This window comes from Neolewinella aurantiaca (assembly GCF_008014675.1).
GTDB lineage: Bacteria > Bacteroidota > Bacteroidia > Chitinophagales > Saprospiraceae > Neolewinella > Neolewinella aurantiaca.
Genome location: NZ_VOXD01000014.1, coordinates 1 through 57671, shown reverse-complemented (window position 1 = coordinate 57671; position 57671 = coordinate 1). Strand labels below are relative to the sequence as shown.

48 protein-coding genes and 1 tRNA gene (1 of these 49 running past the window's edge) are annotated in these 57671 nt (G+C 51.8%); 32 read left to right on the top strand and 17 right to left on the bottom strand.

Going from position 1 to position 57671, the window contains the following annotated elements:
* From FUA23_RS10620 to FUA23_RS10610, 3 genes are all read left to right on the top strand, one after another.
* A protein-coding gene (locus tag FUA23_RS10620; RefSeq protein ID WP_147930720.1) for a hypothetical protein crosses the window boundary here: on the top strand, nt 1-18 show its 3' portion. Its footprint begins 360 nt before the window's first position; only the last 18 of its 378 coding nucleotides appear in the window; its start codon lies off the left edge, out of view; it ends in the stop codon at nt 16-18.
* Nucleotides 19-62: 44 nt separating this feature from the next.
* Nucleotides 63-602 (top strand): Crp/Fnr family transcriptional regulator, encoded by a 540-nt coding sequence (locus FUA23_RS10615; protein WP_147930719.1) that lies wholly within the window; start codon nt 63-65, stop codon nt 600-602.
* Nucleotides 603-669: 67 nt separating this feature from the next.
* Nucleotides 670-1230, top strand: coding sequence for a DinB family protein (locus FUA23_RS10610; protein WP_147930718.1), 561 nt, complete (start codon nt 670-672; stop codon nt 1228-1230).
* A gap of 62 nt (nt 1231-1292) precedes the next feature.
* Here FUA23_RS10610 and FUA23_RS10605 read toward each other — a convergent pair whose 3' ends face one another.
* Nucleotides 1293-3449, bottom strand: a complete 2157-nt coding sequence (locus tag FUA23_RS10605) for a carboxy terminal-processing peptidase (RefSeq protein WP_147930717.1) — start codon at nt 3447-3449, stop codon at nt 1293-1295.
* A gap of 666 nt (nt 3450-4115) precedes the next feature.
* Here FUA23_RS10605 and FUA23_RS10600 point away from each other — a divergent pair.
* Both FUA23_RS10600 and FUA23_RS10595 read left to right on the top strand, forming a co-directional pair.
* Nucleotides 4116-4664, top strand: coding sequence for an RNA polymerase sigma factor (locus FUA23_RS10600; RefSeq protein ID WP_147930716.1), 549 nt, complete (start codon nt 4116-4118; stop codon nt 4662-4664).
* On the top strand, nt 4661-5161 hold the full coding sequence (locus FUA23_RS10595) for a hypothetical protein (RefSeq protein ID WP_147930715.1): 501 nt from the start codon (nt 4661-4663) through the stop codon (nt 5159-5161). Before FUA23_RS10600 ends, FUA23_RS10595 begins: the two co-directional genes overlap by 4 nt.
* A 75-nt stretch (nt 5162-5236) precedes the next feature.
* On the opposite strand, the gene FUA23_RS10590 is transcribed toward FUA23_RS10595, so the two are convergent.
* The 3 genes from FUA23_RS10590 to FUA23_RS10580 all read right to left on the bottom strand — a co-directional run bounded on the left by FUA23_RS10590 (nt 5237) and on the right by FUA23_RS10580 (nt 7654).
* A complete protein-coding gene (locus FUA23_RS10590; protein WP_147930714.1) occupies nt 5237-6193 on the bottom strand; it encodes an alpha/beta fold hydrolase in 957 nt (318 codons plus the stop codon).
* Nucleotides 6194-6197: 4 nt separating this feature from the next.
* On the bottom strand, nt 6198-6764 hold the full coding sequence (locus tag FUA23_RS10585) for a TetR/AcrR family transcriptional regulator (protein ID WP_147930713.1): 567 nt from the start codon (nt 6762-6764) through the stop codon (nt 6198-6200).
* A 158-nt stretch (nt 6765-6922) separates the two neighbouring features.
* Nucleotides 6923-7654, bottom strand: a complete 732-nt coding sequence (locus FUA23_RS10580) for a phenylalanine-4-hydroxylase (protein ID WP_147930712.1) — start codon at nt 7652-7654, stop codon at nt 6923-6925.
* 296 nt (nt 7655-7950) lie between these two features.
* Here FUA23_RS10580 and FUA23_RS10575 point away from each other — a divergent pair, with 296 nt between their 5' ends.
* The 5 genes from FUA23_RS10575 (at nt 7951) to ypfJ (ending at nt 12175) form a co-directional block, all read left to right on the top strand.
* Nucleotides 7951-8535 (top strand): RNA polymerase sigma factor, encoded by a 585-nt coding sequence (locus tag FUA23_RS10575; RefSeq protein WP_187270966.1) that lies wholly within the window; start codon nt 7951-7953, stop codon nt 8533-8535.
* Between the two features lie 161 nt (nt 8536-8696).
* Nucleotides 8697-9491, top strand: coding sequence for a hypothetical protein (locus FUA23_RS10570; protein WP_147930710.1), 795 nt, complete (start codon nt 8697-8699; stop codon nt 9489-9491).
* Nucleotides 9492-9663: 172 nt separating this feature from the next.
* The gene (gene folB, locus FUA23_RS10565) at nt 9664-10440 is read left to right on the top strand and encodes a dihydroneopterin aldolase (RefSeq protein WP_147930709.1); all 777 of its coding nucleotides are present in this window, start codon (nt 9664-9666) and stop codon (nt 10438-10440) included.
* 48 nt (nt 10441-10488) lie between these two features.
* A complete protein-coding gene (locus FUA23_RS10560; RefSeq protein WP_147930708.1) occupies nt 10489-11214 on the top strand; it encodes a DUF4197 domain-containing protein in 726 nt (241 codons plus the stop codon).
* A 76-nt stretch (nt 11215-11290) separates the two neighbouring features.
* The gene (gene ypfJ / locus FUA23_RS10555) at nt 11291-12175 is read left to right on the top strand and encodes a KPN_02809 family neutral zinc metallopeptidase (RefSeq protein ID WP_147930707.1); all 885 of its coding nucleotides are present in this window, start codon (nt 11291-11293) and stop codon (nt 12173-12175) included.
* A gap of 98 nt (nt 12176-12273) precedes the next feature.
* On the opposite strand, the gene FUA23_RS10550 is transcribed toward ypfJ, so the two are convergent.
* Nucleotides 12274-13047: an acyl-[acyl-carrier-protein] thioesterase gene (locus FUA23_RS10550; protein ID WP_187270965.1), complete on the bottom strand. Its 774-nt coding sequence runs from the start codon at nt 13045-13047 to the stop codon at nt 12274-12276.
* A gap of 36 nt (nt 13048-13083) precedes the next feature.
* Here FUA23_RS10550 and FUA23_RS10545 point away from each other — a divergent pair, with 36 nt between their 5' ends.
* From FUA23_RS10545 to FUA23_RS10490, 12 genes are all read left to right on the top strand, one after another.
* Nucleotides 13084-13581 carry a hypothetical protein gene (locus FUA23_RS10545; RefSeq protein WP_246144146.1) on the top strand — a complete coding sequence of 166 codons (498 nt, stop codon included), beginning with the start codon at nt 13084-13086 and terminating at the stop codon, nt 13579-13581.
* A gap of 219 nt (nt 13582-13800) precedes the next feature.
* Entirely contained in the window at nt 13801-15453 is a 1653-nt protein-coding gene (locus FUA23_RS10540) for a DUF6089 family protein (protein ID WP_147930705.1), read from the top strand.
* Nucleotides 15454-16022: 569 nt separating this feature from the next.
* Nucleotides 16023-17048: a tetratricopeptide repeat protein gene (locus FUA23_RS10535; RefSeq protein WP_147930704.1), complete on the top strand. Its 1026-nt coding sequence runs from the start codon at nt 16023-16025 to the stop codon at nt 17046-17048.
* Between the two features lie 63 nt (nt 17049-17111).
* A complete protein-coding gene (locus tag FUA23_RS10530; protein WP_147930703.1) occupies nt 17112-19085 on the top strand; it encodes an OmpA family protein in 1974 nt (657 codons plus the stop codon).
* A 198-nt stretch (nt 19086-19283) separates the two neighbouring features.
* Nucleotides 19284-19973, top strand: coding sequence for a hypothetical protein (locus FUA23_RS10525; RefSeq protein WP_147930702.1), 690 nt, complete (start codon nt 19284-19286; stop codon nt 19971-19973).
* Nucleotides 19974-20030: 57 nt separating this feature from the next.
* Nucleotides 20031-20990, top strand: a complete 960-nt coding sequence (locus FUA23_RS10520; protein WP_147930701.1) for a succinylglutamate desuccinylase/aspartoacylase family protein — start codon at nt 20031-20033, stop codon at nt 20988-20990.
* Between the two features lie 58 nt (nt 20991-21048).
* Nucleotides 21049-21624, top strand: coding sequence for a nicotinate (nicotinamide) nucleotide adenylyltransferase (gene nadD, locus FUA23_RS10515; protein ID WP_147930700.1), 576 nt, complete (start codon nt 21049-21051; stop codon nt 21622-21624).
* 262 nt (nt 21625-21886) lie between these two features.
* The gene (gene rpsA, locus FUA23_RS10510) at nt 21887-24025 is read left to right on the top strand and encodes a 30S ribosomal protein S1 (RefSeq protein ID WP_187270964.1); all 2139 of its coding nucleotides are present in this window, start codon (nt 21887-21889) and stop codon (nt 24023-24025) included.
* Between the two features lie 134 nt (nt 24026-24159).
* Nucleotides 24160-26733 carry a CHAT domain-containing protein gene (locus tag FUA23_RS10505; protein WP_147930699.1) on the top strand — a complete coding sequence of 858 codons (2574 nt, stop codon included), beginning with the start codon at nt 24160-24162 and terminating at the stop codon, nt 26731-26733.
* A 3-nt stretch (nt 26734-26736) separates the two neighbouring features.
* Nucleotides 26737-27684 carry a GYDIA family GHMP kinase gene (locus FUA23_RS10500; protein ID WP_147930698.1) on the top strand — a complete coding sequence of 316 codons (948 nt, stop codon included), beginning with the start codon at nt 26737-26739 and terminating at the stop codon, nt 27682-27684.
* A gap of 79 nt (nt 27685-27763) precedes the next feature.
* Nucleotides 27764-28495 (top strand): ferredoxin--NADP reductase, encoded by a 732-nt coding sequence (locus tag FUA23_RS10495; RefSeq protein WP_187270963.1) that lies wholly within the window; start codon nt 27764-27766, stop codon nt 28493-28495.
* A 122-nt stretch (nt 28496-28617) separates the two neighbouring features.
* A tRNA-Ile gene (locus FUA23_RS10490) sits at nt 28618-28690 on the top strand.
* 81 nt (nt 28691-28771) lie between these two features.
* Here FUA23_RS10490 and FUA23_RS10485 read toward each other — a convergent pair.
* The 4 genes from FUA23_RS10485 to FUA23_RS10470 all read right to left on the bottom strand — a co-directional run bounded on the left by FUA23_RS10485 (nt 28772) and on the right by FUA23_RS10470 (nt 33395).
* Entirely contained in the window at nt 28772-29725 is a 954-nt protein-coding gene (locus FUA23_RS10485; protein ID WP_147930696.1) for a DUF4412 domain-containing protein, read from the bottom strand.
* Between the two features lie 388 nt (nt 29726-30113).
* Complete coding sequence (xerD, locus tag FUA23_RS10480) at nt 30114-31025, bottom strand: site-specific tyrosine recombinase XerD (RefSeq protein WP_147930695.1); 912 nt, start codon at nt 31023-31025, stop codon at nt 30114-30116.
* A 185-nt stretch (nt 31026-31210) separates the two neighbouring features.
* Nucleotides 31211-31891 (bottom strand): HAD family hydrolase, encoded by a 681-nt coding sequence (locus FUA23_RS10475; protein ID WP_147930694.1) that lies wholly within the window; start codon nt 31889-31891, stop codon nt 31211-31213.
* A 304-nt stretch (nt 31892-32195) separates the two neighbouring features.
* A complete protein-coding gene (locus FUA23_RS10470; protein WP_187270962.1) occupies nt 32196-33395 on the bottom strand; it encodes a 6-bladed beta-propeller in 1200 nt (399 codons plus the stop codon).
* Between the two features lie 731 nt (nt 33396-34126).
* Between FUA23_RS10470 and FUA23_RS10465 the strand changes: the two genes are divergently transcribed.
* The 3 genes from FUA23_RS10465 (at nt 34127) to FUA23_RS10455 (ending at nt 38496) form a co-directional block, all read left to right on the top strand.
* Nucleotides 34127-36742: a M1 family metallopeptidase gene (locus FUA23_RS10465; RefSeq protein WP_147930692.1), complete on the top strand. Its 2616-nt coding sequence runs from the start codon at nt 34127-34129 to the stop codon at nt 36740-36742.
* Nucleotides 36743-37072: 330 nt separating this feature from the next.
* Nucleotides 37073-37939 carry a type IX secretion system protein PorG gene (porG, locus tag FUA23_RS10460; protein ID WP_147930691.1) on the top strand — a complete coding sequence of 289 codons (867 nt, stop codon included), beginning with the start codon at nt 37073-37075 and terminating at the stop codon, nt 37937-37939.
* Nucleotides 37940-38085: 146 nt separating this feature from the next.
* Nucleotides 38086-38496, top strand: a complete 411-nt coding sequence (locus FUA23_RS10455; RefSeq protein ID WP_147930690.1) for a secondary thiamine-phosphate synthase enzyme YjbQ — start codon at nt 38086-38088, stop codon at nt 38494-38496.
* A gap of 8 nt (nt 38497-38504) precedes the next feature.
* On the opposite strand, the gene FUA23_RS10450 is transcribed toward FUA23_RS10455, so the two are convergent.
* A complete protein-coding gene (locus FUA23_RS10450; protein ID WP_147930689.1) occupies nt 38505-41033 on the bottom strand; it encodes a M14 family metallopeptidase in 2529 nt (842 codons plus the stop codon).
* Nucleotides 41034-41327: 294 nt separating this feature from the next.
* On the opposite strand from FUA23_RS10450, the gene FUA23_RS10445 reads away from it, so the two are divergent.
* The 4 genes from FUA23_RS10445 to FUA23_RS10430 all read left to right on the top strand — a co-directional run bounded on the left by FUA23_RS10445 (nt 41328) and on the right by FUA23_RS10430 (nt 45052).
* Nucleotides 41328-42191 (top strand): pirin family protein, encoded by an 864-nt coding sequence (locus tag FUA23_RS10445; protein ID WP_147930688.1) that lies wholly within the window; start codon nt 41328-41330, stop codon nt 42189-42191.
* 108 nt (nt 42192-42299) lie between these two features.
* Nucleotides 42300-43235, top strand: coding sequence for a calcium/sodium antiporter (locus FUA23_RS10440; protein WP_147930687.1), 936 nt, complete (start codon nt 42300-42302; stop codon nt 43233-43235).
* 100 nt (nt 43236-43335) lie between these two features.
* On the top strand, nt 43336-44553 hold the full coding sequence (hemA, locus tag FUA23_RS10435) for a glutamyl-tRNA reductase (protein WP_147930686.1): 1218 nt from the start codon (nt 43336-43338) through the stop codon (nt 44551-44553).
* A gap of 52 nt (nt 44554-44605) precedes the next feature.
* Nucleotides 44606-45052, top strand: a complete 447-nt coding sequence (locus tag FUA23_RS10430; RefSeq protein ID WP_147930685.1) for a hypothetical protein — start codon at nt 44606-44608, stop codon at nt 45050-45052.
* Between the two features lie 36 nt (nt 45053-45088).
* Here FUA23_RS10430 and dprA read toward each other — a convergent pair whose 3' ends face one another.
* Nucleotides 45089-46186: a DNA-processing protein DprA gene (gene dprA, locus FUA23_RS10425; protein WP_147930684.1), complete on the bottom strand. Its 1098-nt coding sequence runs from the start codon at nt 46184-46186 to the stop codon at nt 45089-45091.
* Between the two features lie 336 nt (nt 46187-46522).
* Here dprA and FUA23_RS10420 point away from each other — a divergent pair, with 336 nt between their 5' ends.
* A complete protein-coding gene (locus FUA23_RS10420; RefSeq protein ID WP_147930683.1) occupies nt 46523-47875 on the top strand; it encodes a cytochrome-c peroxidase in 1353 nt (450 codons plus the stop codon).
* 149 nt (nt 47876-48024) lie between these two features.
* Nucleotides 48025-48852, top strand: coding sequence for a mechanosensitive ion channel family protein (locus FUA23_RS10415; protein ID WP_147930682.1), 828 nt, complete (start codon nt 48025-48027; stop codon nt 48850-48852).
* Nucleotides 48853-48907: 55 nt separating this feature from the next.
* On the opposite strand, the gene FUA23_RS10410 is transcribed toward FUA23_RS10415, so the two are convergent.
* The 6 genes from FUA23_RS10410 to FUA23_RS10385 form a co-directional block, all read right to left on the bottom strand.
* Nucleotides 48908-49951, bottom strand: coding sequence for a lysylphosphatidylglycerol synthase transmembrane domain-containing protein (locus tag FUA23_RS10410; protein ID WP_147930681.1), 1044 nt, complete (start codon nt 49949-49951; stop codon nt 48908-48910).
* Nucleotides 49952-50309: 358 nt separating this feature from the next.
* Nucleotides 50310-50756 carry a hypothetical protein gene (locus tag FUA23_RS10405; RefSeq protein ID WP_147930680.1) on the bottom strand — a complete coding sequence of 149 codons (447 nt, stop codon included), beginning with the start codon at nt 50754-50756 and terminating at the stop codon, nt 50310-50312.
* Nucleotides 50743-52569: a peptide MFS transporter gene (locus FUA23_RS10400; RefSeq protein ID WP_147930679.1), complete on the bottom strand. Its 1827-nt coding sequence runs from the start codon at nt 52567-52569 to the stop codon at nt 50743-50745. Before FUA23_RS10400 ends, FUA23_RS10405 begins: the two co-directional genes overlap by 14 nt.
* Before the next feature lie 75 nt (nt 52570-52644).
* Complete coding sequence (locus FUA23_RS10395) at nt 52645-53019, bottom strand: hypothetical protein (protein WP_147930678.1); 375 nt, start codon at nt 53017-53019, stop codon at nt 52645-52647.
* A gap of 143 nt (nt 53020-53162) precedes the next feature.
* Nucleotides 53163-56102 carry a S8 family serine peptidase gene (locus FUA23_RS10390; RefSeq protein ID WP_147930677.1) on the bottom strand — a complete coding sequence of 980 codons (2940 nt, stop codon included), beginning with the start codon at nt 56100-56102 and terminating at the stop codon, nt 53163-53165.
* 149 nt (nt 56103-56251) lie between these two features.
* Nucleotides 56252-56755, bottom strand: coding sequence for a hypothetical protein (locus FUA23_RS10385; protein ID WP_147930676.1), 504 nt, complete (start codon nt 56753-56755; stop codon nt 56252-56254).
* Nucleotides 56756-56921: 166 nt separating this feature from the next.
* On the opposite strand from FUA23_RS10385, the gene FUA23_RS10380 reads away from it, so the two are divergent.
* Entirely contained in the window at nt 56922-57392 is a 471-nt protein-coding gene (locus FUA23_RS10380) for a hypothetical protein (RefSeq protein ID WP_147930675.1), read from the top strand.
* Nucleotides 57393-57671 lie beyond the last annotated feature (279 nt).

The window sequence follows — 57671 nt, the reverse complement described above, 5'->3', positions numbered from 1 at the left end:
CTTTGCGGAAGCAGCTGACCGCCTGCGTATATTCGGCTTATAATCATGTTTAGCTCCTCTGAATGCCTTCCCCGATATCAACGCTCCATACTTACTTTGAGGAAAACGACCTCTGGCACAAAACCATTGAACTCAAACGCGGCGACCACCTCCACCTGGCCGGCGACCGGGACGATAACGTCTATTATGTCGATTCCGGGCTACTGCGCGCTTACGTACTGGTGAACGACGACGAGCAAATTATCCGCTTTGCCTATCAGGGCGATTTTTTGGTGGCGATGGACAGCTTTTTTACCGGCGGCCCCACAATGCTTTATGCAAGTGCACTGCGTAAAACAACCGTCCGTGTAATCAGGAAATCGAAGTACAATGCAGCCATCGTTAATGACCCGGAACTGAATAAAATCTGGCAGCAGATTCTCTCCTGGATGGTGGTGGGGCAACTGGAGCGCGAAATCGATCTGCTCACCAACGACCCGGCCGAACGTTTCCGGCGGGTAGCCGAACGCAGCCCGCGGTTGTTTCAGGAAGTACCCGCCAAATACATCGCCAACTATTTGCGGATGACGGCAGAAACCCTGTCCCGGTTGAAGGCGAGATAATTCTTGCGTCAAATCAAGTTTCAGGGACAAATGGTCACCGACCTTTGCGTCAACCCAAAAATAGCGCATGAAAGCCCGCAGCACAACAGAACTCCTCGCAGCATTAACGGAGCGTACCGAAAAAAACCTCCGCATCGCTCAGGGATTCCTTGCTTATCCTAACCAAAAATTGCACCTGCGGCCGCGCCCGGACGCATGGAATGCGCTCGAATGCCTGGGCCATCTGAATTTTTACAGCGCATACTACCTGCCCGAAATCAGGAAACAAATTGCGGCTTCAAAATACAAAGGTGCTCAACCGACCTTCACCTCCTCGTGGTTGGGGAACAAATTTGCAGCGGGGATGAAACCCGGCGAAAAGATGAGGAAAATCAGTACACCCAAAAGTGCCAACCCCGGTAATTTCCCGCACCCTGTGGGAGAGGACGAATTGCCCCGCTTCATTAGGTGCCAGGAGGAAACCCTTGAGTTACTGAAGCTGGCAGAAAAGGTAGACCTGACCCGCACTAAAACCGGAACCAGCCTTACGGAACTCATCCGGCTGCGGCTGGGCGATACTCTGCGGGTAGTAATTTACCACAACTGGCGACACATAGAACAAGCGCAGAGAGCACTGGCCGCCAAATAAAAAACGGGCTGCCGCACGTAGTGCAACAGCCCGTTCATTTTGTCCGGATTGTTCGGATGTTCCTATTCCAGCTCTCTCATGTCCTTAAGGATGTTGAGTGCTTCATGAATGTATACATCCTTGGCAACTCCTTTTTTGAATTCTTCGTTGCGGGCAACCTTGCTCTCATCATCTTTGATCTCTTCAAGGTCGACCTCGATGTTGGTAACATTGAAGTTTACGTCGCTCTCAAAGAGGTCTTCGAATTGCTTCGCTTCCTTTTTGTTCGCGTCGATCATCTTATAGTAAGCGGGAAGGTTGAGGGGGTAAGTGTCCTGGTCGCGCTGGCGCTTGAAACGCTTAGCGTTTTCAAGGATTTTCAGGAACACAGGGTCCTGAGCCACACGGTTGCCGGAGCGTTCACGGAGCGTTTCCATAAACGGAATCCTGTAAACGTCCTGATCGTATTCTACGGCTGCGATTTCTGTCCATGGCAGTGGGCCGGTTTGCTGGCGCTCACCGGTTTCGAGCAGGGCGCGGCTGTCGGGCAGGATGATGTCCGGCACAACTCCGCGGAGCTGAGTCGCTCCGCCGTTGACACGGTAGAATTTCTGCATCGTCAGTTTCACGGTGCCAAGTGGCTTGATGTCGGAACGGCCGGGGATGGTACGGTCCATATCGATGAAACGCTGAACGGTGCCTTTACCGAAGGTTTGGGTACTACCCACGATTACGGCCCGGTTGTAATCCTGCAGAGCCGCGGCGAGGATTTCACTGGCGGAGGCGGAATACTGGTTTACGAGGACAATCAGCGGGCCGTCCCACACAACCGAGGGGTCTTTGTCGGCCAGGATTTCCTTGCGGCCGCCACGGCCGGCAACCTGTACGATCGGGCCTTCAGGGATGAAGAAGCCGCTCATGTCGATTACGTCGCGCAGTGAGCCACCGCCGTTGTTGCGGAGGTCAAGGATCACACCGTCAACGTCGCGGTCTTTCAGCTTGATGAGTTCAGCCTTGATGTCTTTGGCCGAGAAGCGTCCGTCTTCGTTCTGGAAATCAGCGTAGAAACTGGGCAGGTTGATGTACCCGACTTTTTGGTCTTCGTCAACGCCGTCGATGATCAGCGACTTGGCGTAGTTGTCGTCAATCACGATGATGTCGCGGACAATACTGACTTCTTTGATGGTTCCGTCCGGCTTCTTGATTTTCAGGAAAACAGTCGTCCCTTTCTTGCCGCGGATGAACCCGACAACGTCTTCAACGAGCATGTCTTTGATGTCGATCGCTTCCTCTTCTCCTTTCTGACGAACGGAAAGGATGAGATCGTCCACTTCGAGTTCTTTGCTTTTCCAGGCCGGGCCACCTACTACCAGGGTAGAGATTTTGGTGTACTGATCTTTGTTCTGGAGTGTTGCCCCGATGCCTTCGAGGCGGCCGCTGAAGCGAATATCGAAGCTCTCTTTGTCCTTCGGCCGGTAGTAGGTCGTGTGCGGATCGAACATCGACGTGAGGGCGTTGAGGTACTGGCTTCTCCTTGCGCTCAGTTTAGCTTTACGCATCCGCTCGAACCAGTCGTCGTAGCGTTCGAGAAGTTTTTCGCGGGCTTCCTGCTCCAGTTCCGCAACAGATTGCTCCACAAGCGGGTCCTCCTCGTCAGCGGTTGTCTTTTCGGCGTCTGTCATCTTCGCGCGGTTCTCGACAGCAGTTTCGTATTCTTCCTGCTTGTTCACGATTTGGTTGATGATGTCCCGCTTCATGTAGTCCTCCCAGTACTGGCGGAGTTCCTTATCGTTTTTGCTCCAACCGGAGTCATCGTCCCTCATTTTAATCTCGCCGCCTTTGTCTACGTTAAAGGGTTTGGCGAGGATTTCTTTGTACCACTTTTCGGTTTTGTCGAGCGAAGCCATCCAGCGTTCCTGAGCCAGATCGAAAAACTCGTAGCTGCCGGCGGCGATTTGATCATCGATGGCGAGTTTGTTGGGAGCGAATGCGGCCAGGTCTTCGGCGGTGAAGAAAAGGCGGGCACCGTCGATGTCGTTGAGGTAATAATCGTACGCACGCTCACTGAACTCATCATCGATGTCCATAGGTTGGTAGTGGAAACGCTCGAGGTTACGCATCATCGTCTGGATGATTACGGATTCTTTGTCGCCGGGTGGGGCGGTTTCCGGCAGAACGGCAGCAACGAATGCAGCCAGAACGAAAATAGCGGATAGAAGAAGTGTGCCGCGAGATTTCATAAGCTTGTGTTTACCATACCGGAGTAGGACAGTATGGGGTTTTTTTTGGGTGGCGGAAGGGAAGAACCGCTGTTCATTAACGTGGAAATACAACCGCGCATTATCCTGTACCTGATGCCATCGACAAATTTAAGCTGTCATCAAAGGCTAAGCAAGCAAGGATCGTAGGCTGAGAACTACATTTGTAAGGTAAAGGTTTGGCAGGACCTAAGGGTTTACCGCATTTTTGGGATGATGCGTTTTTAACGACATTTTAAGGGCGCGGACGCAGGTGCAGCGGAGGTTGAGGGAGCTGGGTAGGGGGAGCGTTGCACGGTCAAGTTATAGGACAATGATTTCTCCGCACTCGACAGGCGAACTCTTTTGTTGGACAACTAGAGATGTCTTTGCTTGCAGACGGATGTTATCTGCCCTGATGAAGGTTTTCTTTACCCTAGAGCGACAAAAAAGAATTCGACTGGCGAGCGGAGGTAAACTCGCCAGTCGAATTCTTTTTCGCCAATACGCCATGGTATCGACTGTGTCTAAGGTAAAAGCGTAACCCTAGTGAATTCTCAGCATCCTTGCGACGCGAAAAAGTTCGCCTGTCGAGTTTGGTGAAAAAACGCCTCGTCCACTAACGCACCGTCCCAATACGGTGCTAATAGAAGTGAACGACCAAACCACATGACCACCGAACTACTAATCTCCGCGTGCATAAAAGGTAATCACCGTGCCCAAGAGGCTTTTTATCGTATGCATTTCCCGAAGTTGTTGCCCATCGTGCAGCGGCATTTTGCCGATCGGTCGGAAGCTGTCGCTGTCCTCAACCAGGCGATGCTCCGGGTCTTTCAGTCGTTGCGGGAGTATCAGGAAGACGGAAAACCAGAAGCCTGGCTCGCTACTGTCATCCGGCGGACGGCACTTAACGTAATCCGTGACAAAGACCGGGCAAACCGTCGCTTCCAGCCGGAAGGCTTTGTGCCTCCAGTCTCTGTACCGAGCTCAGCCCTCGCTAACCTGAATGCCGAGGATATCCTCAAATTACTCCACGCCTTACCAGATTACCTCCGAATCGTCTTCAGCCTCTCCGTATTTGATGGGCTTTCCCACGCGGAAATTGCCCACGAACTAAAAATCACCGTAGCCGCCAGCCGCTGGCGCCTTGCCAGAGCACGGGAACTACTGCGCACTCACTACCATGTCGTTAACTCCATCAACGAATCGCCGTTATGAAAAGCACCAAACATACAGACTGGGAAAACCGGTGGCGGGAAACTCTTGCCGAACACCAAAGCATTCCTACTGCCGAGGACTGGTCCGGAATGAAACACCTCCTTGAAACTCAGGCAAACGAACCCGTAGAAGCAATTGTCGATCCGAACCTACCAAAACTCCCCGAATCGTCTACCCGCAGGATTTTAAAGTACTGGCCCCATAGTCTACTGTTCCTGTTTTTGCTAGGAGGGATAGGGCTCGGCTTGAGGAAGTATGAGGTGGAAAAGGCGACGAATGAAGTCAAAGGCGAAAGTATTCACTTTTCAAAAGGTGCGGATTCTCGGGCTGAGAACCCCTCCTCTAATATCGACACTACCCCCGTTATAAATAACATCAAGGGCCCTGTTTATCGTTTTGATACGGTTTACCAACTTGATGCTGCGGGGAACCTGAGTAGGGAAATTTACACTATCGATACAGCAATTCTTTATCCGGAATTACGCGGTGATCATTAGAGACGTAGACTGCCGGAAGACCGTTGGCAGGAATGAATCGGCAGTCCCCAGAACGCCTCATCCTTCACCAGGTTCTTAAGTATAGTAGTCACTTACCCCGCCGCTCGAAGCCAGGTCTTCTGCAGTAATCATGGCGGGCAGGGGCTCCAATTCACCGTGGTTGATGCGCGCGCTTTCGGGAAGTGTTCCTTCCTTCAGGAAAGTAAGGACGACCCTGGTAACACCGGCTGTACCAAGGTGGTGCCCCGTACCGCTGGGCGCGTAGAGAGCACTGTTGACCCAGTGGCTGTGATTGCGCTGTGAGTTACGAAAGGCGGTTACCTTGTCTTCCGGGTCGTGGATAAGCAGCGCTTTTACGTCGGATAAATGGTGAGCGTTCAGCGCTACATCGAATTCCTCCAGCTTACGCCCGCTCCGGTTCTGAATATAGCGCTGCATCTCTTCAAAGATGATAGGTCGTAACCCAAGGCTGATGGTGAATACCTGAAAAATCCATTTCACTTCCGAGAAAACAGCCATCACTACGGCACGTTTCGGGTGAAGTGCCGGAGGTAAGCCCGCCAGCGCTTCGATGAGGCAGCCGCCACCGAAAGAGTGGCAAAGGACCAGTTCGCAACCGCCGATGTGACGCAGAATGGTGCTTTCGATCTCGACCATCTTAGGGTAGTCCGTGTTGCTGGAAGGCGCCAGTCCGTGGCCGGGAGGGTCAAAGGCTATCACCCGGTAGCCGGCTTCGGTAAGCGCCGGCACGTAGTGCCGCCAGCGGCCGGCGTTGTAACCCCATCCGTAAGCGCAGAACACGACTTTACCGGCGGGCGGGCCCCAGCTGTAGACAGGGATATTCATCCCCTCCCAAGAGATGTCTAAACGGGTGGCGGTGTCCAGAAAGGCCCGCTCCTTGGGGCGGATGTTGGGGGCCGGAGGCTTACTGAAGAGATGAAAAGCCAGCCGACCCGCAATTTTTGGGCTCACGTAAGAAACGGCGTTAATGCCCGCGCCAACGGTACGGAACAAAAGTTGTCTGCTAGTCATCTCGCTAGAAGTTTAGAGGGGTCTCGAGCCCGGCAATTGTACGGGAAACGAAACGGGTTAGATGGGAGGTGTCTTTGTAGAGTTTGAACAGCATCACGCTGCCTTCGTAGTCGACAAAAATCCGGTAAGCACGTTCTTTCGCTTCTTCAGCGGGAAATTTTTCGGCCAGCAGGGTAGTAACGGTGGTATTCCATTCTTTGTAGAAATGCACAAGCCCTTCAGCAAAGGCACCATCTCCGGTTTCCAGAATCATATTGGCAAAAAAGCACCCACCCCCGTCGTTCAGCTGCACGAGTTGAAACTGCCGTTCCAGTATGGCGGTCAGCCGCTCAGCGATGGTTCCTTCTCCCCGTGCGATGCTCAGCACGCGGGTGCGGTACCATTCAATCCCGTACTCGATTACCGCGTGCATCAAACCCGCTTTGCTGCCAAAATGATGAAGCAGGCCAGCCTTGCCAAGGCCCGCAGCATCGGCCAGCTGTTGCAGAGAAGTGTTTTTATATCCGCGTTCGTGGAATAAACTCCACGAAGATCGAAGGATGGCCTCGGGTGTAGTCTTGATTGTTGGCATATTTTACCGACTGGTTGGTTGGTAAAGGTAATGCTATGATTTACTCCTGCAAATTTTGCCTGCTTATTTCCCGCCCGGGACCAACGAAAAAGCCCGAAACTCCTGATGAAGAGTTCCGGGCTTGCGGGTGCGATTGTACGTTGTAGAGGTAAGATTGTTTACGCCCAGCGTTCTTCCAGCAGGTCAACGACGGCCCAGAGTTCGGAAAAATCCTTGATGGCGAAGTACTTCATTTGTACTTCCGTGATAACGAAGTCCTGGGCGAGGACCTCGTCGAGAACGAAGGGTACAACCTCGACGTTCGGGTCGTCAAAGATGTGGCAGGTTTCGGAGAAGCTGCTGCATATTCCGGCTCCGTAAACTTTGACTTCATCATTGCGGCGCATTACGCCAAACTCGATCGTGAACCAGTAAAGGCGTTGGAGCTGGGTGACTTTCTCTTCGTCGTGGGCATATTTCACGCCCAGCTTGCCGAGGCGTTCGGCGAAGGTTGCGTAATCTTTATTGAGGTACAGTGGGATGTGACCGAAGATGTCGTGAAACATATCGGGCTCTTCCAGGTAGTCGAGCTGGTCGATGCCACGCAGCCAGGTACTGGAGCAAAAGCGACGACCGGCCAGCAGGCTGAAAAACTCATCTACGGGCAGAAAGCCGGGAACCACCTTGATCGACCAGCCGTGAGCGGCTCGTAATTTCTTGTTCAATTCGGTGAATTTGGGCGGGGCCGCAGGTGCAATGACGGGATGAAGCGCAGTGAGGCACTCGAGGTACTCCCGGCAGGCTACTGCCTCCAGGGCAGAGATCTGGCGTTCGGCCAGTTTCTGCCATACGTTGTAATCCGCAGGGGTGTATGCGGAATAGTCTTGACGGTCGGTGATGGTTGCGGACATGAGTTTTGCTTTTTAATTAGAATAAAGATAGTGTAGCAAATGTTGTCTTGACAAATTTATTTTTTAACCTTCCCCTGCACCTGCGTGCGCGCCTCCTGATTGTTGGTGAGGGGAAGATGGATTGCCACCAAAATTTATTGGTGATAAGTACAGTTGCGTAAAAAATTAATAGAACCGTAACGAAACCCACATCCGGAGTATAAAGAAGTGTAACCCACAACGGCGGGATATCAGGAATAAGAAGACTCCGCGTGAAAAAACGCTACTTTTGGGTATACGTATAATTTTATATACCCGTGGAAGTAAAGAAAAAGCCGCAAGAAGACGCCGAACTGTTTGCCGCCATTCGGGCTGGCCGGCACGAACTGCTGGACGAACTGTACGTTCAGCACCGTGCTGCCTTCTTAATTTATGCGCAAAGGCAACTTTACGCAACGGAAGACGATGCCGTCGATTGTTTTCAGGACGCGGTTATTGCGTTCTATAAAAACATCGTTTCCGGACGTCTGACAGAACTTACCTGTAGCATCCGCACTTACCTTTTTGCCGTTGGTAAGCGCCTTGTGTATCGCAAAAATGAAAAGCGCCACCGCGAAGTTCCTTCCGATCCCAATGCCGGGGTCGGACTGGGAAACGACCCGGCCAACGAACTCGACCTGAGCCTGCTCAACCGGTTCGAAGACGACCACCGCAAAGCACTAATGGCAAGTGCCCTCGGGAAACTGGGCGGCACCTGCCAGGAATTGCTCACACTGTTTTATTATCATAATTACCCTATTGAAAGTATTCAGGATTCCCTTGGTCTTAGCTCTCCCGGAGCCACTCGCATCAAAAAAATGCGGTGTCTCGACAAGCTCAAAAAAATGTTAAACCCCCAGTAGACAGAAGTTATGAAGCAGGAGTTGAATCTGATAAACTTGTCGGCAGCGGCAATATTTCTGATTTGTCAACTTCGGGAAACTGAATAGTTGCGCTGCCTTCAGGTATGATACGGGCACGCATCCTTCCCCCTTACTTCTCTCTGATTATATTGATTTCACCAATGGATAAGGATAAATTACAAGATCGGATCGACGGGTACCTCTCAGGAAAGGGATCTCCGGAGGCACGTCGTGAATTCGAAGAAGAAATCTCGCGCGACGAGGACCTCAGCCGCGAGCTGGATGATACCAAACTGGCCGTAGCTGCTCTGGAACTTGCCGAGGACCGGGCCCTGAAATCCAGGCTTCAGGACCTGGAAGCGCGGCTCGCGCACGAAGGGGCCCCGAACACTGAAGTTTCCGGGGTTTCCACCCCGAAGCCGGAAGCTAAAGTTATAGGGATGAACCGCCGCAAAGGTTGGTTACGCCTCGTGGCTTACGCCGCCGCTCTTTTGTTGCTGCTTGCAGCTGGTTGGTGGGCAATTGCTCAGCCCGCCGGCTTCGATGCACAACAACTGGCAATGGACAGCTTCACACCCTACCAAAACATCGTCACCGGTACTGTCCGGGGAGATAATGATAGCTCGGCCGAGGCCGCTGCCTTTGCTGAATACGATGCAGGTAACTATGTCGCCGCTGCGGAGCAATTATCAGCACTGCCTGCTTCTGCAAAGTATGATTTCTATCTGGGGCAAAGTCTTTTGGCACAGCAGAAGTATGCCGAGGCTCAGGCCGTTTTCAGTTCCGTAATGGGTGATCCCGATTTCCCCCTCGCTCAGGAGGCCGCCTATTACAATGCACTGGCCAGGTTAGGAACCGGAGCTGCCGACGAAGCGCGAAATGCGCTGGTTGAAATAAGTGATACGGATGGCCACCCTATGCAGGACGAAGCAAAAGCACTCCTGACCAAAATGTGAGAGGTCCAGAGATTGAGTTGATCGCCCAAAGCCCCCGGGAGTTGGCCCTGAGATGATAGGAGAACATACGGGTAACGACGGTCGGCATTGCACCCTCCGGAAGTCAATTTGCACAGATCGACGGCCCCAAAGACTAACAATTTAACCGCTTAAGGACCTATCTTGCGCCCTAATGACTGCCAAGATCGGATTGGAAGACGTACGCATCCACGCCCCCCACGGCTTCTTCGAGGAGGAACACCTCATGGGCAACGAATTTAGCATCGACGTTGAAGTCGAGGCCAGTATCGCTGGTGCTGCTCAGAACGATGACCTGGGTGGTACGGTCAACTACGCTACTATATATTACCTCATCCAGGCGGAGATGAAAAAGCCTACGCAGTTGCTGGAGGCCCTCGCCTACCGGATGGGGAACCGAATCCTGAACCAGTTCGATACGGTCAGTTCCGTCAAACTTCGTTTGCGCAAACTCAATCCGCCCCTGGGGGGGAAGGTCGGAGCAGCCGTCGTGGAAGTAAGCCTCGGAGCTTCCTCCGCCGGAGGGTTTGGCGGAGGTAGCTCCGCCCGGCAGGACACCTACGAAGACCCGGGTGGTTTCGATGACGACGACTTTGGCAGCCCCGCCGGTGGCGGCTTTGGCGGCGGCTTCTCCGGCGGCGGAATATCTGGTTTCATCCAGAAACCTCCCCCCACAATGCCCGTATTCGATGAAGCGGCCTTCTCCGACATGGATGATGAAGAAGACTGGGACGACGACGAAGAATTTGATGACGACGAGCCGGAGTTTGATATTCCGGACGCAGGAGAAATCGATGATGACGAGGACGGATTCGAAGACTTCAGTGACGACGATTTCGACGACATGGACTTCGATGACGATATGGACTTCGGAGACCTCGACCTGGGCGATCTGGACCTGGGCGATTTCGATATTAACGATTTCAAATAAGCATTTCGGCTGTACGTGTGTTACAGCACAAACCAACATCCCCCTTTTATGCGTAAACTAACCTTGATTTTACTCCCCTTCCTGTTTTTCGGTTGTACGGCCCAACAGGTCAACGATACCCTCAACACGGTCCTTGGTGGCACCAGTGGCCTCTCTTCGGATCAGATTGGAAACGGCCTCAAAGAAGCCCTCCGTATCGGAGCCGAAGCCGGAGCCAATGAATTGTCTGCACCCGGCGGCTACTTCAACGATGTAGCCTACCGCATCCTGCTGCCCGAAGAAGTACGCACGGTCACTGATCGCCTTCAGGGCATCCCCGGTTTCTCCAACCTCGAAGAAATAATCCTCAAGAAAATCAATCAGGGGGCCGAAGACGCAGCCTCAAAAGCAGCACCGATCTTCGTCGCAGCGATCAAACAAATGACGATTCAGGACGCACTTGGCATCCTGAAGGGCGACCGTAATGCGGCAACTTCTTACCTCCAGAGCTCTACTTCGCAGAGCCTTTACAACGAGTTCAATCCCGTGATTGCAAATTCACTGGACAAGTTCGAAGCACAGAAAATCTGGCAGGATGCCGCCAACGCTTACAACAACTTCCCCCTCACCCGCCAGCCAGTGAACACCAACCTTGCTGATTACGTAACCGAAAAAGCACTCGAAGGCCTTTTTACTAAAGTTGCACTTAAAGAGGAAGACATCCGTGACAACATCAGCGCGCGTACGTCAGAACTTTTGCGCAAGGTATTTGCTCTGCAAGACGGTGACAAGTAAACTAATCCCCGGTAGTTGGTTAGGACAATAAACCAGCCATCCGGCTTGCTATCCGAAACAGATTAAAACGACTAAAATGAGACTTGAAGGAAGAGAAGGCAGTAAAAATGTAGACGATCGCCGTGGCCGCCGTGGCGGCCTGAGCGGAGGAACAAAAACAGCCGGAGGCATCGGTCTTGGTGGCCTCATAATCGCCATCATAATTATGTTGATGGGCGGAGATCCGTCCGAATACCTTGGCGCTGCCAACAGCGGAGTTTCCACTCCTCAACCCCGTACCTCTCCGGCTCCTAGCCTCGAGAATGATGACCCGAACTTCCGTATTGTCTCCGTTACGCTGAGAGAGAACGAGAAAATATGGGGTCAGATTTTCCCCCAGCTTTACGGCCGGGAATTCAAAGAGCCCGTCTTGGTTGTCTTTGAGGGAGAGGACCGTTCTGCCTGTGGTTTTGCCAGTGCGGCAACCGGGCCATTTTACTGCCCGGCCGATCAAAAGGTATACATTGATCTCCAGTTCGCTGATCTGATGCGGCAGCGCTTCCGTGCTCCCGGTGATTTCGCCCTTGCCTACGTTGTCGCGCATGAAGTCGGGCACCACATCCAGAACCTGCTTGGGTACAGCCAGCAGGTCAGTCAGGCTCGCCGCCGGAGCAGCGAGAAACAGGCTAATGCGATGTCGGTACGGCTCGAACTACAAGCGGATTACCTGGCCGGAGTGTGGGCGCATTATGCGGATTCGGCGTCTAAACTTCTGGAAGATGGAGACATTCGCGAAGCACTCGTTGCGGCGTCTGCGATCGGCGATGACGCGATTCAAAAGCAGAGCCAGGGCTATGTGGTTCCGGATAGTTTTACGCACGGTACCTCGGAACAGCGGGTGAAGTACTTCAATGCAGGCTACCAAAGTGGCGATGCAAAGAAGGAAACCCTCGACTATTTCTTCTCTGCAGCAGAACTGTAGGAAGCCTTAGGTTTTTTGTGAAGCGTTTAGTGTTCAGTCTTATTTCGGGATTCTCCCGGAGGCTGAAAACTAAACGCTTTGCTCGTTTTAGGCGGTGCTCAAGCAGGTTTTTTCCAGGAAGTGTGCATGGTCGCGAGGGTTTCTCCGTCACGCAATAACGCATGGTCGTAGCGCAGGGGGCCGTCAGAGAAGCCGGCGACAGCTTCGAGCGTGTCGCCGTAGCGCGCCTCTTTATGAAACATGATGTCTGCGGAAGACGGAAGGTGCTGACGCAGGAAGTCGTGTCCGAGGGGCTCCAGCATAAGTTCGGGGAAAACAGGGTTGGTAAGATGGTCGTTGAAGTCCAGCTGACTGAAGGTAACCCGGGACTTAGTACTCAGGTGAGATTGAGCAGGAGCGGGGATTTTATTGTCGGGGCGCTTTAGGTGCGCGGTCGCAGGTGCAAGGTCTGCTTCAAGTGCGGTAACGGCCGGAGGGATCGTCTTTAACCGACGGGAGGAAATATCCATCATCAACCACTGTGTAGCTGCGGTTATGATCGTTTGGCCCGTTTCGTCAACGAGGTGGAAGTCACGAAAGGTCTGTAGTTTTCTTGCGAAGCCCGAAGGCGCAGTCGTTACGACGATTTCTTCCCCCAGCACGGGCCATCTGCTTATCTCTACGCGTTGTCTGCGAACCACCCACGAGCAACCGTAGGCCTCAATCATTTCCGGACTGGAAATTTTTAACCGGACGGAGTTCTGCATTGCTGCTTCCTGCAGAATCCGGATCAGGTGTGGTAGAGACAGGTAGCCATGGGGCCCAACTGCAAAAGCGGGAACCTGAAAAATAATCGTGTCGTGAAGTGGAGACTGGGTGAGCGGATTGTTCAAAAAAATGTTGTATTTTTGTAAATAAAATAACTAAAAATGGCAATTAAGTCTTCACTATTGCCTGTCCGGCGTCCGGTTTTCATCGCAGATTTTGCATCGGTAATTCCTTTGGCTTCGAAAACCGAGGCTCCTGAGGCGGAAGAGGCGGTCGGGAAGCCAAAGCAGCGGAAGGGCATAAGGTACAACTTCCCTTCTGCGGATGAGCCGGCAGCGGCAGGCTTATCTGACGGCTATTGTTTTCGCATCACTTTTGCTGCTGGCCGCCTTGCCCGATCATACGAGATGGTCCTCGCCTTTCTGAAGGAAGAGGGGTACGGAGATTTACCCTTCCCGAAGGATGTCGATGAACTATGCCTTTTCCGCTTACCCCCCAAGCTACGCCATCAACTGTCGTTGTTTGGTGACAATGGCTACGTACACAACCCGGTCAAAATTCTTTTTCCCGTACCCGCAGGGCAGAGGGGGGCACTTGTGGTTGAACTGTACAACGAGGCCTGCGAAGATCATTTGATCCGCTTTCACAGGCTCAAATAAGCAGCTATCTGACCAAATTGTCAGAAAAAACGGGTAAAATTGAATTGTTCCCCTCTGATATTGTCACTTTTCCAATACAAACCCCTAAAATTGTATTCTCTTAGCTTGTTTACCGAACAAACTAAGCAGAAACGCGATAGAGTATTTGTACACGAACCCATACTTCTATCCGGGGTCACTCAATCAATCTAAATTCAACTTACGTCAAATTCAGCACAAATGCTAAAGCACTTACTCTTAGTCGTGGCGATGTTTACCTGCATCTCCCTCTACAGTCAAAAAACACAGTTTCCGTGGGAATTCGGCCTTCAGGTCGGTGTGTCTTCCATGCAGGGTGACCTCATCGAGAACGATATTACTATTTTTACTCAGCCTAGCTTCCACGCTGGAGTCATGGTACGCCGCCGCCTTGGTGGTATGCTCGCTCTGCGTGCACATCTTATGTACGGTGGTTTGAATAGTGATGATGCTGAAGCTGATGATGCTGTTCGCCGCGCACGTGGCGCCAAATCTGAGGCTTCTGTAATTGAGCCAGGCCTCGTTCTTGAATTCGAACCATTTGCTGCTAAGCGTTTCGATAACGGCGTATTCAAGAAGACCCTATCTCCTTACATCTCTGGTGGTGTTGCCTACGGCATCTGGGGAGATGTAGACACCAACTACGGTTCTGCTGCTGGTTCTGCCGGTGCAGTTGCCGATGCTGCTGCTGAAGCAGACGACAATGGTGGTGTTGTGTTCCCTCTTGGTGGTGGTCTTAAGTACTACCTCTCTCCTAAGTCCTCTTTGGGCCTTGACGTTAGCTACCGCATGACCGGGGCTGACCTCATCGACGGTTTCAGCCAGTCTGGCAACCCTGCTAAAGACGACTCTTACATTTTCTCTGCCCTGACCTTCTCTACTGGTTTCGGTAAGAAAGACACCGACAAAGATGGCATCTACGACGAAGAAGATGCTTGTCCTACCGAAGCTGGCCCCGCCAGCACTATGGGATGTCCTGATACTGACAGCGATGGTATCGCTGACAAAGACGATGACTGTCCTGAAGTTGCCGGTCTCGCTAACATGGGCGGTTGCCCCGATGGCGACGGTGACGGTGTTCGTGACATCGATGATGCCTGCCCAACTGAAGCAGGTGTGAAAGCCCTCATGGGTTGTCCTGACGGTGACGGTGACGGTGTTGCCGACAAAGACGATAAGTGTCCGACCGAAGCGGGTATTGCTTCCCTCATGGGTTGCCCCGACGGTGACGGTGACGGCATCGCTGACGGCGATGACGCTTGTCCTGCTGAAGCTGGTACTAAAGCCAACAATGGCTGTCCTGACCGCGATGGTGACGGTATCATCGACAAAGAAGATGAATGTCCTGACGAAGCAGGTGTTCGCGAGCGCAACGGTTGCCCACTTCCGAAAGATCGTGCTGAGACGCTCGAAGAGCGTGTTACCCGCTACAGTGGCCTGCTCGATACCGACAACGACGGAATGTCTAACTTCAAATACATCCGTGTTGATAGCCTCCGTGGTACTATCGACATTGACCGTATCTATTTCCCAACTGACATCAGCAGCCTGAACCGCCCTGACCGTCTGATCATCGAGGAAATCGATACTTTCCTCGCTCTTCCGGGCGCATCTGAATTCAGCATCCGTTACGAAGGACACGCTGACCGCCGTGCTTCTGACGAGTACAACCAGGCACTCTCTGAGCGTCGTGCAAACTCTGCTGAGAAGTACAGCGTAGACAAAGGCGCCAGCATGTCTAAGCTTAGCACTATCGGTTTCGGCGAGAACAAGCCAGTAGGCGAAACGCTCCGCGAGAACCGTGTTGTGATCCCAGTGGCATCCGAGCCAACCCGTATGATCAAGGTTAACTAAGCCAGGTCATATAATCTTAAAGAAGGCTGCTTCTCCAATTGTCGGAGAAGCAGCCTTTTTTTTGGGGGGAATGTGTTTTGTTTACTTGTTACCTGGTCTGTTTACAATGGAATTGAATTTGGATCAGCAACGAACCATGTGGGAGCGGAATGTGTCATTGAATCGAAGGGGGGCAAGTGGCATAGTTGCTGTACAAAAAACTGCAGTAGGGTTTGATCCGGATTTTCTCGCTTTTTTCTGAGCGGAAGAGTTGTTTTCAACAGAAATGAAGGTTCAGGAGAGCAATTGTGGACAAAATCAACCCAGAGCAAAAATTATTCGGCTTTTTCCTTTGAAAATATCCCGGAAAACTGCACTTTTGTATTCCTGCACTAGTGTTAAGTCGCTGAGGTTGCAGGGTTTACGTCGATACCACATAATTTTTACCGGTTTTCAAGGCCAGCATTCGTTCATCCGGATATAGGTCTTCCTTCGGCCATGTCACATTCCAGATGTGAACTTTGATCGGCCGGGTTTTTTATTGTGTGTGCTATTGAATTTTATCGTCAGGGAGTAAAGCACTTTAGGGTATGTCAGAGTACAGGATAATCATTGCGGGCCAACTTGAATTCGGGTCGGAGCGCGTCTTCAATCAGGTCGTGGAACAGTACACGCACCGGATGGAACACTACTATAAGAATGACATTCTGCTCAAACCGGAAGAATTTTTTAAACCGGAAGAGTTGACGCTGGATGTGCCACGGACGGTTGTTGTGGGCTCCGAGCGCCACTGGTTGAACACCCTGAATTTATTAGAACGTGTCGTATCCTTCAGTATGGCCGGTAGTCTCAATCTTTGGAGGCTTAGTGCCGGGACTATTCTCGACCATCATGTTCTCGAACCGCACAGTGATCGTACGACCGTCCAGCTTTTCAATAAGGGGCGGCAACTTGTAAACCAGGAAGATAAAGAGCAGGAGGCACTGGCGATGATGACCAAAGTAGTTGGTCGTTTCGAACGTCATGCCCAGGCATATGAGCGCCGTGGTTTTGTAAACTTAAGATTGCGTAACATCGACGATGCGATCTATGATTACAATAAAAGCCTGAAGATCAACCCGTCGATGCCCGAGAGCCACTACGGCCGGGGGATCGCCTACAGCAGAAAAGAAATGTGGGAGGAAGCCGCAGCTGACTTTGAGGCTGTGACGAAAAACAGCATCCCTCACCAGGCAATCTATTGGATGGCCCAGGTTGCACTCGGAGATACTTTCCTCAAGCTTAATCAGCCTGCAGAAGCGCTTCGGGTATACAACATGTTTTCTAAGCGTAAGCAGCGCATCGCGAGTCTGGATCGCTATGACCGGAGAGTCAATAATACCTTCGGTAAGCTTTTGGTCACCGCTGGCCGTGCAGGCGATGCTATTTTCGCATTTGAGCGTTCCCTCAATGGTGCAGATGACCCCAAGGCGCCCTCTACCGACGAAGTGAATTACGAAATCGGAAGAGCCTACGAAGCAAATGGCAAAATACCTAAAGCGATTGAACACTGGAAAAAGGCTGGCGATTTCCCTGCGGCCAAAGATGCACTAAAGAAATCCAGCGTAGGCGCTTAGATTACTTAAGATAACATCGGCCATCGGCCATACGTTAAGGGTGGTATAATCAATTACTTTCCCTTGGGCCTACTTCGTATTCTGCTCCTTATCCTTTCTTTATTCTCTTTTGCTGCCTGCGCAACCGCGCAACCGGGAGGGGGAAAAGACATCTCATCGCTGAAGAAGAAAGATCAGCGACTGTTAGCGGAAGCGCGCTCGGAACTGGACCTCGGTAATTTTACGAAAGCAAAGGAGAAGTTTGATGGCCTGATCAGCGGGAACCCCGATCAGAGCCAATTGTATTATCTGCGTTCGATTAGCTTCAAGGAAATGGGGGATTTCCCATCTGCCATCGAAGACGTCAGAAGGGGGATGGCCGCTCAGGCGGAAGTAGGCGGAGTTGTCTACCGTGAATTAGGGGAGTTGTATAGTAAGAACGGACAGTTTGAGGAAGCCGTGGGAGCATTCGAGCTGTATGCTTCATCCCGTTATGCGACTGCGAGAGAAGACAGAAGGGAGAAGGCGGAAGTGTTGTTGAAAAAAGCTCAAACAGCCAGAAGTCTGGCTGCAAAACCGGTTCCTTTCAACCCCGTTCCTGTGGCCGGAGGCGTGAATACCCAGGATGAGATGGAATACTTTCCGAGCCTTAGCATTGACGGGCAAAACATGGTTTTTACCCGCCGGGTGGAAGGACAACAGGAAGATTTTTTCATCAGCACAAAGCAGGAAGACGGAACATGGTCGGAAGCCGAACCTCTTGATGGAGTAAATACTGAGTTTAATGAAGGAGCACAAAGCATCACGGCAGACGGTAATTATCTGGTTTTTACGGCATGTGACCGATTAGACGGAGCGGGGAGTTGCGATCTTTATTATTCAGAGAGAAACGATCAGGGCAACTGGTCTGCTGCTAAAAATATAGGGCCGGAAATCAATACCAGAGATTACGAAGCACAACCCAGCATATCGGCCGATGGTACCTTACTCTTTTTTGCCAGTCGCAGACCGGGAGGTTTTGGCGGAGCAGACCTTTATTTGTGCGGGCGACTTCCTTCGGGTAAATGGTCTCGTCCGGTGAACCTCGGTCCAACGGTAAATACCGCTGGTGATGAACTGTATCCATTTTGGTCGCCAGACGGTACCACTTTGTACTTCACCAGCGATGGTCATCCCGGCCTTGGCGGAGCGGACATCTTTCGTTCTGGACTAAGTGCTGATAACAAATGGATGGAGCCGGTAAACCTGGGCTATCCCATCAATACTGCGGGTGAGGAAACCAATCTTTTCATCGCGCCCGACGGTAAGACCGCCTACTTCAGTAAAGGGAGCCTTAGTGTAGAAACCGGAAAAATGGATGTGGATATCTACCAGTTTGAGTTGCCCGAAACGTTACGTCCGGCTCCGGTTACTTACGTAAAAGCCAGGGTGACGGACGCGGTCACGGGGCGCCCGCTGGCGGCAACCGTGCGCCTTAGGGATTTGACTCAGACAGCTCCTCCCAGCAGCAGACAGACAGGAACGTCGGGAAGCTTTCTTGCGGTACTTCCCGTAGGGAAGGATTATGCCTTTACGGTAGACCTCGAGGGCTATATGTTTTATGCTGATCGTTTTTCTTTGGCAGGCGAGCGTGCGCAAATAGAACCCTACCTGCTTGACATTGCTCTGCAGCCGATCAAGAAAGATGCCGTTCCGGTAAGTGACCGGGCGGAACCTGACGGTGCAATTGCTTTTCGGAATGTTCTCTTCTCCAGTGGCAGTGCAAAACTGTTAGCGGTCTCGGGCGATGAATTGGACCGGTTAGCAGCGCTGCTGAAAGAGGCTCCGGACTTTACGGTTGAAATCGTAGGTCATACAGATGATGTTGGAGATGAAACGACGAACCTCCGACTTAGTCAGGAGCGAGCAGCAGCAGTAAAAGATTACCTGATCGAACAGGGCGTTGAGGAAGCTCGTATTTCAACGCGGGGAGAAGGAGAGGCTAAGCCAGTAGCGGGTAATGAGACGGAAGAGGGGCGGGCCCGTAACCGCAGGACTACATTTAAACTGGTTCGGTAGCCAAGGGGAGGCTATTTACTGCTTGTGCGTGCGCAGGTTCTATGTTGAGAACGGACATGGCACCTGCGCCCGCGCCCGTATTTTTATGATCTGTAGACTGAAAAGCTGTCTGATGATTTTGACCGATCCCAGGAGCGGTGCATGAGCTCGTGACCAAAAAATGTTCTGTAGAGTTACGGATGGGTATATCTTTGCAAGATGGATATTGTTACTACAGAAACTCCTGAACAAGAAGCTAAGAATTGGTGGGCTCTTGCCGTGAGCGGTCTTTTTCACCCGCTGTTGGTTCCTACCTATATGTATGTACTGCTGATGGTAGTAAACCCTTTTCTGTTTGGAGCAAACGGTTTCGGAGAGTCACGGGCGCTGTTGACGTTGCTGATGATGGTGCTCTATACCGCAGTAATTCCTATGGTTTCGGTGCTGTTGATGGTTGCCCTCAATATGGTGGGCAGCGTTATGATGGAGGAGAAAACCGAGCGAATTGGCCCGTTACTGTTGGTGATGGTCCTGTATTTCTGGGTGTACTATAACCTGAGCAACAGCAACGATGTACCAACTATTTTCTCAACCTTCCTTTTAGGTGTGGTGATTGCACTTGCACTTGCCTTTGTAATAAACGTACTGGACAAAATAAGCCTGCATGCCGTAGGCATGGGGGGGCTCGTAGGGATGTTGATGATTACCATGGGGTTGTTTGGTGCGAACGGGGTTGTAATTGGGGATTACACGATCGGTTTGGGTGTTTTGCTTATCGCTGGTGTTTTACTTGCGGGGCTTGTTGGTACCGCACGGCTCGCGTTGCGCGCGCACGATAAAGTTCAGGTCTATTCGGGGTATCTCGTTGGGTTTCTGGCCCAGCTGGTAGCATTGAAGTTTTACTTTTAGCGTGGAAGAACTCCTATCTTTACAAAAATCAAAAGCAGTCGTGAGCCAAAGGTGTCTATGGGGAAAATAGCCGAATCAGAACGAATCATCGGTCATTACCGGGGAGCAGAAAATGGCCCTTTGGTTGTGGCTATTGGTGGAATTCATGGGAACGAACCTGCGGGAGTGCTGGCTCTGGAACGACTGTTTGAGATGCTGGCGGACGAGCCCCGTCTGAATCCGGGTTTTAGTTTTAAGGGTGAATTTCTGGCGCTGCGGGGTAACCTTGAAGCATTAGCGCTGGGCAAACGCTTTATCGACGTTGATCTCAATCGTATCTGGCGTCCTCTCGAGGGGCGGCCGGATCAATCTTCTACCTCGGAGGATCACGAACTCCACGAATTGCTCGCAGCCATCGAAACTGCGGTAGAAGAAGCTCCGCTTAGCGAACTCATACTACTGGATATTCACACTACAACCGCACAAGGCGGGATTTTCGCCATCACCGGCGATGACGCTCCGAGTCTGAGTCTGGCGGCTGAAATGTCGGTGCCCGTAATCAAAGGAATGCTGAGTGGCTTGCAGGGAACGACATTGCATTATTTCCGGGGCAACCATTTTGCAACCAATCTCCCGGTGCGTGCTATTTCTTTTGAGGCGGGTAATCACGAGGACCCACTATCGGTTGACCTGGCCCTGGCTGCTACCATCAATCTGTTGCGGGCACTTGGGTGCGTGAAAGACGAAGATGTGAACAGTTTTCATGATCAACTCCTGCGCGAACGGGCTGCAAATCTGCCCCGGTTGACAGAATTGACTTACGTTCATAAGATCGATCATCACGGAGGTGATGGCTTTCAGATGAAGCCGGGTTATAAAAATTTTCAACCTGTTCTGAAGGGCGAACTGCTGGCAACCGACAAGAGTGGAAGCATCACAGCGCCTACCGACGGTTATTTGTTAATGCCTTTGTACCAGAAACAGGGAGACGAAGGTTTTTTCATCGTCAGGAACTATAAGTTTCCCCTGGCGTACTAAGCCTGCAGTTCGGGAATAATCCTTTGGGAGAACATCAGCTTTTGTAACCACCGATAATATGCGTAAAACAGGTCTTTTTTTTGGTTCGTTCAACCCCGTTCACGTGGGGCATATGATCATTGCTAATTACATGCTTACGAGAACGGACTTAGACGAAGTCTGGCTGGTAGTGAGTCCGCAGAACCCGTTTAAAAAAGCCGGTAGCCTAGCACGCGATCACGACCGTTTGAATCTGGTGGAACTGGCTATTGGCGATACTCCCGGGCTGAGGGGAAGTAACATTGAGTTCGACATGCCGAAGCCATCGTACACTATTGACACCCTGGCTGTTCTCAGGGATAAGTACCCCGACCGGGCCTTTAGTCTCATTATGGGAGGAGACAACCTGCCAACGTTGCCAAAGTGGAAAAATTCGGATATACTGTTAAGGGATTACGACATCCATGTTTATAACAGGCCAGGTTATGATACCGGGGAATTGGCCAGTCACCCCCGGGTAACCCTGCACGATGCACCTTTGATGCACCTTTCTGCAACTTACATTCGGGCTTCTATCAGAGATGGCCTCAGTATCAGGTACCTCGTTCCCGATGCCGTGGCGCGGGAATTGGAAATAAGCGGGATGTATAAATAGGGCAGGGGACAGGCAAAGTAAATGATCGTGGCCTCGAAGGACGTTGGGCGCGGGAACTCACGGAGCATTTCTCCTGAAAGCGAACTTTGTATCTGCGATTGCGCCCGGGAGCCACAGGTGAAATAAGATTCTAACCAGCTCTTGCTTAGTATTGAAAAAGCCCGTACCTTTGCGCGGCTTTAGCCAGGCCTCCTGGAAGAAGTGGGGAAAGGATGCCCCCGAAGTGTCTTGTTATTATAACCTTTAAAATTTTCACATCCCTATGATGATGGATGATGATAAGGATCCTGCAGTAGACGCAGGAACCGACAACACTCCCGCGACCGACGCGACGCCGGAGATTCCCGAAACACAAGAAGCACCCTCTACTGAGATCGAGGCAAAAGACCCCGAAGAAGTAAAGGAGACTGCTGAAGCCGCCGCTGCTGATGCTGCTGCTCCCGCCGAAGATACTGCTGCTGAAGAAGGCAGCATCGTAATTGGCACCGACGAAGACGTGAAATCAACCGCTAAAGTGATCCGTAAGGAGTCCACTAAAGTAGCTGTCGTCCTTACCGAAGAGGTAAAGGAAGAGGGTGTTGAAATCGATGAAGCCGACCAGAGCGGCGCCACCGGTGAAGCACACGACGACTTCAACTGGAACATGACTGCCCGCTCCGCTGCCAGCCGCTACTCTGCTGAGGAGCGTACCGCAATGGAAAAGCAGTACGAAGACTCTATGACTAACATCTCCGAGTCGGAGATCATGAGTGCCAAGGTGTCCAGCATCATCGACGGTGATGTGATCCTTGATCTCAACTACAAGTCTGACGGTCTTCTTCCTCTTTCAGAATTCCGCGATCAGGCTGAACTTCAGGTAGGTGATACCGTAGAAGTTTACGTTGAGCAGCAGGAAGACGAAAAAGGACAACTCGTACTGAGCCGCCGTAAGGCCAAGCTCCTCCGTGCATGGGACCGCATCCGCGATTCCTACGCTAACGGTACCGTTATCAACGGTAAGGTTATCAGCAAAACCAAAGGTGGCCTTATCGCTGACTGTGGTGGTCTGGAAACCTTCCTTCCTGGTTCACAGATCGACATCAAGCCGATCGTTGACTATGATGCATACGTTGGCAAGACGATGGAATTCAAGGTCGTTAAGATCAACGAAACCATCAAGAACGCCGTTGTTTCTCACAAAGCTCTTATCGAGAGTGACCTCGCAGAGCAGCGTGAAGCGATCATCGCTTCCCTCGAGCGTGGTCAGGTACTCGAAGGTATCGTTAAGAACATCACCGACTTCGGTGCGTTCCTCGACCTTGGTGGCGTAGACGGTCTTCTTTACATCACAGACATCAGCTGGGGTCGTATCAACCACCCAAGCGATGTGCTCGAACTCAACCAGAAGGTCAATGTTGCCGTACTGGACTTCGACGAGAACAAGAAGCGTATCAGCCTCGGTCTCAAGCAGCTCCAGAAGCACCCATGGGAAGTCCTCGACGAAACCATCGGAGAAGGCAGCACCGTGGAAGGCAAAGTGGTCAACATCGAAGACTACGGTGCATTCCTCGAAATTCAGCCAGGTGTTGAAGGACTCGTTCACGTAAGCGAAGTAAGCTGGAGCAACCAGCCAATCAACGCCCGCGAGTACTTCACCGTCGGTGAGACCAAGAGCGCCAAAGTAGTAACCATCGACCGCGAAGACCGGAAGATGTCCCTCTCTATCAAGCAACTCGCTACCGATCCTTGGGAGCGTATTCGTGAGAACTTTGACCTAGAGTCTGTACACACAGGTAAGGTCAAGAACCTCACCCCCTACGGTGTATTCGTCGAACTCGACGAAGGCATTGGCGGTATGATCCACATCAGCGACCTTAGCTGGACCAAGCGTTTCGGTCACCCGTCTGAGTTCACGAAAGTGGGCGCCGACATCCAGGTGATGGTACTTGAAGTTGACGAAGAGAACCGTAAGATGTCTCTCGGCCACAAGCAACTCGAAGAGAACCCATGGGAGACTTTCGAGAATGTTTTCCCCGAAGGAAGCTACCACGAAGCAACCGTTCTCCGCAAGGACGACCGCGGCGCCATCGTTCAGATGCCATACGGCCTCGAAGCGTACGCCCCGATCAAACTCATGCGTAAGGAAGACGGCACAATTGCTGATGTAGACGAAACACTTACCGTTAAGGTGATTGAGTTCGACCGCGACAGCAAGCGCCTCACGGTAAGCCACAGCCGCTACGTCAACGACATCCGCAAGGAAGCAAAAGACCAGGTTTACAAAGAGCAGGCTGAAGAGCGTGACAACACGCGCAAGGTCCTCAAGAAGACCTCCGCAAGCATCGAGCGTTCTACGCTTGGCGACCTTTCTGCTTTCGAGCAGCTCCGCGAGCAGCTAAGCAACAACGACGACGAGAAGTAGAAATCTTCTTTTCTGATTAACTTTAAGGCCATTCGTTCAACTCTGAGCGGATGGCCTTTCTGTTTTGTCCGTACCTCCTGAACTGCTGAATCTTGAAAACCAACACTTGTCCTGTTCCCCGCTATGCTAGTCTTATGAAAAAAATAATGCTACTCCTATCTCTCTTGCTGACGTTGACGAGCGTTCGGGGGAATTGTTTTAAGTTCGAAATCAAGTACCTCCCAATTCTCAATAACGTACCATCCGCGGAATTACTGGAGAAGTATAACGAGTCTGGCGACTGTGACCTGCGATTTCTTTATGCCGCCAGGATGATCAGGGCTTTTGATGAGAATGATATTGGTGCAGCAGGTGATCTTTTCCGTCAGGCAGCAGAGGTGATGAATGAATTTCCTAAAGGGGACAAAGTCAGTCTGAGAATTGTATACCTCTACGCCAGCTTGTTAGAAGCTAATGGGGAGAGCTCAAAAGCGAATCTTTATTATTCATATGTTTATCAAAATGTAAACCCAAAATCTACCTTAGCAACCCTGTCTAATACCGCAATTCTTGGAATTAGAAACTCCATTGAGGGTTTCGATCTTTGGAAGTCAAAACTACTTTCAGATTTGCATGAGAAAGAATATTCCATAAATGATCAAGCTGTTATTCTTCTTAAATTAAGTGAGTATGTGCTTTCAGAAGACGCTGCTTCTATGATTTTGTCATTTTCTGATTTTTCATCAGCCATCTCCGATGAACAGTTAAAATACTTTTATCTCCTAAAAAAGAGTAGGTTTTATTCTCACAAAAGAGAGAAGGGTTATAGTGATATTTTTAATAAAGCAGATGCTCTTTATCAAAAAATAGGTAATCCTAAGTTTACTACGAACCACTTAACCACTAAAGCAAGAATTTTAAACCGATTAGGTCTGTATAGTGAGGCGTTAGAGTGCAGTGAGAAAATGATTGAGCGAGTTCTTGATAATTATGGTTCAATAGATGACATTCTATCATCTCCTCCCCCGTATTCTCCCAGTCTTTATTCTACTTTGAATTTGCATGCCTTAACAATGCTGTTTCAAACAAGACTAGGTAAAGGACTTCCTCCTGTAATTGATGCTTTTAATATTTATGAACTTAATTTTTTACAAAAGCATCGTAGCAGTTTGAATCTGATTAATAACCTAGTTCTTGAGAAGCGAAACCATTTGCCATCACCAGCAATAAATGCCTTAATTGTAGGATTTTATTTATATAACGAAACGAAAGATATATCGTATTTAAATCGGAGCATACAAGTGTTAGACCGATGGACGGGCTCAGGTAATTTTTACTGGGCAAATATCAGAGGTCTGGCAAGACAGGATGAAATGAAGGGAAATAAGTTTCTTGACGCCCAAAGGGAGTTAGACCAACTCTTGCAACCTCTTCCTGACATGAGTTTGAAAGACATTTATGACAGAATCGTGAAAGTGAACGAGAGGCAGCACGAAATGACTTTGGTGTATCCGGAGCTACCTGACCTTCTGGAAGAGAACAGCAAGATTGACCTGTCACTAGTATCCGAAGGGCTGGCCAAAGACACTTCTGCAATTCTGTGTTTTTATTCTTCCGACGATGCTCTTTACAGGTTATTGGTAACGCCGGATACTATAGAGATGGCAGACCTTTACGACTCCAGAACAAGAGCATTAGCACTGACCTCCGAATTACAGTCTCTCTCTAACCCGAGAACGAAAAAAGGTGATTATGCCGAAGCAAGCCGGGAGTTGTATCGTCTGCTTTTTACGGGGATAGATTCTCTGTTGACGCCCAATGTACACCTGATCGCTACGGGAGAACTTGAAAATGTTCCATTCCCGGCTTTAAGGCGGGATGCAGAAGGGGAAACCGCCCGTTACTTAGGGACCGAAGTGGCCATCAGCCGGCAGATGTCAATTGGCAGCATGCGTGTGCTCCGGGACCAGGAAATAGCTGCGCGTAAGGCATCTCCTCTGGGACTTGCCCCTGTTTTTGCCAATGAATCCCTGCAGGCAGCGGATTTACATCAGGCGGGCTTTGTGCTCCCTCCCTTATTCTACAACACAGACGAACTCGAAGCACTGGAAGCTCGCGGTCCGGGAGATTATTTTTACGGAGAAGAAGCAACGCTGTCCAATTACCAGCGCAACGTAACCGATCATAGTATCATACACCTTGCAACCCACGCAATATCCAGTGAAATAGATGGTTTGCGCAGCAGAATTTATCTGGCGGGTAACGAGGACATGCCCTCGGAGCTTTTCGCATCAGACATCGGCGACCGGACGCTGAACGCCGATCTGGTGGTACTGAGTGCCTGCGAGACGAGCAATGGGGGCCGACACGCCACCGAGGGGAGGATCAGCCTGACGAAAGCTTACCTTGCTGCCGGAGCCCGCTCGGTAGTTTCTTCTAACTGGGCAGTAGACGATTTTGCTACTGCAACCCTGATGGATAAGTTTTATCACTACATCCAGGAAGGAAAACCGCCCCATCAGGCGCTGCGGCTTAGCCGCAAAGCCTACCTGAGCAAGTACCCCGAAGCTCCTCCGTACAAATGGGCTGCCTTCGAGGCCTACGGAGGTATGCAAGCGGTAGCCTGGGACCGCAGCGGTAGCCTGAAGTCAGTACTTGGTTTTGGCAGTGTGGCAGTAATGCTGGTGGGCGGGCTCCTCTATTTCCGGACCAGAAAGAAAGCTGCTTAACCGATGGATCACGTATCAGACTCACCCTCAATTCAACTGGCACCTCACGGTAAATTATTACTGACCGGCGAATATTTTGTGCTGGATGGTGTGCCGGCCCTGGCTGTACCTACGCGTCGGGGGCAATCGTTCGAGGCCGTTCACCTTTCAGACTCCTCGGACCACGACGTGTACTGGAAGGCGTATGATGTGGAGGGCTGGGAGTGGTTCAATCACGCTTACGATAAAGAAGAGTGGGCGCGAGCGCAGGTGCAAAGCGAGGATCCAAGAGCAAGGATTTTGCAGATATTATACGCTGCCGAAACCCTCAACCCGGGTTGCACCCGTCAACTGCGGGGAGTGGAAGTGAGTACTCACCTGCAATTCGACCGTAAGTGGGGGTTGGGCAGCAGTTCCACCCTGATCGCAGCGGTAGCAAAGTGGCTGGGGGTGAACCCTTACGCACTGTTGGAGCAAACTTTTGGTGGCAGCGGCTACGACCTGGCCTGCGCCTTTGCCGAAGGGCCGATCCTTTACGAACGCAATGGCACCAGCCCGAAGGTGACTCCGGTCAGCTGGGAACCCGATTGGTTGCAACAAACCTGTTTTGTTTACCTCAATCAGAAACAGAACAGTAGAGAGGGGATCCGGGCGTACCGGTCCGCCACGGTTTCAGAACACGCGAAGACGGAAATCCGCCGTATCACCACTGCTCTTTTAACCGGTTCATTGCACCTGCGCGCCGCCGCCCGCCTGCTGCTTGAGCATGAGGAAATCGTAGGGAATACACTCGGCCTTATACCCGTACAGCAGAAGCTGTTTCCGGGCTTCCCAGGGGCGATCAAGAGCCTCGGCGCCTGGGGCGGCGATTTTGTCTGGGCGCTGAGCGAGGATGAACCGGAAAAAATTCGGAAATACTTCAACGAGCGGGGATATGAGGTGGTTATTGGCTATGATAGCATGGTGGTTTGAATTTTTATGTTGTGCTCTTTTGCATATAAACATGTTTATATTCAGACCACTCCTTCTCCCCCCCTCAACCCTCCCCCCAATGCCGAAATGGAAACCAGCAAGAATTACAAGAATAGAGCAGCGCTCTCCTTCCGTCCGCAGCTTTTGGCTGGAACTGCCAGACCGTGACGTTCTCGATTTTCGTCCGGGTCAGTTTCTCACCCTCGACCTACCCATTGGCGAAACCCGTCGTGATGGCTGGCGCAGCTATTCCATCGCCGCCGCTCCGGACGGCTCTAATCAGGCGGAACTCTGCATCGTTCGCCTGCCCGAAGGAAAAGGAACCGGCTACCTCTTTGAAGGTGCCGACATCGGTAGCGAAGTAATGACTAAAGAGCCGGCCGGAGTATTTACCCTTCCGGAGGGGCCTTTAGAAAACGATATCGTGATGATTTGTACGGGCACGGGCGTGGCCCCTTTTCGGGCAATGCTGCAGGATCGGCTGGGTAAAGAAACCGTCAACTTTCACCTCATTTTCGGCTGTCGTACCGCCCAGGATATTCTCTACCGCGAGGAATTCGAAGAAATGGCGCGCGCTCATCCCAATTTCACCTATTCGGTGGCCCTGAGCAGAGAAGAAACCGAAGGCTCCGCCAGCATAGAAGTGACAAAAGGTTATGTACACCCGATCTACGAAGAAAAGTATGCGGAGCTACATAGTAACATTCGCTTCTACCTGTGCGGTTGGGCTGTTATGGTGGACGAAGCTAAAGAACGACTCCTGAAGCTCGGGTACCCCAAAGAACAAATCATAGAGGAACTCTACGGATAATACCTGAACTTAATTTTTTTAGTCTCTGGGTGAAACTTTTAACGCCACCACTTACCTTTGCACTTCGAAAGGAAGTCTCGTGGTAATTCAAACTGAATAACCCGTCCAACAGACTTACTCTCGGGCCTATAGCTCAGCGGTTAGAGCGCCGGACTCATAATCCGTCGGTCCCAGGTTCAAATCCTGGTGGGCCCACCGCTTAAAGAGACAAACCCGCCGTGGTCCGAAAGGACCAGGCGGGTTTGCTCATTTATGGGATTAAGGGTTATTCAATCTTTAGAAGCCGATACTCTGAATTTCAATACCACTAACATCGAGTAAGGACCGGTCAATGTTCTCTTCTCCTACTTTGATGTTGCTGAAGTGAGTCTCGTAGGTTTTGCCCTTGTCTTCGGTGATTGATAGGATAGGGAAGCCATCGAAACCCCGTTCCATCACGCTGTTAGGGCCGGTTTTTACCTTATTACCCAGAGCGCCCATCATTTCGGCAAATACATCTTTGGAATTTATCGATAAGTCCTGAGTCACCCACGAAGTGGTAATGGTGCCTTCTTTCTTGTCGGTTACGATGATCTTTTCGCAGCCGTAACCGTCAATTGTTTTCCGCTCTCCGGTTTGGACGAATTCAAACCGGTCGGCAGTTTCTTCGGCGGCGTCTGCGGCAAGTTTTCTTACTCCCGGCATTTTCATCCTGAAGCCCGTCTTCTTCCCTTTTTTGTCGGTTGTTATCATGGTTGTTTTACCATCCTGAGTGTTGAAGATCATCCGGCTAATTTCGGTGCCATTCTGATCTTTGACTAATACGGCGTACTGATCGGTGGTGACGGCCATGCTCATTGTGTTCGTCTCTGTTTTTCCGTTCTTTTTGATTTCGGTGATCTCCATGTCCAGGCTCACTGAGTATTCGTTGGTGAATGGTTCGTAAGGAGCGGCGTCTTCGTTGCCGATCATACCACCGTAAGGGTTGGCGGCAGGACTGCTTTCCGAAGACTGTGCATCAGAATTGGTGTCCGGAGCTGGCTCGGCTTTCTTTTTCTTTTTCTTGAAGAGATTGCCGATAGAATTAAAAGCGTCGTCGACAGCCTCGTCGACACTACGGTCTACTTTGTTTTGGGCTTTGTATTCAGCGCGCTGCTTGGCGCGTTTTGCCGCACGATCAGGAACAGACTGAGCGGTAGCCGTAAAGGAAAGAAGCAGGGCGAAGGCTATAAGAATTGGACGAGGATTCATGATAGTAAACTTTTGTGTGTTTATGGAGAGCCCCGGAAAGGTGGTAGATTATCCTCCCCGGGCGGTAATTCGTCTCTTTATGTGTCCTCAGTATTAAGTGTTACACCTTGAGCGAAAAAAACCGAACCGTCTCAATATTGCGTACGTTTTAAAGGCAGCAAAGCCTTTATACCCCAGGGCTGCTGCTGCCCTCAGCATAATCAATAAAAAGCCCGATGGAAATCCGTAAGAACATAGGCCGACTCGGTTTTATCACATTTCTGATGCTACTGTACGTCAGCCTGTTTTTTCTGCCTCAGCTAAGTGCGCTGATTTAGGGCAGGTTGACTCTACCCGTCTGTTCAGAAATGCTCGGAGTGTAGCCCTCTGCGGTAGCCGATACTATTATTTATCGCTTGTTGGCCGGGTGGAAACTCATGATGGTCTCCCGCAGAAAGTCTGTATCGAGGTGGGTGTAAATCTCAGTGGTAAGGATGGATTCGTGTCCGAGCATTTCCTGCACGGCGCGGAGGTCTGCGCCACCTTCAATCAGGTGGGTCGCAAATGAGTGACGAAACGTATGTGGGCTCACATTTTTTTCAATACCTGCCTCAGCGGCATATTTTTTTACGGCGGTAAATACGCTAATGCGGCTCAATGCTCCGCCGCGCCGGTTCAGAAACACAACGTTTTCGGCTTCCGGCTTGATGGGCATTACGGGCCGCACGTATTCCAGGTAAATCTCCATATGGCGGATTGCTTCGCCCCCGATCGGGACGATGCGCTCTTTGTTCCCCTTACCCGTTACGCGGATGAAGCCTTCGTTGAAATAGAGGTTGGTCAGTCTGAGCGAGGTCGCTTCGCTTACCCGTAAGCCGCAGGCATAAAGGGTTTCCAGTAAAGCACGGTCGCGTAGACCGTGGTCCAGGCTGAGGTCAATTTGACCGAGCAGTTCACGGATTTCGTGATAAGTGAGTACTTCCGGGATCTTACGACTCATTTTGGGGGCTTTCACCAGTTCTGTTGGGTCGTGTACGATCAGTTTTTCGTCGAGCAGAAAGCCGAAAAAGGTCTTCAGGGCCGAGATCAACCGGGCCTGGGAGCGGGTGGCCAGACCGAGTTCCGCTAAGTACTGGATGAAGGCATCCAGGTGAAAGCGCTCGATGGCCGAAGGGGTAAGCTCCCATTCCCGCAGCTCCAGGTAGGCGGGCAGTTTTTCCACGTCTGAGCGGTAAGCAGACAAGGTATGGTCGCTATAGCCCCGGTTCAGTTTCAGGTAAGCGGCAAAGGCATTGAGGTTGTTTTTCCAGACGGCTTGCATGATCGGCAAGGTACGGGTTTTGTGGGCGCGGTCGCAGGTGCAGGGTGGAGGTAGAGGGAGCATGGTTGGAGAATCGGATATTATTTCCGTTGTACGGGTAGCGCTGAATTATGGCTATTGCATACTACCGGCTTTTCTCACCACAGGAACCCAACAGGCCTTAAGCCTTAAAGGAAAACTCTCCCTCAACCCACCAGCATAAATCCGTCGTTCGTCTGCTCCACCCGCAGCCCCCGGAAGTCGGGCCGAAAACTCGCAACGTCCAGCGCCGCAAACTCCGGCGGGGTGTGGGTGGTCGTCAGCACCATCACCGGGCAGCCGGCGTTGTTGGCAGCCTTGGCCCCGGTGACGGAGTCTTCAAAGATGACACAGTCCTTGAGGTCGACACCTAGCGCGCCCGCCGCTTGCTGGAAGACCTCCGGATCGGGCTTGCCCCTGCTCACCATACCGGAGTGAACGAGGTGGCCCATTAAATCTCCGATGCCGAGGTTTTCTACCACGAACTCGGCGTTCTCCTTCGGCCCGGCCGTACCGATGGCCATCGGGATGCCGACGGCGTGGGCCTGCCGGATAAAGTCCAACGCCCCGGGCACGATGTTGGCCGCAAAGTCGGCGGCGAAGATGTCACGGTAGGCGGCTTCTTTGTCCCAAGCGATTTGATTGTATTCTTCGAGGGTGTACTTATCTCCGAAAAGGTTTTGCAGTATTTCCAGGTTAACGCCGTGGATTTCCGCTTTGACGCGTTCGAGGCTATAATCCAATCCGAGTTCTTTGAGGCTTTTCTGCCAGGCACGGTGGTGAACCATCATGTTGTCGACCAGGGTACCATCGAGGTCGAAGAGGATGGCTTGGGTGGGGATGTTCATACTGCCGTATTGTTTTTGAGAAGCCAAAGATAGGTTCATCGGGGCCACCAAAAGCGCACCCGCTGGCGATATGCCAAGCAGGTATCTCCAAAACACTTCACCATGTTCTGCTCTTTCACAGGCCGCACTACCCATTGCCAGAGAATGCCACCCAGTAGGATGTACAGCAATACCGTTACGGGGCTAAATGAGAAGGTCCTGAAATACCGGACAGAAATTTTTTGTAATTTTCAGTCCAATGAAACAAGAAGCGAATACGAAAAAGAAGTACAGAAAGTACTCCTTTCCTCTCTTCTACAGCACACTATTTCATAATTGATAGCACGATGTTACAATACTCGTCTGTCTTATCTGCTGCGGCGAGGAACTTTTTTTGCCCCGTACTGTAGCTTTTCGGTTCCATGGTCTTTAGTGACTCGGCGTATTGGCTGAATTCTTCGGCCAAATGGTAGAAGACCAAACCGCCAGTATCCGTAAAACCTAAGAAATATTTTAACGGTGGACTTCCGTCCGGACCCTCTGGGCCATTTCTGCTAAAATCGAGCAAGACTGTTTCTTTCTCGCGCGTCTTTCTATTGAAGAATACCAAATATCTCTTACCTGGACGCATGAAGGAGAACATCAGATTCTTTTCACTTTCATGCACAGCGTTTATCAGTCCAGACTTGTCTGCCTTAACTAAAAAATCAAATTGTTCTTCTGTGTCCATTGTGCTCATTTTGAGCAATTCGTTTTCCGTGACCCATAATTCATCTTCAAGTTGCACGTGGTACTTTTTAGTTACCTCGTTGATCCCAACTTCGTAGATGTGGCTATCAAACCAATCGGTATAAAGTATTTTCTCGGAGTTGTGCGCATGGTGAAACGTTTCATAAAAAGAGAACCTCATGTTTTTGGCAGGCGTGTCCTTGACACCGAGAAAACCATCAATTTGCTCTGGCTGTAATCCAGTTTTCCAGCTACTTTTTAGCACGGAAGACGGTGGATTGGTCTCTAGGTCAGGTCTGATCAACAGGGTGTTTTTGTTCATGAAAGCAATGTTTTGAACCCCCGCTTCGCTTTCAGGGATGGAGACGCTGTTGATGAACTCTAGTTCTTGGTTGAAAAATAATATTTCGTTCAGGTAAGTATCTGTCAGTACAACTTTATCACCGAAGAGGTCAAAATCACTAACTGAGTAGAACGCTTTCTGGAAATTACTCGACCCTTTCAAGCTCTTTAATAGACGACCCGTACGGTCAAACTTAAAAATACTCCTTTCCGTATTGATGTCTTGAAGGACAAAGGCGTGATTTTGAAGAAGCAAAGCCCGTTGTGCGCCGAAGAGGTAATTTTCGCTTCCTTTTGACGACAGGGGGATGTATTCGATATCTTCATACCATGTGTCTGGCAGACCATATGTGTGGTCGCCTGTTTGGATGACGATCGGTTCTTTAGCCAAATCTGTATGGCATGAACTATTAACCAGGAGGGCAAGTATTGCTAGTGTAATAACTCTTCTCATGTTCTTATGAATTAAAAAAGTGCTGGTAGCCAAGTATGAAAAGCACTTGACTACCAGCAGCATAAAGATGGGCTGATTGTTCAGAAAGCGATACGACAACCTTAGTAGAAGCCGTTTACATTGTCAGCAACCAAAATAATCAATATTCAGGCGTTGAATCGCATGGGGGCTGCTGATACCAGTAACAACTTCCTTGTCCAAAGTCACAGCGTTTCACTCTTTTCCCGTCGGGGCAATAAGCATAAGATGCCCTACGGGCAGGAAGGAAGGGGCCTCCCTGTGCAAACATTTCACTTCCTTGTCCAGTAAAACCAATGCTTGGTATACTTGGAATAGAAAGGAAAAACAAGGCCAATAAAAATGAAGACTTAAGAATCAAAGCTTTCATGAATCAGGGGGGGTATATCTAATGGCTCCTCATCAGATAAGAGGTCACCATAAAATAGGCATGGTGGAGCCTATTGTCGTCAGCAACGATAGGCCTGTAGAAAACATAGTTTCCCCAAACTTCCCCAAGTTCTGGTGTCGATCTGGACGACCCAAACACATTAGTGCTGTTTTATCTGCCTCCGGGAGGAACACTTGTAGTACCGCCAGAGCACGCCGTACAAACCACTACTCGCCTTGTTACTCCGCAGGGTGTTTTGCCCTGCACCTGCGGCCGCGCCCATACAACAAACCACCCCCAAAAAGCGTCATTATACCTTAACAATCTTTCTTAAAACCAAGTAATGCGTAATACCCTGCCTTTGATCGGCCTGCTAGCCACCTTGCTGGCTTTTGGCTGTTCTCCTAAAACCTACACTGTGGCCGCCCCGGAAATGGAAACCCGGAACCTGGACACCATGACCGTAACTCCAGCAGCCAACGGCGTGATTGAAACCGAGGAAATAGTGATGCCCACAGAGAAGGTCATCCCCAACGAGCGCCCGGTCTACAACGCCGCCTACAACCGCACCCACGACCTGCTGCACACCCGACTGGACCTGAGCTTCGACTGGGCCAAGGAAATGGTGATCGGTAAAGCCACCCTGAAGCTGAAGCCCATCTTCAAGGCCAGCCGAACGCTCGTGCTCGACGCCAAAAACTTCGATTTCAAGAGCATCACCATGAACGGTAAAGCACTCGACTACACCTACGAAGGCGATAAGCAAACCGTGAGCATCGACCTTGGCCGCGAATACACCCGCGACCAGGAGTATACCATCGTGCTCGACTACACGGCCGTGCCCGCCCAAAGCGGAGGCTCTGCGGCGATTACCTCCGACAAAGGCCTGTTCTTCATCAACCCCGACGGAACGGAAGACAAGCCAATGCAGATCTGGACGCAGGGCGAAACCGAAAACAACAGCCGGTGGTTCCCGACCATCGATAAGCCCAACGAGCGCTGCACCCAGGAAATGTACGTAACCGTTCAGGACAAGTTCAAAACCCTTGGCAACGGGGTACTGGAAAACTCTACCAAGAATCCTGACGGCACCCGTACCGACTACTGGAATATGGAGTTGCCCCACGCCCCTTATCTCTTCGCGCTCATCGTCGGTGAATTCGATATCGTAGAAGACGAGCCCTGGAACGGCATCCCCGTGAACTACTACATGGAAGACGGCTTCAAGGATTACGCCAAAGATATCTACCCCTACACCCGCGAAATGCTGACGTTCTTCAGCGATGTGACCGGTGTACAGTACCCTTGGGCCAAGTACAGCCAGGTGGCGGTACGCGACTACGTCTCCGGCGCAATGGAAAACACCACCGCCGTCATTTTCGGCGAGTTCATGCACGGTACCGACCGCGAACTGATCGACGTAGAAACCAACGAGAAAATCGTCGCGCACGAAATGTTCCACCACTGGTTTGGCGACTACGTCACCACCGAGAGTTGGAGCAACCTGACCCTGAACGAAGGCTTCGCCAACTACAGCGAGTACCTCTGGATGGAAAAAAAGCACGGCCGCGATGCTGCCGATTTTCATATGATGAGCGAACGCTCCGGGTACTTCGGTTCTGCCCAGCGCGGTATCCACGAACTGATCTGGTACGACTTTGAGGACAAAGAACAGATGTTCGACGCTCACAGCTACAATAAGGGCGGTGCCGTGCTCCACATGTTGCGCGACTACCTGGGCGACGAGGCCTTCTTCGCCGGCCTGACCAAGTACCTCAACGATAACAAATTCTCCGCCGTAGAAGTAGACGAACTCCGCATGGCGTTCGAAGACCTGACCGGAGAAGACCTCAATTGGTTCTTCGATCAGTGGTTCCTCAGCGCCGGACACCCCGCCCTGAAAGTAGAAACAGGCTACGCCGACGGAAAAGTAATGCTGACCGTGGAGCAAACCCAGGATACAGACGAAAACGTACCGGGCGTATTCCGCCTTCCCACCAAAGTCGCCATCTTTACCAACGGATCCACCACTCCCGAAATGATGGACATCGTGATCGATGAACGCAAGCAGACGTTTACTTTCCCCTCCAGTGTGAAGCCCGATGTAGTAGTGCTTGACCCGATGCATACTTTGCTCGCTCAGTTCAACTACACGAAGACCACCGAGGAGTTGGCCGCTCAGTTCAAAGGAGCACCAAGCCTTGTCGATCGGATGCTGGTGCTGCAGCGTTTGGGTAATAAAGAAGATTCTGCCCTGAAAACTGAGGTGGTTTCCATGGCGCTTAACGACCCGTTCCACGGCGTTCGGGAAGCAGCACTGGGCATGATCGTTGAATCTGCGGATGAAAACCAACTGAAGGTTGTTCGCAGTTTGGCGAAGTCTGATCCGCACTCCAGCGTACGAGCAACGGCCATTCAGGTGCTGGCTGCGAACGAAGACAGCGAACTGAAGGCCATCTCCGAAATGGCGCTCGACGCTAAGCCTTATCCCGTTGTTTCTGCAGGATTGCAGGGGCTTGTTGTTGCCGATCCGACTGCGGCCACCGCAGCCGCCACCAAGCTGGAGGCGCTGGATAACCCTTCGGTAAACAGTGCCCTGGCCAGCCTTTACGCGGAAGCGGGGGATCCGGCTAAGCTCCCGTTTTTCGAGAAGCAAATGAAGGTTGCCGATGGCTACGGTGCCCTCGACGTGATGGATGGTTACCGGACACTGCTCGCTAAAGGAACGCCCGCTCAGATGACGGCCGGGCTGGAAAAGATGGTTGCCATGGCTAAAGATCAGAACCAAAGCCTCTTCCGCCGCCTCGCAGCAACGAAAGCACTTAACGATATGCGCGAGGAAGCCAAAGCCGCAGGAACAACCGACGTCGTGACCAAGCTGGGTACCATGATCTCCGCGATTAAAGCTGTTGAGACCGACCCTAATCTGCAGCGTTTCTACCAGCAGTTTGGGGGATAGACCATTTGGTCTTTTAGTTCGTGTGATCGTTTGTTGACAGAGCACCAGCGGTCTGTCAACATTTGAATTGGTTGTAAAGTGCTGGTAGAATTACGGGGCTGACCAGGCGCTCAAACCGAAAAGATGCCGCAGATTACTACCATGTTCAGGTTTGGCAGGCCGTTGGCATTTCTCGATTTTGGCGGGCGCGGCCGCAGGTGCAACGAAGGTTGAAAGCTCTTAGTACTACTTTCTACCCGTCACATACTACAAGCCCGTGACCTGCGTTTAATTTCCAAGTCTTAACCGGCGCGACGATTAACAGTAATCGTCGCGCTATCTTTTTGCTCTATGTCTATTTTCCGTTCTGTTTTCGCTTTTGTTGTCATCGTGCTGTTCCTTCCTTCCCAGGCTGCTGCCCAGCTGGAGATGAGGGGCTTAGAGATTGGCCCCTGGGCTGGTGCCTCTGTTTACCTGGGTGACCTGAACACTGACTTCAGCCTCAACCGGGCCAATGTTGCCGGCGGCTTCGCCGCCCGGTACAATTTCAACCATCGGCTTGCTGCCCGGTTGAGTTTCAACTATGGACGTATTGAGGCCTATGATTCAGACAGCTCTAACCCGTTTGAGCAGAACCGGAACCTGAGCTTCCAGAACGATATCTTCGACGGTACCGCCCAGTTCGAATTCAACTTCCTGCCCTACTTCCACGGACACAAGGAGTATTACTTTACGCCTTATGCGTTTGCTGGCGTCTCTGTGTTTACCCACAGCCCCAAGACAAGAACCGACGACGGACAACTCGTAGACCTCCGTGATTTCGGCACCGAAGGCCAGATGCGCGGCGATGAATACCTCACCATCAGCGGAGCACTCACCTACGGCCTTGGTTTCAAATGGGACCTGAGTTACGAAATCAGCATGGACGTAAACATCGGCGTACGTAATGCCCGTACCGACTATCTCGATGATGTGAGCACAATTTACCCCGATCAGTCGGACCTCATCCGTCAGCGGGGCCAACTCGCCTACGATCTCTCCGACCGTAGCCTCATCCTCGACTCCGAAGGAGACCGCATCGACCGGCAGGGAGAGCAGCGGGGTGATGATTCTCTACTGGACAAATACATTTTCGCCGGTATTGGTTTTAATTACTACTTCGGGGACGTGCGCTGCCCTGATTACGGACACAAAAAGAGCCGCCGTCGCCGGAGGTAGTTCAATCAAGAACGTTTAGAACACTGTTCATCGGCCTTCAGGCCGTGCAGGTTCCACAGCCTTCAGGCTGTCCCGCGCATAAACATTTCCTCACATCGGCCTGAAGGCCGATACACCAACACGGCCTGAAGGCCGGGCAACCAACCATGGCAACCCAGTCCCAATTCACCCTCAAGGCCCGCCGCCGGGGCTACCACATCATCACCCGCGAAGTAGCGGAGAACCTACCTGACCTTCCCGATGTCGGCCTGCTGCACCTTTTCATCCAGCATACCTCCGCCGCCATCACGATCAACGAAGCGGCCGATCCGGACGTGCTGGTCGATTTCGAGTCCGTCTTCAACCACATCGTCCCGGAGAACCTGCCCTTCCTCGTCCACACCATGGAAGGCCCGGACGACATGCCCGCGCACATCAAAGCGGCTATGATTGGGCATTCCGTCACCATCCCCATTACCGGTGGCAGGTTGAACCTGGGCACCTGGCAGGGGATTTATTTGTGTGAGTTTCGGAATCGGGCGTCCGGACGGCGGATGGTGGCTACGGTGTATGGTTAAATGTACTCCTAATCCACCTGAAAAACCGCATTAGCGAACAGCAACTTGCCCTGCTCCCAAAACCCGCGGTACAGCGGGTTGTCGACGAGGTAGATTACCTGTCCACGGCCCATACCCTGAACGCCGAAGACGAGGGTTTCTTCGATCTCCTTCTGTGCTTTCGAGCCCACAAAACCTGAGATGAAGGGGGTTGCCCGGATGCGACCGGCGTTGACGCCGCCTTTCAGGTAATCGAAGGTAGCGGAACCGGTTTTCAGGCTGTAGTAACTTTTCCCGATGCCGAAGCTGAGCGGATACGTTTCGTCCATTTCCACACCAAAAATAGCTCCGGGGTTGAAGCCGGCGATGAAGCGACGCTCGGAGCCGGCGTGCGGCAGCAGGCGGGGATCAGGGAGGTTTTTAGCATCCTCTTCGTCCTCTTTATCGGAGTCTTTGCGCTTCAGATTGAAGCCATCCAGACCGCTCAGGGAGCGGTTGGCTCCTTCGATCGCGATAAGCTTTCCGCCGCTGCGGACCCAGTCTTTCAGTTCGTCGGCTGCGCCGCCCAGATTATAGCGACCGCTGGGCATGATGAGCACATCGTAATCGCCGGCGGCGATGGCGCCGATGTCGTCTGTGTCGAAAACACTGACGGGGTATTTGAGGTCTTGCTCAAAGTAGTACCATACCTGCCCGAACTGATTTGGGTTGACGTCCTCTCCGGCGAGAACGGCGATGCGTGGCGCGAGCTGCAGGGTGTAAACGCTGCTGCCCAGGTCGCCGCCAGAGGTACTGAAACCAGTCGTCAGGATCTTCATGTCTACCTTATGCTTGTTTACCAGGCGGCGGACGGTAGAAGTGAAGTCTTTCGTTTTTCGGTTATCTCCTTTGTTGATTACGATGGAGCCGGGCCCAAAGGTTTGCTCACCGAAGCGGAACTCGCCGGTGGCCGTGCGGGCGTTCACACCGGAAGACAACAGCTCGCCGAGAAAAGCGGCGCTTGTGACATCTTCCCACGGAATCACGTAAGCGTATGCCGACGCGAGGTCTTTACCCGCAAATGGGTCTTCGTAAGCCGTGAAATCATCCTTGCTGCTGGCGACAGTGTTCAATTCAATGCGCTGGGTACTGGCGTAAGCGTCCAGTCCGAAGGCAAAGGGAACAGACCAGCCCGTGATGTCGTAAGTGACGGAATCTTCTACAAAAGCATCGGGGTCAAAAAGTGTCTGGGTGAGAACCGACCGTGGCTGGTGGGCGCTGATGACGAGATCGCCAACGTTGATGCCACCGGTTTCATTTTTGCCGGCTTTATAGCTGTACATGTTGCCCGAATAGCCCTTAGTCGCAAATCCGTATTCGATGCCGTTGCGCTGTAACAATTCTACGAGGTGCCGCATTTTGCCGCGTGGTGTTTCGGCACTGATTACGTAAGTCAGGTATTTTCCCTGTGGGTCCTTTTCTGCTTCCTCGAAGTAATCACGGAAATTTTGTGTGAGCCGATCACTTTCCCGGCTGGCAATTTCAATAGTACTCAGCGAGGTGGTTCGGTGGTGAGCAACGCGATCGGCCAGGGTGAGGGTGTCGCCGTTTGGCAGGTCGATGGCCCGCCCGGAGCGGCCGTGACCTGCTTGCTCGTAAGTCATCCCGATGGCACCGTTGAAGGTAGGCCAGGTGTCACCATAGCTGGGGTAGAGGAGGTCGAAGCGTTCGCGGGTGAAGTAAAGCCAGCCCTCGCGATCAAAGTACCGGGCGTGATTTTTACCAATTTCGGTCTGGAAGTTGCCTTGCCATTCAGTGATGTATTCGTGGTAGGGCGCGGCCGCAGGTGCAAAGTAATACGGACTGGTATGGCCCTGTTCGTGGAGATCTGCGTGTATATGGGGCATCCATTCTTTGTACTTCACCATTCGTTGCCGGCTTTCAACCTGGGTCTGCCAGGCCCAGTCGCGGTTGAGGTCGAAGAGGTAGTGGTTTACCCGTCCTCCGGGCCAGGGCTCCTGGTGCTCACGGACGGAAGGGTTGGGGTCTAAGCCCAGGGTGGCGTTTTGGCGGTACCAGTTGGAGTAGCGGTTGTATCCGTCCGGGTTCAGACTGGGGTCGAGGATGACAACTGTGTTTTTCAGCCATGCGCTGGCGCGCGAGTCTGGCTTCACCAGATCATAGAGTACGCCCATACTGGCTTCGGAACCTCCGGCTTCGTTGCCGTGTACGCTGTAGGAGAGCCAAACAATAGCAATGTCGTTCAGGGTTGGGTCCGGGTCTCCGGGCAGCAGACCTGCGTTACGCAGGTTGTTCTCCCGGATGGCTTCGAGGTTAGCGATGTTCTCGGGGGTACTGACGAAAGCCATCAGCAGCGGGCGGGCTTCGTTGGTGCGACCGTACTGTTCGAGTTTAACCTTAGGACTTGATTCGGCAATCTGCTGATAGTAGCTCACCAGCATGTGATGGGGCGTGAAGGTTTCCCCCAGATTGTGAGGCAGAAATTCGCTGGGGGTAACAATCTGAGCACAAAGGCCAAAGGATAAGACCAGGGCAATAGTAAGAAGTAAGCCGCGCATGTGTTCTTGTGTTTTTGATTGAGGGGCTAAAGCTAAGGAATAGATCGGCTAAGTCGCTATTTCGCAACACCGGATATGACAGGATTATAACCCGGTAGGGTAGGGGTTGAACCACGATTACAACGATGATGCCAGGCAAGGAGGGGCTTTTCTTAACTTTTTTTGCACCTGCGTCCCCGCCGCTTGTCCTTTAGGAATGGATACGACGACCTGGAGGAGAAGTCTGTTGCTGTAACGGCCTGCAACTACTCATGGTGCTATGTTGTTTCGTGTAGGTACACCAAAGTTCCAGTAATGAAACCCCGCTCAATCGTCAATATCCTTCCTGCTCATGCGCTGAAAATGGGACCAGTCACTGTCCATCAGCCATTGCCAACGCAACGTGTAGAGCAGATTGATCCGTTCCTTTTGCTTCACCATTTTGGACCGTGGGAGGTCGAGCCAGGGTATGACCCGCTGGATTTAGGGCCACACCCCCACCGTGGTTTCGAACCAGTGACATTCCTGTACAGTGGTGGCCTGCGCCACCGCGACAGTCGTAATAACACCGGGATTCTTAAGGGCGGAGACGTGCAGTGGATGACCGCCGGAATGGGGATTATTCACAGCGAACGGGGCAGTAAAGAGTTTCTTGATCAGGGAGGAACTCTCGAAGGGATTCAACTCTGGGTTAACCTGGCTCCCGAGCATAAATTTGTTCAGCCCCGCTACCAGAACGTAAAAGCGGAAGACTTTCCCCGTCATGACTTTGGCAACGGAGCTTCGTTGAAAATAGTTGCCGGCGAATTCATGGGGGTGAAAGGCCCCGTTAAGACGTACAGTCCGGTTACTGCCTGGCAACTTGAGCTGCCTGCCGGAGCCAATGTAATGCTGCCTGTTCCGGAGGGTTATAACTTTGCCGCATACCTCCTCGACGGAGAAATTACATCGGGCAACGGGTTCAACTACGAAGGGCGCACGCTCCTGAACTATCGTAAAGATGGTGAAGGTGTGTCTTTGACCGGAAAGGCTGAAATGACCCGAATTCTCCTTCTGGGGGGCATACCCATCGGTGCACCCATCGTTCAGCAAGGTCCTTTCGTAATGAATTCTCAAACGGAGGTGTTAGAAGCCATGCGGGATTACAAAATGGGTAAAATGGGCTTTTATATTGATTAGTGCCCAGTCAACAGGAAGGCAGAAACCGTAGAATTACTGTTGTTGGAAGAAGACGAGGGCTCCGGTACTTACTAATTCAGCTGTTGTCTTTCTATCTTTGCGCCGTATATGGATCTACTCTTACTTCAAGCCGGCATCTTCATCGTCAGCATCGCTGCGTTATTATGGGCAAGCGATAAATTTGTGGAGGCGGCTGAAAATATCGGCTTGTCTTTGGGGATCTCACCCTTCATTATTGGTGTAACCATTGTTGCCTTTGGTACATCTTTGCCTGAGCTCGCTACAAGTATTGTTGCGGTACTGGACGGGACGCCTGAAATCGTAATCGGTAACGTAGTTGGTTCCAACATAACCAATATTGCGCTCGTGCTGGGGCTTACGGCGGTGGTGGTCAAGAATATTGACCTTGAGTACAACCTGTGGCACATCGACATTCCGTTTTTGTGGGGAAGTGCATTTTTGCTCTACTTCGCGGTTATGGACGGCAATTTGTCGACCTACGAAGCATTCCTTTTTCTGGGTGGAATCGCAATTTTCCTGGCTTACAGCCTGAAGGGGCAGGACCGTCCGGACAAAAAGGACCGTCCGTCTGCAAGTTGGAAGGATTACGCATTTTTGATTGCCGGAGGAGCCATCGTGAGTATTTCAGCGAGCTATGTCATCTCGGCGATTACTGAAATTAGTGTGATTCTGAACATTGCACCTACGGTGATCGCTCTTTCTGCTGTTGCTATCGGGACGAGCCTCCCTGAGGTTGCGGTGAGTCTCGCTGCCGCCAGAAAGGGTAAAGCGTCGATTGCTGTTGGTAATGCATTAGGGTCGAACATCTTCAATACTTTCATCGTGATGTCTATTCCCCGGTTCTTCGGCAAGCTGTCTATCCCCGAGGATATCATCTCTATTTACCTTCCGCTGATGTTGGTAATGACGATTCTGCTGGGCGTGATGAGTAACAACCGGAAGATCACCCGTTGGGAAGGTCTGGTCCTGATTTTGTTCTATCTGTGGTATTTTGGTGTGATCGTTGAGAACAGCGGTGGATAAGCTTGTTATTTAGATTCGTTCCAGCTGTCTTTATACGTCCCCATGACAGAAGGAGCGCCCGCTGCATTTTACCTTTGCATTCCGCCTCAGGACTATATCTATGCTTCAGCACGTTCACATTCTTACCCTTACTCATCGTCACGCCAAGCTGAAGGCGATCGGGACCATTGTTGCCGCCTTTGAAGCGGAGGATAAATTGCGTGAGCGATTGACTTCACTTAAGGAAGACGGAAAAGTCGACGAAATATTCTACTTGTCGACGTGTAACAGGATAACCCTTCTGTTTACCACGCACAAGAAAGTGGACCAGAAATTCAGAGAGGCGTTACTGCCATCGTCTGACATCCCCGCTGCAATGGCGGAGATGGAGCACCTTTCCGGAATGAAAGCTGTTTACCACCTCTTTGAGGTGGCCGGATCGATCGATTCTCTTGTAGTTGGTGAACGACAAATTTTAGGACAGTTTCGGGAAGCTTACGAGCGTTGCCGGGAGTGGGGACTGATCGGAGATGACCTCCGCATCGTCTGCAACCGGATTGTTCTGGCAGCTAAGGACGTGTACAGCAGTACCCGGATTGGGGAGAAATCAGTTTCTGTCGTTTCTCTCTCTATGCAACAACTGCAAAAACTTCAGCCCGGAGCAGATGCCCGGATCCTGATGATTGGCGCAGGGCAAACGAACCTTCTGGTCACGAAGTTCCTGAAAAAAGCCGGGCACCAGCACCTTACGGTGTTCAACCGCACCCAGGAGCGGGCCCAGAACCTGTCTAATGCTTTCCCGAAGGGAGCCGGATATGCGCTGTCTGAAATCAGTAGCTACGAGGAAGGTTTCGATGTCTTAATCGTCTGTACTGGTTCGGCAGAACCAACGGTCACTCCGGAATTGTTCCACTGGCTGCTGGCCGGGGATGATCCAAGGGATAAGGTGGTCATTGATCTGGGGGTTCCGGCCGATGTAGCCGAAAGCACCGTTGCCGGCCATGAGTTCGAGTACGTTGGCATTGAGCAATTGCGTGCGCTCGCCGAAGAAAACATGGGATTCCGCCGCGAAGAAATCAAGCGTGCTCACGGGGTGTTGCATAAGCACCTCGGCGAATTGGAAACAGCCTACCGCCAACGCCTGCTGGAGCGCGCAATGAGCCATCTGCCACAGGAAATTAAAGCCATCAAGCACACCGCGGTCAATCAGATTTTTGCTAAAGAAATCAAAGATCTTGATCCTGACACCCGTGATCTTATGCTGCGTATGATGAGCTACATGGAGAAGCGGTGTATCGGTATTCCGATGAAGGCTGCGAGGGAGGCCATTCTTAACTGATATGAAGTTTACTGCTGGACATCTATTAGCGTTGGTACTGTATTCTGTGCTTATGCTCACGGCCAGTTGTATTGATGATGACCTGCAGGATTTGAGCTGTGATGCTCAGTCCTTCAGCCAGGTGCCTGGCACCTGGGGCAGCCCAAAGTTCATATCCAGCGCTTCCAGTTGCTATCAGGATGAATGCGTCGCGATGAACTTCGAACTCAACTCTGATCTGTCGTATAGCCTTGCGTACACCATTACAAATAGTCAGACCGATTCTGTTCTGCGTACAAAGGTTGATCAGGGGACATTTGAGTTCGAATGCCTGCAGGCCGGTAAGTTATCTGGTCGGTATTCGTCGGTTAGTTACGTCGAAGGCCTGCTGACGTTGAATTCAGATTCCCTGGAGCGGGTGGAGTGGGCCCTCAGCGCTAACGGGATTGAAGGCTTAATAATTCAACCTGAATATCTGGGCTTTACCCACGATGCATATGTTATGCTCGCAAGGCAATGAACCGTTTAGTGATTGTCCGGGCGTACAGAATAGCTGTTAACAAAGCCGGTACCGATGCCCTGGCAGGGCTGCTATTATGCCTTTCATTTCCAGCATGAGGAGTAAGCTTGCTAACTGTGCCGGAGGTTGCTGAAGGGTGAAACGAAGTTCATCGATCTCGACGCCGTCCCGATCACGGAGTTGGTCGATCAGTGCCTGCTCAGAAGGATCAAGGTTCTTGAAGAGACATTGCTGGCGGCCAGCGACATGACCTTTCCATCCCAGGAGTCCGATTATGTCATCGGCGGATTCGATGAGGTGGGCTTTACCGGTTTTGATGAGGTTGTTGCAGCCTTCAGTAAGGGGGTCACCTCCACGACCGGGGCATGCACCCACCTTTTTGCCCAGATCGTGGGCCATCCTGGCGGTGATCATTGAACCTCCCCGGGCAGCAGATTCGACAACGACAGTAAGGTCGGAGAGCATCGCAACTACGCGATTGCGGGCCGGGAAGTGGTCCTTTTCCGGTTTAGACCAGAAAGGATAAGCAGTTAGTACCCCTCCTCCGTTTTCGGCCATCCGAAGAGCTGTTTTGGCGTGTGCCTGAGGGTAAATACGATCAAACCCGCTGCCCATAACCGCAAGGGTAGGGAGGCCGGCCTGAAGACAGCGGCGGTGGGCGTAAATGTCTACGCCGTAAGCGAGGCCACTCACGATCAGTGGGCTGAAGTTGGTCAGAGGATCAAGGATACGCTCAATCTGCCGGGCACCATTGCTGCTCATTTCCCTGGTGCCAACCACGGCGACAGTCCGTGGGTTGTTGAGGTCTGCCTCACCGTAATAATAAAGGATTGGCGCTGCACCGGTATGCGGTTGCATTCGGGAGGGGAAGTTGTCGTCCAGGCAGCAAAGCACACTAATGTCATGGCGTTCAGCATGACGGATTATGGTTTCGGCTTCGCGAAAGGCGCGGTCTGTATTGCCAAAGGAATCGGCCGTTTTTTGGGCAATGCCGGCTACCTCACAGAGCTCCTGCGTCCGCGCCCGGAAAACTTCCTCTGCACTGATGAAATGTTGGATAAGGTTTCGGAAAAGCTTTGGCCCTATGTTGGGCATACGACTGAGAGCGAGCCGGGAAAAAGTATCCGGATGCATGGCTAAAAGTAAATGGGAGGGGAGAAACGCTGCGGGAAAGGGGAGGAGGGATGGGATAAAAAAAGGAGCGTTTGACAATGCGCAGCGTTGCAAATATAATGACGGCAAACAAATTGTTTTGCATTTTCATGCAAAACATCTAACCAGGTGTTAATCTTAACGGGGCGGGCGAAGGAATTTTGTATATTTGCAGTCAATCCTAGTAGCTTTTTCTTAGTTTTTACGTCATATAAGCCGACTGAGTCTCAAAACGATCCGTTCAAAGTGAAGTTTGCATAACTCAGTGAAGGCGACCTGCCTACAATTGCTTTTAATACATCATATTGTAATCTCCCCATGTGTAAATCATTACTCAAATTATCATTGCTGCTATTGCCTGCAATGATCGCAGTCTCTGGCTGTGTCAACGACACAGCTGTGTCTCCCCTGGACACAGAGCTGGAGCGTACTCTTATCCGCCTTAGCGAGAATAACACACTCGATGATTACATCCTGCCGGATGGAAGCAACCTTGCTGGTATTCCTGCCGGAATCGGTAACCCCCTGACCGAAGAAAAAATCGCTCTCGGTAAACTCCTTTTTTACGAGACTGCTCTTGGTCGGGATGCCGTGCATCCCAGGAATGTCCGAACTTTCAGTTGTTCTACCTGCCATGTGCCGGAAGCAGCTTTCACCCCTGGCTCCGCCCAGGGTATCGCAGACGGTGGCTCTGGCTTCGGAACTTTTGGTTCAGGTCGTGTCATCGACAGCCACTATGAAGAAGACCAGATTGACTCACAGGGAGCACGCCCCCTTTCTATGCTTGGCGTTGCGTATGTAACCAATTCTATGTGGGCCGGACGTTTCGGTTCACGCGGCTCTAACGCTGAGTTCGAAAATATCTGGGGCGTTTACGACGAAACTACAGAGTTGAACCACCTCGGACTAGACGGTCTGGAAACTCAGAATATTGATGGTACGATTACGCACCGGATGAGCACCGATGATTATTTGCTAGACACGCTGGGCTACCGCCGCTTGTTCGACCAGGCCTTTCCTGATTTTGAAGGCGAGGCCCGTTACGGCAGAGTGGCTATGAGCTTCGCGCTTTCAGCTTACATCCGTACCATCATCCCGAATAAAGCCCCTTGGCAGGATTGGCTGAGAGGTAATAAGGATGCCATGACCGAAAGCCAGAAGAACGGAGCGAAACTGTTCTTCGGTAAGGCTGGCTGTTACCGCTGCCACAATGGCCCGATGCTGAACGGAAATACCTTCCATGCGATTGGTGTGAAGGATTTGGTCAGCCATCCTGATGCTAAGAATACCAGCTTTGAGGACCACCGGAACTTTGGTCGTGGAGACTTTACCCGCCGTGAGGAGGATATGTACAAGTTTAAGGTGCCTCAGGTGTACAACACCAAGGATATGCCTTTTTACTTCCACGGAAGCAGCAAAACTGATTTGCGTGAGGTAGTAGAATACTTCAACATCGGCATTCCTGAGAACGAGCGTGTGGGTGCAGCCTATATCTCTGACTTCTTTCATCCGCTCAACCTGACGGAGACCGAAGTGAACGAGCTGACCGACTTCCTTGCCGAAGGGCTCTACGACGCAGAACTTACACGTTACGTGCCCGAACAGGTTCTTTCTGGTGTATGCTTCCCGAACAGCGACACCCAGAGTTTGGAAGACATGGGCTGTGAGTAATAGCCACGTCCGGTCCGGAAACCCTGATTTTGGAAGCCATCTCGTTTAACTACGTGCATCTCCGCTTTCAATGGAGAACGTACACAATACTGCATAGCAAGCCAATCAGTCCTGGCTCAACTGCCTAACTATTTAACTATTTTCGCACTATGGAAACAGGAAAGATAGAAGAGTATCTGGAGATGGCGAGTGATGCCGTTATTGCTTACGCCCCTAAAGTCATTGTTGCATTATTGATCTTGCTGATTGGTATCAGGGTAATCAATAAGGTCGTCAGCGTTTCTGTCCGAAGCATGACGGAGAGAGGCATCGGTGCGGATCTAACCCCTTTCCTGGGATCTATTGTAGGAATCGGGCTCAAACTGATGCTGGTCTTCGCAGTAGTTACTATCCTTGGTTTTGATGTTGCCGCCTTTGTGGGCATACTGGCGGCAGCCGGCTTCGCCGTCGGACTGGCCCTTCAGGGAAGCCTCAGCAATTTTGCCGCGGGAATCATCATCGTTTTATTCCGGCCTTATAAAATAGGTGACTGGGTACAAGTACCCGACGAGTTTTTCGGCCAGGTCGAAGAGATCCAGATTTTCAATACTATCCTCATTACTCCGGGTAAGAAAACCCTTATCGTTCCTAACAGTGAAGTGATCAGTGGTGTCGTAACGAACTATAGCGAAAAAGGACACATCCGCCTGGAGCTGACACTTCTGCTTGGTTACGAAGAGAGCTTTCCTAAGATTAAATCGGTTATCGAAGAAGCGCTTCGGGGGGTAGAGGGAATCCTTCAGGACCCTGCACCGGAGGTCGGTATCGAATCATTCGATACGCACAACGTGGTTGTCGCAGTCCGGCCGTTTGTAACACCAGACGATTACTGGGAAGGAACCTTTGCGGTTCATGCTGCCATCAAGTCTGCTTTGTCTGCGGCAGGAATCAAAATGGCTTATTCCGAAGGAGTTGACCTCGGCCCTATCGGCGAGTAAGCGAAACGAAAGGAGCGGTAACAGCGGCAACTCAGAGATTCGCCAACTCAGAAACTCACGCTTCCCGATTGATGCGCGGCAAAGCGAGTAGGGCAATCAGCCCGATCAGTACATTGCAACCAACATTGATGGTGAAGAAACTGATGTTGGCCCAGCTGAAGCTATTCAGAGAAGAGATGCCGTAGAGTTGCAGTGCTTCTCCGGTCAGGAAGTGGTAGGTTCCCATCCCTCCGGGGCTGGGGATCACGATACCCCAACCTCCAGAGACAAAAGTGACCAGAGCTGCCTCGAAATTCAGGGCGGCCGTAGGTGAGAATGCAAGAATCACGAAATAGGTCATCAGGACGTACATGATCCAGATGTTGATGCTGTGGAGGAAGAACAGCAGTGGACTTTTTACTTTCAGGGCAGTCTGCATCCCTTCACCAAAGCCTTTGACAACGCCGATGATCTTTTGGCCAATTGCACTGTCCATTATCCGGGCGCGTTGCCACCAGACAAGGCCCAGTACCAAAACGCCCGCGATTGCACCGAAGATGACGAGCGTTTGCAGCGTCTCCACCTTGTCGCCAAGGTCTACCAGTTCAGTGGCTTTATTCCAGAGCCTTTCGCGGCCGAGGAGCAGCGCAATGCCGGTAATGCTCAGCAGCATCACAACGTCGATAGTGCGCCCAACGACGATGGTGCCTACTACGCGTTCGAGGCTGATTTTTTCGTAACGGGCCATTGTCGCGGCGCGTACGACTTCGCCGATGCGGGGAAAGCCAAGGTTGGCGAAGTAACCAAGATTGATGGTGAGAAAGGCGTTGATGAGCCGGGGCGTATTGCCGAAGGTGCGCAGCATCATATTCCAGCGAAGGCTCCGGCTGAGGTTGCTTACAGAAAAGGCCACCAGTGTCATCAAGAGCCAGAGGGGATTGGCGCTTTTGAAGTCGGCGATCAGCTTGTCGAGCAGACTACACTGATCGGCGGGCGTGCCATCAAGTTTACACTGTTCCAGGTAAGCGGTTTGCTGACTGCGGTACATCAAAAACAGGATGCCGAAGCCTACTCCGATGAAGAGCAGGAATTTTAGAGCGTTGGCCAGGTTCTTGTTCATGGTGCAAAGGTAGGTTGGGCTGCCGGTCTTTTTATATGGGCGCAAACTAGATTGTCGCGATTGCTCCTCCCCAGCGCAGCGATGTGGGGAGGCCGGGAGGGGGTTGAGCGACAATCTGGGTTGCACCCTTTTATATTGTCAGCTTATTGATACCTCCTAAGCTCCGTTCGTTGGTTGCGGCCGATTTTTTTGCGCGGCCGCAGGTGCAGGGAATGTTTTCAGTCAAGTTGGTTTTACTCAGGTCCGGCTCTTTTCAAAAACCGTTCATTGCATCCTGCGATCTCGCCAAAAAAAATGGCTGCCATCCCGGGAGTTTCCGGAACAGCAGCCATTTTAACGTTGCAAATTCAGCGGGTGATTAACCCCGCCACTGGGCAAATTCGGTTGCAGACGGGCGCTTCGTCCACATCATTACCAGCATGAATCCGGAGATCAGAAGCAGGTTGAGGTTGCCGGTGATCAAAGCGAAAACACAGGCTACAAAACCCGCTCCTTCCAGGAGCGCAAGACGAACAATGACCGCCGAACGGTAACCGTTCAACGCGGCGTCGCTATCCGCCCGCTTTTCCTCCGGAAAAGCCGCAAGCACCTTAGTGGATACGATGCGCGACATCGTCAGGCACATCAGGCCGATACCGCCAACGATGAGCAGGTCGGTCGTCTCGCTCACAATTGCTCCGCTTCCAACCTGCGAACCAGAAGTATGAAGGTAGTAAACCACCCCGGCGAACAGGCCGAGCCCGGCCATAAGCGCGTAGGCGATGATGGTGAGCTGCCCGAGGTCGCTGTCGTTAGTCGATTCCATGCATCATTTTTTTCATCCACCCGGAGATGGCAATGAAGACTAAGCCAGCGGTAATTGGTACCGCCGCAAAAATGAGGAAGAATCCACTAAGGCCGATTTCATCCGCAATTGGTTCGATGTAGGAGCCCGTAAGGCCCGCTGCGAAGTTGGCGATGAAGTTGGCGACAAAGAAAACGCCAAACATCAGGCCGATCAGACGAACAGGGGCCAGTTTGGAAACATAGCTGAGACCTACCGGAGAGATACAGAGCTCGCCCAGGGTGTGGAAGAGGTAGGCCGCAATTAGCCAGAACATGCTCACCTGAGCAGTCTTGGCTCCTTCGGGAATGCTAAGAGCGCCTACGGCAAGAATAGCAAAACCGATACCCAACAGGATGAGGCCCATTGCGAACTTAACCGGCCCGCGTTTGAGCCAGGAAATTTTCTTTTCCCAAAGCTTAGCAAAAGCCGGTGCAAAGCAGATAATGAACAGACTGTTGAAAATCTGGAACCAACCCGCAGGCACTTCAGGCTCCGTGGTGGTGAACTGTTCGTACAGCATAATGCCAATCAATATCCACACAATGACAAAAGCCAGGGCGAGCACAAGGTTGGCAACGGAATAGTGCTTGAACGTGATGCTGAACAACTTGAGCAGCACATAGGTAAGGACCATGACGGGAACTACAGTAAGCAGGGTGTTCGCAATACGGAAAGTACCTGCGCTCCCTGCATCCAGTGTTCTGTCGGTGTAGTCCAGGGCGAAGATGGTCATAGATCCTCCTGCTTGTTCAAAGGCCCACCAGAAGAAGACGATGAAAAAACTGAAAACTATGATAGACCATACCCGATCCCGTTCAACTTTGAGGAGCGACTTGTCTGAAACAATCCAGCCAACGAAAGCAATAACAGCACCGATAATGATGGGGGGCATGAACTGGCGGCTGAAGGTCTGCAGCGCATTAGCTTGTGGTTCCATGAAGGCAACAATCAGGAAGTAAACCACCGCAGCGATAGCAGTGCCGATAATAGCCCAGCGGATTGCCCGCGGACCTTCTTGTCCGTCGCCATGAGAGACCTCAGGGAGTTCTTCGGTGGCGAGACCTTTTGCGAGGTTGCCGTCCAGAATAGCTCCGTCGGGCTCGATCGCATTGGCTGCAGCCACGCCATCGTCGTATGCCTGAAGTTCGCTAGGGGCAAGGCCGATCCGACCAAAAATACCCTGTGCAAAGAAGAACTGGATCAGACCGATCAGCATGAAAATACCAGCAAGGCCGAAACCGTAACTGTAGCCCCAATCTGCGCTCTCACCGTAGTAGCTACACAGCATGATGCCGAGGAAGGCACCGGCATTGATACCCATGTAAAAGATGGTATAAGCACCATCCTTAAGTTCAGGTTCTTTGTCGTAAAGCTGTCCTACAATGGAGGAGATATTAGGTTTAAAAAGTCCGTTCCCAATAATCAGGAGTAGAAGGCCGAGGTAAAAAGCCCAGTCGATTTCCAGCGCCATAGAGGCATGGCCCAGGGTCATAATCAAAGCACCTGCCAGTACTGCTTTTCGGTAACCGATGTATTTGTCGGCAATTATTCCGCCAATCATCGGGGTGAAATAGACAAAACCTGTATAAATTCCATAGAGAGCGAGTGCGTCCGCACGATCCCAGGGAGAGTCACCAAAGGCAACTTTTACAAGGAAGACAACGAGCAAAACCCGCATGCCGTAGTAACTGAAACGTTCCCACATCTCGGTAAAGAAGAGAACGAAAAGCGCGGGTTTTTGCCCGAAAATATTGCCCTTCACATTAGGAAGGGAAGATGAACTTGTATCCATAATCCGTTTTTAGTCGCGCTAAAGAAACGAAATTTAGTCTAAGCAGTCGCTTTTCTACGATGGGTAAAGCGTTATTTATTTCTTAGCGTCCGCTAAATGACTACGTTTCAGTGTTTTTCTGAGACTGGTGCCGAACCACCCGCCAAGGCCCGCAGTGATGCCACCCCACAGGGCGGTAATCAGGACCAGTCCCCAACCGTTGCCCACCCCAAAAGTGACCGCCAGCCGGTCGGTCAGCCGTCCTTCCGAGTCGAGGTGCAGAAAACTGGTGTAGATGCCCCAAACCATCACCCCGGCAATGAAGGCCAGCCAGAACCCGCTGCGCTTCCACACCGGAAAGAGGAGGGCAAGAATTAACGCCGCCAATCCGTGTGCCCACCAGGCCAGACCTATGTAGAGGCATAAAATGGTGATGAGAATGACGGTCAGCAGGTAGAAAAATCTGTACATAGCTAGGTAGGTCTTGTGGGCGGGTTCGGTGCTTACGCTGAAGGCAGGGAAATGATGTGTCCTCAAGACACAAAGCAAAGAGCGTTCGCCTCCCTCCGGAAACGAAGCAACTCACTGCCCTGCGGAACCGAAAAGGTCAGTAATTACTGCCGAATAAGCCTGCGCGTACCGGCAAGACCATCCTGGGTAATTACCCGCACAAGGTAAACACCGGCGGGTAGGGCACTGAGGTCTAACGTAGCAGAAGTGCCGGAGGTGTTAGCAGAGGTACTGATTTTTTTTCCGGTGAGGTCAAACAACTGAACTTCCCGTGGCTGAAGGCCATCAGACCAGCGAACGGTTGCAAGGTTTGCGGCCGGATTAGGGAAAACCGACCAGGCGGCAGCTTCCAGCCTGCCGTCAGGAGTGTCCGTACAAACGTTGTCGAAGACGAAAGCCTGGAAAACGCCCGCGACGCTGTCGCAAACGCTGGCGATTTCGATCTCATTAGTGCCACACAGGTTGGCGCCATCTACGCTAACATAGGTGGTGTCGGTGTCTACTTCTGCCCAGTCATCCATCGAGTCGGTTGGGCGGTAGCGCAGACGGTAGCTGCCGCCGGGGGCAGCACTGGCGGGCCAGGTGAAGACCGTCTGGCCGGCGTCGTTGTCGTAGCTTGCGGTTAGGGCGCGGGGCGCGGGGCAACCATCGGCTTCAGCGATGTTGATGCAGTAATCTTCTACTTCGCCAAATCCGGTACTGACGGGGCAGGCCCCGCCCCGAACACCCCGGTACTGCATCATTATACGCATCCGGGTCAGCAGGAGGTCGGCATCTTCGGGGACGGTGATAAGCCCGGTGACCGGCTCTCCGGCTACGCTTTCCATTTCCAGCACAATTTCGGTGGAGCTGAAGCGGCCGTTCTGGTCCCAGTCAACGTAAATACGGAAGTCTTCTTCGGCCAGAATTCCCTCTGCCGAAGCGGGAGTGAGCGTAACGGGGTATACACCGCCACGCACAAAAGCCCGGTCGGTCAGGTTGCCAAAGCTCGTGTAGGCTCCAGCCTCGGCTCCGCTTTCATTGACGATGATGTCGCCAATGTTGACGGCACCAATCCATTCTGTTTCGTTGTCGAATTCGTCGGGGGTACAGTAATCGGCCTCTTCGCAGGAGCCACAGCCGAAACTGAGGATGGTCATCCGTTGGCCAAAATCAGTCTGAAAAGTATCGCAGTCGGTCTGGAACTCAAATTCGTACTCGGTGCAGGGTTCGATGTTGCCGGCAACGGCGATGGTTCCGTTGTTGGAGGTTCGGGTGAGCCAGTTCTCTTCGCCCAGTTTGCGGTAGCGAACGCGGTAGAAACGGCCAGCCAGTAGTTCGGAGTAGTTGGCGACGAAAATTTGCCCCGCTTCGGCTTCGATGGTAAGGTCTTCGGGGATAACGCAGCAACCGTCGGTAGAAACGGTTTGTATTTCAGTCTCTACGGCGGATGATCCGCAGTTGCCGACGAGTTGGAAGTCGTAGGATACGCATGCGGGCAGGCCGGTGAGCTCGTAAGGCGAGGTGGGGGAGGAGAGGGTAGTCCATTCGTTGGTACCCGTGATGCGGTAGCGGAGATCCACTGCGTCCAACGAAGCGACGGCGCGCCAGCTAACGGTGATCTGATCGGCGGTACCCTGAGGTGGAGCGGCAACAAAACTGGTGGGGGCCAGGCAGGCATCGCAGGCTGTCATCAGGTCACTCATTGCTGCGCCAACGTCTAGTGCTCCGCCGGTGACGGTAATTCCGGCAAGACTCTCGTTAGGGGCCACATTGTTTAATAGTGCAGCACTTACCCGTCGGGCAGCAGCAGCGGGGTCGGAGACAAGCAGTTCACCGAAGTTCGCGCAGGGAGCGGAGTAGAGCAGTGCGATGGCGCCGGCCACGGAGGGAGTAGAGGCGGAAGTGCCTCCGAAATAGGCATAGTTATTGCCAACGTCGGTAGTAAAAGCATCGCGGCCGTAGGCTCCAAGGTCAATCGAGGTAAGCCCGAAACCAGCACTGTTAACTTTTTGATTGTCGGTATTGAGGTTAGTCACAGAAATCAGGTAATCGGAAGGGCATGCCGTTGGCAGGTCGCCATCTTCGTCTACGTCGACGTTTGTGTTAGCGGTAGCACCTGCGTTGAGGATGCCCGCTTCGCCGAGTCGATCGTAGAGATCACACCAGATGGGTGCATCATCGGGGTTGCCAAAGTCGCGACCCCAGCTGGCGTTGGTGGCAACAACGTAGGCGCCTTCGGTGCCGTTGGTTTCATCGTATAGTAATCGGCTTTCGAGGGCGTAGCTATAGGCTTCGATGACCTCGCTTTCTAAGCTGATGAAGTTGTTCTTGATGATCATCAACTTTATGTCCCAGTTCATTCCGGCCACTCCGACCTCGTTGTTTCCTTTAGCGCCTACAAGGCCTGCAACGGAAGTACCGTGATCGTCAAACTGACCAGCTTCAATATTACTGGTGTCTTCGGAGGTGTTCCAGCCGTGGTAATCGTCGATGTAACCGTTATTGTCATCGTCGATGCCGTTTCCTGGGATTTCGTCCCGGTTTATCCAGAGGTTAGGGGCAATGTCTTCGTGGTCGGTATCGACGCCGTCGTCTATCACGGCGACTACGATGGTGTCTCCGTTGATGGTGACGCCACCGGTAGTGATGTCCCAGGCAGATTCCACGTTGTGGTCTGCACCAATAAGTCCGTTGATTTGACCTGAATTGACGTGTTGCCACTGGTCATCGTACCGAAGATCGTTAGGAGTTGCCCGGCGCTCAATAAAATGATTTCGTTGGAGGTAGACCACGGCAGGATCGGGCCAGTATTTGCGGCGGAGCTCGGCTTCGGAATAGACATTGAAGTCGTAGGTGAGCAGCCAGGTGTTCAGCCTGCGACCCAGGGGCTCAAACGATGTCAGTTCGGGCACTGCCGTCAACCAGTTCTTTGCATCTACGTCTGCGCCCAACTGAACGATCAGTTCGCCCTGACGATGGTCGAGTTGCTGGGCCGAAAGGCTGGTGGCAGACAGTAGGAAGGCAAGGCAGAAAAGTGTGAATAAAGTAGAAACAGGGCGCATGAAACAGTTTTGTGTGCGGAAAGTACAACCATTACGCAGGAGCGTGATACCGTAGTGCTTTCCTGTTTGTATTTATGACGACTTATCGGTGGTTTACACCATCTGGTATTACCGGTGCACCGCATGTTGATGCCACCCAGCCTGCCTGGCTACTTGGCCACCCGTCGCCAGGCTACACGAATGATGATCAGCAGACCAACAAAAATACCTAATAACCACTGGATGGGCAGGTGAGTGAAGGTGTAAATGCGGACCCGGTCCATGAACCACATAATGGCAAGTGCCGCCGAAATCATGATCACCAGGCCGGAGAGGCGACTGAAGCCGGGGAGCGATTCGATGAGAACCTGTCGTTTTACGATGAAGAACGTAAGGAGCATACTCGCAACGGGCAGAACCTGAAGCATGATGTTGGCGTCCATCACGCTGCCTCGTTCAAACATCCACTTGTAAATGGTGTAGGCCACTGATAAGATTGCCGGTACCGCGACCAGATAAACCAGCGTGGAGTAGAGGTAGTTCCATGGTGGCAGGTGGCCTTCTTCCCGCTCCATCCAGCCGGCCAACAGGGCAGCAAAGGGGATGAGCGCAAAATAAAAGAGGACATTAGCGGGGTGGTCCAGGGCGTACTGGAATAGATCGTTGATAGTCATGAAGGCAAAGATAGAATTTAGGTAATTAGGAATCAGACACTGGTGGGGTGTCATCTGCCAGCGCCTGGTACAGGTGCTTCTGGTTTCTAATTTATAACTATATGACAATTCCTAAGAAAAACAGCCCCACCTTTGCACTCTGTTTGTAACATCAGACCAGAAACTTATGTCTAAAACTACTCCGGCTCTTTACGAATTTATCTGGTGGGCCTTCACCCTCGTCCTTGCGGGCCTGGTGCTGCTGCCTGTGTACACGCAGTTGCCGGAATTTCAGCACCTGGTGCCGAATTTCGTTTACATCGTGGTGGCGGTCACATTTACCCGCTACCTGTTCTTTCTGGACATCTCCTGGTTGCGCGACCATTTACTGATCCAAGGAGCGTTAAGCATTTTGCTCCTGCCGCTTATTTTTTGGATGGTGCAGTACCTCAATAGTTTCATCCTGTTCTTCGACGAAAAGGGGCCCGACGTACTGATCCAGCACCTCGATAAAGACACGGGGACTATCATGAACCGCTACCTGAAAACGGAGTATCGCTTTTTCAGCATTTGGGCCATCATCGCTACGGCAATCATGCCTTTTCGCCTGCTGTTCAACGTATGGAAAAGATACGGTGCGGGTGTGCGGAAGCTGTAGCGATGCAAACGGCACGGTACGGTGCTGCACGGCAGAGGGACAAAACCATGGCCGGGCGCTGATAAGTGCAACATCATGCGGTGTGTATCACCAAATGCACTATTATCACGAATTTGCCGCCTGTAATGTCTCCCCTCTCCCGAGGAGAGGGGCCGGGGGCAGGGCTAACGCATACTATCTAGAAAAACTTTATCACGGGCCTTATCGGACCACATCGCTCGCATTCGTTTATGCTTAACACCAGCTTTACTGGGTCCATCAGCGTGTAAATTGATACTC

Coding starts and splice junctions, on each gene's coding strand:
- FUA23_RS10615 (WP_147930719.1), top strand. CDS start 63: ATGCCTTCCCCGATATCAACGCTCCATACTTACTTTGAGGAAAACGAC.
- FUA23_RS10610 (WP_147930718.1), top strand. CDS start 670: ATGAAAGCCCGCAGCACAACAGAACTCCTCGCAGCATTAACGGAGCGT.
- FUA23_RS10605 (WP_147930717.1), bottom strand. CDS start 3,449: ATGAAATCTCGCGGCACACTTCTTCTATCCGCTATTTTCGTTCTGGCT.
- FUA23_RS10600 (WP_147930716.1), top strand. CDS start 4,116: ATGACCACCGAACTACTAATCTCCGCGTGCATAAAAGGTAATCACCGT.
- FUA23_RS10595 (WP_147930715.1), top strand. CDS start 4,661: ATGAAAAGCACCAAACATACAGACTGGGAAAACCGGTGGCGGGAAACT.
- FUA23_RS10590 (WP_147930714.1), bottom strand. CDS start 6,193: ATGACTAGCAGACAACTTTTGTTCCGTACCGTTGGCGCGGGCATTAAC.
- FUA23_RS10585 (WP_147930713.1), bottom strand. CDS start 6,764: ATGCCAACAATCAAGACTACACCCGAGGCCATCCTTCGATCTTCGTGG.
- FUA23_RS10580 (WP_147930712.1), bottom strand. CDS start 7,654: ATGTCCGCAACCATCACCGACCGTCAAGACTATTCCGCATACACCCCT.
- FUA23_RS10570 (WP_147930710.1), top strand. CDS start 8,697: ATGGATAAGGATAAATTACAAGATCGGATCGACGGGTACCTCTCAGGA.
- folB (WP_147930709.1), top strand. CDS start 9,664: ATGACTGCCAAGATCGGATTGGAAGACGTACGCATCCACGCCCCCCAC.
- FUA23_RS10560 (WP_147930708.1), top strand. CDS start 10,489: ATGCGTAAACTAACCTTGATTTTACTCCCCTTCCTGTTTTTCGGTTGT.
- ypfJ (WP_147930707.1), top strand. CDS start 11,291: ATGAGACTTGAAGGAAGAGAAGGCAGTAAAAATGTAGACGATCGCCGT.
- FUA23_RS10545 (WP_246144146.1), top strand. CDS start 13,084: ATGGCAATTAAGTCTTCACTATTGCCTGTCCGGCGTCCGGTTTTCATC.
- FUA23_RS10540 (WP_147930705.1), top strand. CDS start 13,801: ATGCTAAAGCACTTACTCTTAGTCGTGGCGATGTTTACCTGCATCTCC.
- FUA23_RS10535 (WP_147930704.1), top strand. CDS start 16,023: ATGTCAGAGTACAGGATAATCATTGCGGGCCAACTTGAATTCGGGTCG.
- FUA23_RS10525 (WP_147930702.1), top strand. CDS start 19,284: ATGGATATTGTTACTACAGAAACTCCTGAACAAGAAGCTAAGAATTGG.
- FUA23_RS10520 (WP_147930701.1), top strand. CDS start 20,031: ATGGGGAAAATAGCCGAATCAGAACGAATCATCGGTCATTACCGGGGA.
- nadD (WP_147930700.1), top strand. CDS start 21,049: ATGCGTAAAACAGGTCTTTTTTTTGGTTCGTTCAACCCCGTTCACGTG.
- rpsA (WP_187270964.1), top strand. CDS start 21,887: ATGATGATGGATGATGATAAGGATCCTGCAGTAGACGCAGGAACCGAC.
- FUA23_RS10505 (WP_147930699.1), top strand. CDS start 24,160: ATGAAAAAAATAATGCTACTCCTATCTCTCTTGCTGACGTTGACGAGC.
- FUA23_RS10500 (WP_147930698.1), top strand. CDS start 26,737: ATGGATCACGTATCAGACTCACCCTCAATTCAACTGGCACCTCACGGT.
- FUA23_RS10495 (WP_187270963.1), top strand. CDS start 27,764: ATGCCGAAATGGAAACCAGCAAGAATTACAAGAATAGAGCAGCGCTCT.
- FUA23_RS10485 (WP_147930696.1), bottom strand. CDS start 29,725: ATGAATCCTCGTCCAATTCTTATAGCCTTCGCCCTGCTTCTTTCCTTT.
- xerD (WP_147930695.1), bottom strand. CDS start 31,025: ATGCAAGCCGTCTGGAAAAACAACCTCAATGCCTTTGCCGCTTACCTG.
- FUA23_RS10475 (WP_147930694.1), bottom strand. CDS start 31,891: ATGAACATCCCCACCCAAGCCATCCTCTTCGACCTCGATGGTACCCTG.
- FUA23_RS10470 (WP_187270962.1), bottom strand. CDS start 33,395: ATGAGAAGAGTTATTACACTAGCAATACTTGCCCTCCTGGTTAATAGT.
- FUA23_RS10465 (WP_147930692.1), top strand. CDS start 34,127: ATGCGTAATACCCTGCCTTTGATCGGCCTGCTAGCCACCTTGCTGGCT.
- porG (WP_147930691.1), top strand. CDS start 37,073: ATGTCTATTTTCCGTTCTGTTTTCGCTTTTGTTGTCATCGTGCTGTTC.
- FUA23_RS10455 (WP_147930690.1), top strand. CDS start 38,086: ATGGCAACCCAGTCCCAATTCACCCTCAAGGCCCGCCGCCGGGGCTAC.
- FUA23_RS10450 (WP_147930689.1), bottom strand. CDS start 41,033: ATGCGCGGCTTACTTCTTACTATTGCCCTGGTCTTATCCTTTGGCCTT.
- FUA23_RS10445 (WP_147930688.1), top strand. CDS start 41,328: ATGAAACCCCGCTCAATCGTCAATATCCTTCCTGCTCATGCGCTGAAA.
- FUA23_RS10440 (WP_147930687.1), top strand. CDS start 42,300: ATGGATCTACTCTTACTTCAAGCCGGCATCTTCATCGTCAGCATCGCT.
- hemA (WP_147930686.1), top strand. CDS start 43,336: ATGCTTCAGCACGTTCACATTCTTACCCTTACTCATCGTCACGCCAAG.
- FUA23_RS10430 (WP_147930685.1), top strand. CDS start 44,606: ATGCTCACGGCCAGTTGTATTGATGATGACCTGCAGGATTTGAGCTGT.
- dprA (WP_147930684.1), bottom strand. CDS start 46,186: ATGCATCCGGATACTTTTTCCCGGCTCGCTCTCAGTCGTATGCCCAAC.
- FUA23_RS10420 (WP_147930683.1), top strand. CDS start 46,523: ATGTGTAAATCATTACTCAAATTATCATTGCTGCTATTGCCTGCAATG.
- FUA23_RS10415 (WP_147930682.1), top strand. CDS start 48,025: ATGGAAACAGGAAAGATAGAAGAGTATCTGGAGATGGCGAGTGATGCC.
- FUA23_RS10410 (WP_147930681.1), bottom strand. CDS start 49,951: ATGAACAAGAACCTGGCCAACGCTCTAAAATTCCTGCTCTTCATCGGA.
- FUA23_RS10405 (WP_147930680.1), bottom strand. CDS start 50,756: ATGGAATCGACTAACGACAGCGACCTCGGGCAGCTCACCATCATCGCC.
- FUA23_RS10400 (WP_147930679.1), bottom strand. CDS start 52,569: ATGGATACAAGTTCATCTTCCCTTCCTAATGTGAAGGGCAATATTTTC.
- FUA23_RS10395 (WP_147930678.1), bottom strand. CDS start 53,019: ATGTACAGATTTTTCTACCTGCTGACCGTCATTCTCATCACCATTTTA.
- FUA23_RS10390 (WP_147930677.1), bottom strand. CDS start 56,102: ATGCGCCCTGTTTCTACTTTATTCACACTTTTCTGCCTTGCCTTCCTA.
- FUA23_RS10385 (WP_147930676.1), bottom strand. CDS start 56,755: ATGACTATCAACGATCTATTCCAGTACGCCCTGGACCACCCCGCTAAT.
- FUA23_RS10380 (WP_147930675.1), top strand. CDS start 56,922: ATGTCTAAAACTACTCCGGCTCTTTACGAATTTATCTGGTGGGCCTTC.